The sequence below is a fragment of the Collimonas sp. genome (assembly GCF_035566555.1).
Taxonomy (GTDB): Bacteria; Pseudomonadota; Gammaproteobacteria; order Burkholderiales; family Burkholderiaceae_D; genus Collimonas.
This window is the reverse complement of the sequence record NZ_DATMRB010000034.1, coordinates 1-56,158: the sequence shown is the minus strand read 5'-3', so window position 1 is coordinate 56,158 and position 56,158 is coordinate 1. Positions and strand designations below refer to the sequence as shown.

Below are 56,158 nucleotides of genomic sequence, written 5' to 3'. Positions count from 1 at the left end.
AGCGCGCGTTGCAGGATGCGGCCGTAGACGCCGTGGATGCGCTCGATCAGGTGCTCGATGGCTGCCATCAGGCGCGCCAGCCAGGGCAGGCGCTTGAAACGGTTTTCCGGCGGATCGGGCCAGACCGAGGACAGCATCGGATCCAGCGTAAAGCTGACGAACAGGGACACCAGCACCGCCACCGTGACCGTGACGCCGAATTGCAGGAAGAAGCGGCCGATGATGCCCTTCATGAATGCCACCGGCACGAATACCGCGACGATGGCAAAAGTGGTGGCCATCACCGCCAGGCCGATTTCCTGGGTGCCGTCGCGCGCCGCGGCGACGTGGCTCTTGCCCATGCCGAGGTGGCGCACGATGTTTTCGCGCACCACGATGGCGTCGTCGATCAGCAAGCCGATGCACAGCGACAGCGCCATCAAGGTCATGAAATTCAGGGTAAAGCCGAAAGCGTGCAGGGCGATGAAGCTGGCGATCACGGAAATCGGCAAGGTCAGGCCGGTAATGATGGTGCTACGCCAGGAATGCAGAAACAGGAACACGATCAGGATGGTCAGCGCGGCGCCTTCGAGGATGGTTTCCTTGACCCGGTCGAGCGAGCTTTTGACGTTGTCGGAATTGGCGTGGACGATCTTGATCTCGACGTCCTTCGGCAGCTGCGTCTTCAAGACGTCCACTTCATTGCGCACGCCGTCGCCCACGGCGACGATATTGGCGTCCTGGATCTTGGTGATGTCGAGGTTGATGGCGCGCTGGCCGTTGAAGCGCGAGATCGAGCTCTCTTCGCGTTCGCCGTCGGCGATCTGCGCCACCTGGTCCAGGTAGACCGGGCTGCCGCCGCGGCGGGCCACGATGATCTGGCCGAAAGCGCGCGGATCTTTCATCTTGCCTTCCAGCCGCACCAGCTGCTCGGAGGCGCCGCGGGTGATGAGGCCGGCCGGCATGTCCTGGTTGGTGCTCTGGATCGCATTCAGGATTTCGTCGACGCCGACTTTTTGCGCCGCCATCTGTTCCGGCTTGAGGTTTACCAGCACCTGGCGGCTGACGTTGCCGCCGATATCGACCTTGGCGACGCCGGCCACCGCCTGCAGGCGCTTGACGATGATCTGTTCGGCCAGGGTCGAGAGGTCGCGCAGGCTGCGCGTGCTCGAGGTCACGCTGAGCGAGGCCAGCGGCTGGGTATTCAGGGTATCGCCGCGGACGATGAAGGGATCCTTGGCGTCCTTCGGCATGCTGGGACGGATTTGAGCGATCTTGTCGCGCACTTCCTGCACTGCGCGGTCCATGTTGACGTTCAGCTCGAAAGTCACCCAGGTGTCGTTGCGTCCTTCATACGAACTGGAGAGGATGGTCTTGATGCCGCTGACTGAATTGATGGTGTCTTCGATCGGCTTGGTGATGTCGTTCTCGACCGCTTCCGGCGAGGCGCCAGGGTAACGCATCTCGATCAGCAGGCCGGGCGTCTGGATGTCCGGCATCTGCTCCAGCCCCAGCTCCTGGTAGGAGAACAGGCCCAGCACCAGCAACGCCACCATCACCATGGTGGCGAACACTGGATGATTGATACTGATTTTGGTTATCCACATGACGCGTCGTTTCCTCTAGCTGTTGCGCTTGGCGCCGGCGCTTTCCGCCATCTTGACTGCGCTGCCGGGCTTGACGCCGTCCAGCCTGGTCACGATCACGTGCGCGCCTGGCGTCAGGCCAGAAGTCACTTCGACCAGGTTTTCATCGTCGCTGCGCAAGCCCAGCGTCACCGGCTGCGCCACGATCAGGTTGTTCTGCACCGTGTACACCAGGTCGACGCCGTTTTCATGGCGCAGCGCGCCCAGCGGCAGCAGCGGCCGCACTGCGCTCTTCTGCAGGGTGATGGCGCCCTTGGCGAACATGCCGCCTTTCAGCGCGCCGTCGCCATTGTCGACCGCGATATACACCTTGATGGCGCGCGAACCGGTTTCTGTCGCAGGATTGACGCGCGTCACCTTGCCGGCGAAGCGGCGCTCCAGAAAGCCGTCCACGGCGAACAGCACATCCTGGCCCAGCCTGACGCGCGGGATCTCGCTGGCCGGCACCTGGGCTTCCAGCGTCATCTGGCTCAGGTCCATGATGCTAAACAGCGGCGAATCGGGCGAGACCTTGTCGCCTTGCTGGATTTCGCGCTTGCTGACAATGCCAGCGATCGGCGCATGGATGGTGGCGTCGTCCATTGCCCGTTGCGCGATCTCCAGCTGCGACGAGGCCGATTTGACAGTCGCCTCGGCCACTTCGACGCTGTTGTGCGCGGTATCGAAGGCATTTTGCGAGATGTATTTCTGCTTCAGCAGCATCTGGTTGATGTCGTGGTTCTTGTTGGCCAGCGCCAGCTTGGCCTTGGCTTCGTCAAGCGTGGCCTGCTGGCTGGCATAGCGCGCTTTCAGGTCGGCCGTGTCGAGCTGGGCCATGACCTGGCCGCGCTTGACCTGCATGCCCTCGCGCACCAGGGTTTCGCGTACTTCGGCGGCGACCTTGGATTTGACCGTGGCTTGCACCAGCGGCATCAGCGAGCCGGACAAGGGCAGGGTGATGCGCAATTCCCGGGCGTCGATCAGGGCGACGTCACTGGCGGCCAGTTCAAACGCATGCGTCTTTGGCGTTGTCGCCTTGCCATTGTCGGCCTGCCTGGCGTCGCTGTTCCTGGCGTGCAGGGCGAACCAGCCGCCGCCGGCAAGCGCAATGACCAGCAACAGGGCAAGCGGCTTGCGCCAGCCGATACGTGAACGCGACGACGGTGATGAATTTGTCATGATTGCCGTTGTAAATGTGACAGGCCAGGAAAAAAGTTGTGGCATATTATGGAGGAACTTGTATCGCTATGTGGCAACAATTTAATGAGTTTTGAGTGAAGGTCAGGCCAGGTGCGGCCAGTCCGAATGTCAAACGGAGCAGGCAGCTCTGCTGTCCCAGGAAATTTGACAATCCATGCAACTGTGTTGCAATTGGCTTGCAAGCAATACCGGTTCCCGCTTACACTCTCTGCTTGCAGTTACAAATTGTGATTCCCCGTTTTTCAGCAGTTAATTCATCAGGTTCACGCTACATGCTTCTTCAAGCCAGCCCAGCTCTGCCGGTTTCGCGCCCAATGCGCGGCGTCGTCACGCCTGTAGCCTTGGCAATGCAAGCCCGTTGCTGTTCCTCGGCATCGCCATGCGCCTGATCGTCGAATCCCATTTCCGCGCACGGCGCCGCTTCAAGCTGCGGCTGCAGCAGTGTGCGCTGTGGCTGGCGCTGGCGATCCTGGTGTTGCAGCTGGTCGGCATGGCCTTCCATAATCACAGCCTGGCCGAAGTATCTTCCGACTGCATCAGCTGCGACCTGGCGGCCGACTTCCCGGCGCCAGTCCCATCCACCCCGGTGCCGGTGCTGACGCCGGTCCTGGTCTTCGCCTATAGCAGCTTTGCCGAACCGGTCTATATCTATACCCCGGCGCAGCAGCACTATCTGACGCCGCACTCCCAAGCTCCGCCATCCTCCCTGGTCTGACGTTTTGTTTTTTCTTTTGGCCTGAGGCTGCTTGATCCCAAGCCGCCTGTAGCGATGTTCCGCGCGCCCCGATCTTTAGCAACGGGCAGATGCGGAAAACGCTGGCCGGCTTATTCGTCTTATCGGAGTTTGAGAATGAAATCACGCTTGTTGCGCCCACTACAATTGAGCGCCATGATTGCGCTAGCCTATGGCTGCGCCGGTTTTGCGCCATCTGCTGCCTATGCACAGTCCGCCCCCAAACAGATCAGCGGCGCTATCCACGACGCCCTCGGTCAGCCTTTGCCGGATGCGACAGTCGCCCTGAAAGACGCTGCCGGCAAAGCGGTTGGCACTACCAAGAGCGACCAGCAAGGCCATTTCACGTTTAGCGACATCGCGCCAGGCAGCTATGCCATCAGCGTCGGCAAGCCGTCGTTCCAGTCGGAGAACGGCACGGTCACCGTGGTCGACGAGAATGGCGCAACCGCGGACGTAACCTTGAAAGCCAGTGCCGGCACAGTCAGCGCGAGCAATGCGGTGGTGGTCACCGCCGACCGCCTGGACCGCGCCCGCAACGGCATCCAGGTGGAAACCGGCAGCAGCATCTACCGCATCGGCCGCAAGGAAATCGCCGCCATGCCGCAGGGCGAAGACACTGCCTTCAACGAAGTGCTGCTGCGCGCGCCTGGCGTGGCCCAGGATTCCTTCGGCCAGTTGCACGTACGCGGCGACCACGCTAATCTGCAGTACCGCTTGAACGGCATCATCCTGCCGGAAAGCATTTCCGGCTTCGGCCAGACCCTGGATACGCGCTTTGTCGACAGCGTCAGCGTGCTCACCGGCGCCTTGCCGGCGCAGTATGGCTACCGCACCGCCGGCGTGGTCGATATCCATACCAAGAACGGCGAGCTGGCCAACGGCGGCAATATCGGCGTGCAGATCGGCAGCAACAACACGCGCCAGATCAACGGCGACGTCAGCGGCAGCACCGATTCCTTCAGCTATTACATCAACGGTTCGTTCGAAGCCAACAACCTCGGCATCGAGAATCCTACCGGCGCCTCCAGCGCCTTGCATGACCGCACCTTGCAAAACAAGGCCTTCGGCTATTTCTCTTATCTGCTCGATCCTGATACCTGCGTCAGCCTGATTCTCGGTAATTCCGACGGCCGGTTCCAGATACCGAACAGTCCAGGCAAGACGCCCGGCTTCCAGCTTGACGGCGTGACCGACTATCCATCCGCCGACGTCAATGAACGGCAGCATGAAACCAATCGCTACGGCATTCTTGCGCTGCAAGGCAAGATCGGTTCCGACATCGATTACCAAGTGGCCGCCTTCAGCCGTTATTCCAAGGTGCTGTTCGAACCGGACCAGGTCGGCGACTTGTTGTATACCGGCGTGGCTTCGCGCGTATTGCGCACCGGCCTGGCGAATGGCTTGCAGGCCGACGGCAGCTATCGCCTGAACGCCAGTCACACCATCCGCGCCGGCGTCAACTACACCCGCGAGAACTTGAAGAACAGCGACAATTCGCTGACTTTTCCGACCGACGACAGCGGTAACCAGTCGTCGACTCAGCCGATCACGCTGGCCGACAGCAGCCAGAAGACCACCAACCAGGCCGGCGTCTACCTGCAGGACGAATGGAAAATCAGCGACCAGGTCACCGTCAATTACGGCGCCCGCGCCGATTGGGTGAATGCCTATGTGAACGCCAGCCAGTTCAGCCCGCGCATCGGCGTGGTGTACCAGATGACGCCGCGCACCACTTTCCACGCCGGCTACGCCAAGTACTTCACGCCGCCGGCCAGCGAGCTGATCGGCGCCAGTACTGTCGCCAGCTTCAATGGCACGACCAACGCTTCCGCCAGCAGCCAGAACGACCCGGTGCAGGCGGAGAGCTCGGATTATTACGACCTCGGCGTCAATCACCAGCTCACGCAGCACGTCACTCTGGGACTGGATGGCTACTACAAGAAGGTCAAGAACCTGCTGGACGAAGGACAGTTCGGCTCGGCCTTGCTGTACACGCCGTTCAACTACGCACAAGGCAAGGTGTACGGCCTGGAGCTGACCCTCAACTACCACAAGGACAATCTGTCGGCCTACCTGAACCTGGCGCGTTCCGTGGCGCTGGGCAAGAACATCACCTCCAGCCAGTACAACTTCGGCCAGGATGAGCTGACGTACATCTCGAACCACTGGGTGCATTTGGACCATGACCAGGCCATTACCGCTTCGACCGGGGTTTCTTATCTGTGGCAAGGCACCACCCTGACCGCCGATGCCTTGTTCGGCAGCGGCTTGCGCAGCGGTTTCGCCAATACCGATCACTTGGCGGCGTATACCGAAGTCAACCTGGGCGCCAGCCACGTGTTCGGCGAAAGCCCGATCGGCAAGGTCACCACCCGCTTGAGCGTGATCAACCTGTTCGACAAGGTGTATGAAATCCGTGACGGTTCCGGCATCGGCGTCGGCGCGCCGCAGTATGGGCAGCGGCGCGGTTTCTATTTGTCGATGAGCAAGGCGTTTTAAGCAAAGCCGGTTTTATAGCTGGCTTTATAGGAAGGGTAGGGTGGGCAGATTTTCTGCCCACGCAGAACGCAGATGATTCGTCAGCGTGGGCAGAAAATCTGCCCACCCTACGACTGCTTTAAGCCGTAAGGTGAAGGCGGGGAGCTTGCTCTCCGCTTTTTTTTGCATTTTTCAGGATACGCAATTTGCATTTCATAATGTGAAAAATGCAAACGCAGAGCACCATTTTTAAATTTCATTCTCAGAAATTTTATTCCACATCGCAAAAAATAGAAGTTAAGTATTTGAATTTAAAGAAAATAAAAAAACTTATATGTCTTATATAAGACCTTGTTGCCTCGCACAGATAAGCCTACTATTTAGTCATCGGATTTGATTTCACTTTTTGTTTTTAACAGGAGAACGACGATGACTACACGTGAACAGCAAGTTGCCGCACTGGCCAAGGACTGGGCAGAGAATCCACGCTGGAAGGGCGTTACCCGCAATTACTCGGCAGAAGACGTGGTGCGTCTGCGCGGTTCGGTGCAGATCGAACACTCGCTGGCAAAGCGCGGCGCCGACAAGCTGTGGACGCTGCTGCACGAGGAGCCATTCGTCAACGCCCTCGGCGCACTGACCGGCAACCAGGCCATGCAGCAAGTCAAAGCCGGTTTGAAAGCGATCTATCTGTCAGGCTGGCAAGTTGCCGGCGACGCCAACCTGGCCGGTGAAATGTATCCCGACCAGTCGCTCTATCCAGCCAACTCGGTGCCGCTGGTAGTCAAACGCATCAACAATACTTTCCAGCGCGCCGACCAGATCCAATGGTCGGAAGGCAAGGACGATATCGACTTCTTCGCCCCTATCGTGGCCGATGCGGAAGCCGGTTTCGGCGGCGTCTTGAATGCCTACGAACTGATGAAATCGATGATCGATGCCGGCGCTGCCGGTGTTCACTTCGAAGATCAGCTGGCATCTGTCAAGAAGTGTGGTCACATGGGCGGCAAAGTGTTGGTGCCAAGCCGTGAAGCGGTTGAAAAGCTGAACGCGGCGCGCCTGGCGGCCGACGTTTCCGGCACCTCGACACTGGTGATCGCCCGTACCGATGCCGAAGCGGCCGACCTGCTGACTTCCGACGTCGATGAAAACGACAAGCCGTTCCTGACCGGCGAGCGCACCGTCGAAGGCTTCTACAAGACCCGTCCAGGCATCGACCAGGCCATCTCGCGCGCACTGGCTTACTCGCCGTACGCCGACCTGGTGTGGTGCGAAACCGGCAAGCCGGACCTGGCCTTCGCCAAGAAATTCGCGGAAGCGGTGCATGCCAAGTTCCCGGGCAAGATGCTGGCCTATAACTGCTCGCCATCGTTCAACTGGAAAAAGAATCTGGACGACGCCACCATCGCCAAGTTCCAGAAAGAACTGGGCGCGATGGGCTACAAGTTCCAGTTCATCACGCTGGCCGGTTTCCACGCGCTGAACTACTCGATGTTCAACCTGGCGCACGGCTATGCACGCAACCAGATGTCGGCTTTCGTCGAGCTGCAGGAAGCAGAATTCGCTGCCGCCGACAAGGGCTTCACCGCGGTCAAGCACCAGCGCGAAGTCGGCACCGGCTACTTCGACGCCGTGACCCAGGCCATCCAGCAAGGCCAGTCCTCGACTACCGCGCTGCACGGCTCGACCGAAGATGAGCAATTCTTCGAAGCCAAGGTGGCTTGATTAGCTTGATTCAGTAGAACGACCTGGTTTATTGAACGCCGGTTCGCCGGCAGAGTGCGGGTGTTATCTCGCCAGCGCTCCAGAAAGCCGCATCCCACAAGGGTGCGGCTTTTTTATTTGAGCGCCGCTTCAGGCCGGCGGCAGCGGCAGCATGTTGGTGGCCTTGATTTCATCCAGGCAGACACTGGAGCGCACACCGCTGACACCGCGCATGCGCATCAGTTTTTCCATCAGGAAGTCCGATAATTCCTTCAGATCGCGCGCGGTCACCTTCAAGACATAGTCGAAATCGCCGGTGATCGAGTAGCACTCCAGGATTTGCGGCCATTCGTTGATGGCTGTCTTGAATCCCGATAAGTCGTTAATATGTCCTTTCTCCATCGATACATGGACAAAGGCGATCACGTTCAGCCCCAGGCTGGCCGGGCTCAGCCGGGTTTCGTAGCCGACGATGAAGCCGGCTTCCTCCAGCCGGCGATGGCGGCGGTGGCATTGCGGGGCGGACAGGCTGACGGCTTCCGCCAGTTCCAGATTGGATGCTCGGCCGTTCTGCTGCAGGAAGGTCAACATTTTGCGGTCGATTTGATCGATATCAATTTTGTGCAATTTATTCTCGATTTCTGGATTTGTGACGAAATTATATTTCATAACGGTATAAAAATCGGGCGCAACTCGCAAACCAATTTTCAGCGTTCAAAGCTATACTTTTTTCAAAATAATAGATAGAGCGGCAAGGGCGCAGGCCAGAATAATCCCCTGTTGCAATATAATAAAGAGGCCGATTCCCGGCAACCAAACTGACTCATTTGGAGACAAAGTCATGAAATTTCCTTTCTTGCGTTCCGCAATTGCATCTGTCGTGCTGCTGAGCCTGGCGGGCGTGTCCGCTTCCGCTGCCTATGCTGCGGACAAAACGGTGGTGGTTACGGCCATCGTCGAACACCCGGCGCTGGATGCCGTGCGCGACGGCGTCAAGGACGAGTTGAAGGCCGAAGGCTACGAAGCCGGCAAGAACCTGAAGTTCGAATACCAGAGCGCGCAAGGCAATACCGGCACTGCGGCGCAGATCGCCCGCAAATATGCCGGCAGCCAGCCGGATGTCGCCGTGGCGATCGCTACGCCTTCCGCCCAGGCGCTGGTATCGGCCACCAAGACCGTGCCTATTGTTTACGCGGCCGTGACCGATCCGGTCGCCGCCAAGCTGGTGAAGAGCTGGGATGCGTCCGGCACCAACGTCACCGGCGTGTCCGACATGTCGCCTCTGGACAAGCAGATCGAACTGATCCGCAAGGTGGCGCCGAAAGCCAAGCGCATCGGCGTCATCTACAGCCCAGGCGAAGCCAACTCGGTGTCTATCGTCGAATCGCTCAAGAAGCTGCTGGCCGGCACCGACCTGACCCTGGTGGAAGCGGCTGCGGCCCGCACCATCGATGTGCCGAGCGCGGCGCAAAGCCTGATCGGCAAGGCCGACGTCATCTATGCGCCGACCGACAACAACGTCATGTCGGCGTTTGAGGGCATCGTCAAGGTGGCCGAGCAAGCCAAGTTGCCGGTGGTTGCCGCCGACACCGGCGCAGTCAAGCGCGGCGCCGCCGCTGCGATCGGTCTCAACTACTACGACCTCGGCCGCCAGACCGGCAAGATCGTGGTGCGCATCCTGAAGGGCGAAGCGCCAGGCAAGATCGCTTCGCAAACCAGTACGACATTCGAGCTGTACGTGAATCCTAAGGCAGCGCTCAAGCAAGGCCTGACCTTGCCGGCTGATCTGGTCAAGTCTGCCAAAGTCGTCGAACAATAAAGAGGAATGGCGGATGACGCATGCCGTCATCCGCCAGCTTTTGCTTCGCAGATTCTGGTTTGCCTGATTTGGCGTGTTTTTGCCGGTGAGCCGCGGTCGGCCTGCTGTTCCGGGTAGCCGTGGCTCCGTAATTTAAGGATGTTTATGTCGCTCATCGCTTCACTTGGCGCCATCGAGATCGGCCTGATTTTCGGCCTGGTCGCACTTGGCGTGTTCTTGTCTCTCCGTGTCGTCAATTTTCCCGACCTGACGGTCGATGGCAGTTTCCCTCTCGGCGGCGCCGTTGCCGCAACCCTGATCGTCTCTGGCTGGAATCCTTTCCTGGCGACCTTCGTCGCGCTGCTGGCCGGCGGCCTGGCTGGCTGCGTGACCGCCTGCCTGAATGTCTACCTGAAGATCATGCAATTACTGGCCAGTATCCTGGTCATGATTGCTCTCTATTCGGTCAACCTGCGCATCATGGGCAAACCTAACGTGGCGCTGATCAGCGAGCCGACGGTGTTCAGCATGACCAGCATCGGCGACTTGCCGGACTACTGGGTGCAGCCGCTGGTGATGCTGGTGATCGTGCTGATCGCCAAGCTCTTGCTAGATGCGTTTTTCGCTTCTGAGACCGGTTTGGCCATGCGCGCCACCGGCGCCAATGCGCGCATGGCGCGCGCCCAGGGTATCTCCACCAACCGCCAGACGGTGTGGGGCCTGGCGATTTCCAATGCGCTGGTAGCGCTGGCCGGCGCGCTGTTCGTGCAGACCCAGGGCGGCGCCGATATTTCGATGGGCATCGGCACCATCGTGATCGGCCTGGCGGCGGTGATCATCGGTGAAACCGTGCTGCCGGCGCGCAGCCTGGTGGTGACCACGGCGGCCTGTATCTTCGGCGCGGTGCTGTATCGCTTCTTCATTGCGCTGGCGCTGGACATGGATTTCATCGGCCTCAAGGCGCAGGACTTGAATCTGGTGACGGCGTTGCTGGTCGGCCTGGCGCTGCTGATTCCTAATTTCAAGCGCAGTTACAGGCGCATGCGCGGCAATGGCAAGCCCAAGCCTGCCACGACGATCAACAATGGCCTGGCAGCGCGCAAAGGGGAAAACTGATGTTGAAACTCGATAACCTGGAAATCACGTTCAATCCCGACACGCCGATTGAAAACAAGGTCTTGCGCGGCCTGTCGCTGGAAATCCCCTCCGGCCAGTTCGTCACTGTGATCGGCTCCAACGGCGCCGGTAAATCGACCATGCTGAATGCGGTCTGCGGCGACCTGATGGTCGACAGCGGCAGCATCACCATCGACGGCACCGACGCTACGCGGCGTTCCAGCTGGCAGCGCGCCGACCTGGTGGCGCGCGTATTCCAGGACCCGATGGCGGGCACCTGCGAAAGCCTGACGATTGAAGAAAACATGGCGCTGGCCTGGAAGCGCGGCAGCAAGCGCGGCCTGCGCTTTTCCCTGAACCGCAACCTGCGCGAGCTGTTCCGCGAAAAGCTCAGCATCCTCGGCCTGGGACTGGAAAACCGCCTGTCGGACCGCATGGGCTTGCTGTCCGGTGGTCAGCGCCAGGCGGTCAGCCTGCTGATGGCGTCGCTGCAGCCTTCGCGCATTTTGCTGCTGGATGAGCATACCGCGGCGCTGGACCCCAAGACCGCGGCTTTCATCTTGTCGCTGACGGCCAAGATCGTCGAATCGAGCAAGCTGACGGCCATGATGGTCACCCACAGCATGCGCCAGGCGCTGGATTACGGTTCGCGCACCGTCATGCTGCACGAGGGAAAAGTGATTCTGGATGTGCACGGCGAGCAGCGCCGCGGCCTGGATGTGCCGGATCTGCTGCGGATGTTTGAAACCACCCGCGGCGAAAAAATCGATGACGACAAGCTGCTGCTAGGCTGATCAGGCTGGCGGAAGCAGGGTCGTTGTAACCATGGAAATCTGAAGGAGCAGTATGAAGGCTTTACTCAATGCGTTTGAAAGCAAGGCGCCGGAAATTGTCTTTGAATGGCATGACGCCGAGACGCCGGCGCGCGGCTGGATCGTGATCAATTCGCTGCGCGGCGGCGCTGCCGGCGGTGGTACGCGCATGCGCAGCGGGCTGGACCGGCGCGAAGTGGAGTCGCTGGCGAAGACCATGGAAGTCAAGTTTACCGTCTCCGGCCCGGCCATCGGCGGCGCCAAGTCGGGCATCGATTTCGACCCTGCCGATCCGCGCAAGGCTGGCGTCCTGAGCCGCTGGTACAAGGCGGTCACGCCTTTGCTGAAGACTTACTACGGTACCGGCGGCGACCTCAATGTCGACGAAGTGCATGAAGTGATTCCAATGACCGAGCGCTACGGCCTCTGGCATCCGCAGGAAGGCATCGTCAACGGCCATTTCGAGCCTAGCGACAACGAGCGCATCCAGAAGGTCGGCCAGCTGCGCATGGGCGTGGCCAAGGTGGTGGAAGACGTCCGCTACACGCCGCAAGCCAGCCGCAAATACCTGGTGGCAGACCTGATCACCGGCTGGGGCGTGGCGGAATCGGTGCGCCATTACTACCGCCTGTACGGCGGCAATCTCGAAGGCAAGCGCGTGATCGTGCAAGGCTGGGGCAATGTCGGCTCGACCGCGGCTTATTACCTGGCCAAGGCCGGCGCGCGCGTGGTCGGCATCATCGACCGCAACGGCGGCCTGATCAAGGCCGACGGCTATAGCTACGAAGAAGTACATGCCTTGTTTCTGGCCAAGCAGGGCAACCAGCTGATCGCCGACAACATGCTGTCCTTCGAAGAGTGCAACGCCGCCATCTGGAGCGTCGGCGCCGACATTTTCCTGCCATGCGCCGGCTCGCGCCTGGTCAGGCAGGAGCAGGTCGACCAGCTCATCGCCAACGGTCTGGAAGTGGTGGCTAGCGGCGCCAATGTGCCGTTTGCCGACAGCGACATCTTCTACGGCCCGATCTATGAGCATGCCGACCACCGCGTCGCCGTGATCCCGGACTTCGTCGCCAACTGCGGCATGGCGCGCGCCTTTGCCTTCCTCATGCAGAGCCAGGTCGAGGTGTCGGACGAAGCCATCTTCGGCGATGTCTCGGCGACTGTCGCCGCGGCTCTGGAAAAGTGCCACGGCCATTCGGCCAGTACGACCGGGATTGCGAAAGTCGCGTTTGAAATCGCATTGCAGCAACTGATCAAGCCAGAAATTACGGAGAAAGCCGCTACCCGCGGCTGATCCATGTTGACCCAGTCCACCAGACTTTATCTATACCAGGAGTAGCGCATGACTGAATTATTTGATAACCCCATGGGCCTGTGCGGCTTTGAATTCGTCGAGTACGCATCGCCCGTCCCCAACGTGATCGAGCCGGCCTTCGAGGCCATGGGTTTCGTCAAGGTTGCCCGTCACCGTTCCAAGAATGTGTCGCTGTATCGCCAGGGCGATATCAATTTCATCATCAACCATGAGCCGAAAAGTCCGGCGCATTACTTTGCCGCCGAACACGGACCGTCTGCCTGCGGCATGGCGTTCCGCGTCAAGGATGCGCACAAGGCTTACCAGCGCGCGCTGGAACTGGGCGCCGAGCCGATGGACATGGCCACTGGCGTGATGGAACTGCGGCTGCCGGCGATCAAGGGTATCGGCGGCGCGCCGCTGTATCTGATCGATCGCTTCACGCCGGGCAAGTCGATCTATGACATCGATTTCGAATTCATCGATGGCGTCGAGCGCAACCCGGTCGGCGCCGGCCTCAAGACTATCGACCATCTGACCCACAACGTCTACCGCGGCCGCATGGCGCACTGGGCGGCGTTCTATGAGCGACTGTTCAATTTCCGCGAAGTTCGTTATTTCGACATCAAGGGCGAATACACCGGCCTGACGTCGAAGGCGATGAGCGCTCCGGACGGCATGATCCGCATTCCTTTGAATGAAGAATCGTCCAAGGGCTCGGGCCAGATCGAGGAATTCCTGATGCAGTTCAGCGGCGAAGGCATCCAGCATATCGCGCTGGCGACCGACAACCTGGTGCAGACCTGGGATGCCCTGAAGAAAATGGGCACCAAATTCATGGTGGCGCCGCCGGCGACGTATTACGAGATGCTGGAAGGGCGCTTGCCTGGCCACGGCGAGCCGACCGACCAGCTGCAGATGCGCGGCATCCTGCTGGACGGCGTCTCCAACGACCAGGGCCAGCGCCTGCTGCTGCAGATCTTTTCGGCCAATACGCTGGGCCCGGTATTTTTCGAGTTCATCCAGCGCAAGGGCGACGAGGGCTTCGGCGAAGGCAACTTCAAGGCCCTGTTCGAGTCGATCGAACGCGACCAGATCCGCCGCGGCGTACTGAAGGCGGAATAAATTCGAGTTGTGTTTTTGCAACAGCTTGTCTTGGGGGAAAGTTAGCCTGCTATGATGGCGGCTCAGCTTTACCCGAGCGGGCTGTAACAGCCGAATCGAGAGCGAAGGGCACGTACCCGGCGCGCAGGGCAAGGCGCAAAGCGCAGCAATAGCGAGACTATTGCGAGCATTTGTAACGCCGCCATGCGCGTCGGGTACGTGACAGGCGCTCTTGATTTGGTTGTTATAGCCCGCTACAACGCCGAAAATGGCGGCGTTGATGCAGTAGTAGCGGGCAGTAGTGGTAAAGCGGCGGTAGGGCAGCGTGGCTGAAATCTGGCTGCACTTGCACCAGTCCGCCGTACAAAATCTAAAAAATATTAATCCTATGGAGACGTGCATGAAAAAATATTCCTTGTTGCTGGTAGCGGCGGGCCTGGCGAGCAGCGGCGCAATGGCGCAGACCTCCGTCACGATCTACGGTATCGTCGATACCAGCATCCGCTATCTCAGCAGCGACAACGCCGCTGGCCAAAAGAACTTTGTGATCACCAACGGCGCGATCTCGAACAGCCGCCTGGGTTTCAAGGGCACTGAAGATCTCGGCGGCGGCCTGAAAGCCATTTTCCGCCTTGAAAACGGCTTCAATTCGGATAACGGCAGCTTGTCCAGCGCCGGCACTTTGTTCAGCCGCCAATCTTACGTCGGCCTGAGCGGTTCCTTCGGCACGGTCACCCTGGGCCGTCAACAGACACCGTTGTTTGACCTGATGGCCGATCACTTCGATCCGCTGACCGTCGGCAACTACGACCAGAATGCTTGGATGCCTGCCGGCGCCACCCTGGTCCGCAATTCCAACATGATCAAGTACTACGGCACATTCGGCGGTTTCGCTGGCGGCCTGAGCTACGCAGCGGGTGAAAAAGCCGGTTCGCTCAAGACCGGCAGCCAGTTTGGCGCTACCGGCCAGTACACGGCTGGCCCATTTTCCATCGGCGGCGGCTATCAGCAAACTATCAGCCCGACCAACTCCGACTGGAAAGACACTGCCTATAACCTGAGCCTGTCCTACGCCATCGGCGCAGCCAAGCTGTTCGGCGGCTACTATCGGATCAAGGACAGCACTGGCACGACACCGGCATATTTCGGCGTTTCCGGCAGCGCAGCGGCAACCAATGGCGGCATCGGTGGCATCCAGCGTCAGGACAATGCTTACTTCCTGGGCGCGACTTTCCAGGCAACCCCAGCGTGGTCCCTGACTGCAGCCGGCTACTATGACAAGAGCAAGAACGTCACTGTTGCCACCCTCGGCAACCTGGGCGACGGCACACGCTACGCGCTGGTCGGCGTGGCGGAATATGCACTGTCCAAGCGTACCCAGGTGTATGGCACGGTCGATTACAACAAGGCGAAAGATGCAGCCTTGTCGGAACTGGTCGGCAAGGATAGCGTGACTGGCGTAGCCGTCGGTATCCGTCACATTTTCTAATTAGCGAAAAGACAGTGTGTAGGGTGGGCACGCTTTTGTGCCCACGCTGTAGCGGTATCCGTGTGGGCACAAAAGCGTGCCCACCCTACAAGTTAAAAAAAAAGCGCAGACCGCTTCGGTTCTGCGCTTTTTTCATGGGATTTTCACTTGGCCCTGGAAATGCTGCCGTCGCGAATCTCGAAGATGTCGTCGCCCAGCAGGGTGAGGTCGGCCGGATCGTGCGTGATCACCATCATCGGCACGTTCAGCCGCCGCTGCAGCTCCGACAGTTCGTAGCGCATCTTTTCGCGCAGGCTGAGGTCGAGCGCGGAAAACGGTTCGTCCAGCAGCAGGATGTCCGGCTCCAGCACCAGCGCCCTGGCCAGCGCCACGCGCTGGCGCTGACCGCCGGACAGCTGGTGCGGATAGCTGTTGGCGGTGGTGGTCAGCTCGAATGAGGCCAGCCATTTCTGCACCGCCGGATGCTCATGCGGACGGCGCATGTTGGTGCAACCAGAACGTAAGCCGAAAGCCACATTTTGCGCCACCGTGAGATGCGGAAACAGGGCGTAGTCCTGGAACAGATAAGCTACCTTGCGCTGCTGCGGCGGCAGGCAGATGGCTGCCGCGCTGTCGAACAGGGTATGTTGCTTGAGCCGTATCACGCCTTCGTCCGGCGTCAGCAAACCGGCGATCGCGCGCAGGGTCAGGCTCTTGCCGGCGCCGGACGGGCCGTACAGCACTACCCGGTTGCTTTCGGTGCTGAGGGCGATATCCAGGTCGAAACCGCGGTCGTCGGCCTGCATGTGCTTGCGGATGCTGATCTCTATGGTCATGGCGCTATCCTCATGTGTTGCGGCGGCGCTGGCTTTTCGGCAGCAGGCGGCCGGCGATCAGCAGCACCACGATGCAGGTGGCGGAGGTGATCAGCACCAGCAGGTTGGCGGTCTGGTCGTCACCAGCCTGCACTGCTTCGTAGATCGCCACCGACAAGGTCTGGGTGCGGCCCGGCAGGTTGCCAGCGATCATCAGCGTGGCGCCGAATTCGCCCAGAGCGCGGGCGAAAGCCAGCAGCACGCCGGCGATAATGCCCTTGGAGGCCAGCGGCAAGGTCACGCGGAAGAACACCCCGGCTTCTGACACGCCGAGTACGCGGGCGGCATTTTCCAGTTGCGCATCGACGTTTTCAAAGGCTGCGCGGGCAGATTTGAGAACCAGCGGAAAGGCGACGATGGTGGCGGCGATCACTGCGCCTTGCCAGGTGAAGACCAGTTCGATGCCCCATTTTTCCAGCCAGGCGCCGAATACGCCGCGGCGCCCCAGCAATACCAGCAGATAGTAGCCGAGCACGGTTGGCGGCAGCACCAGCGGCAGGGTCAGCACGGCATCGACCAGGTCGCGCGCCGGCGAGCGCCAGCGCGATAAGCCGTAGGCAGCAGCAACGCCGAGCACCATGTTGAGCAGGGTGGCCCAGCCCGCGACTTTCAGCGACAGCGAGAGCGCGACCCAGACTCCGCTGTTCATGATTGCTGCTTTCTATTCACTGCTTACCTTTGACATGATGCGGAAGAACTTGACGATAACACTATTGATTCATCGGATGTAGGGTGGGCACATCGTGCCCACGCTGGAATTTGCTATGCATACACGCTACGGTGCCGGGCGGGTCTGTACTCCGGTTATCGCGATCACGCGTGGGCACAAAGGCGTGCCCACCCTGCGGTCTATTGCGTGCAAGCAGGTGTTTCGTGTGATCGCCCAGATCATCAGGGTTTCAAGAAGCCATAGCGCGCCAGCGTGGCCTGGCCGACAGGCGACAGCACATAGGCGACGAACTTGGCCGCCATTTCAGTTTGCTTGGTGTCGCTGGTAACGGCAATCGGATAGCTCACCGGCGTTTGCGAAGGCACGCGCACGGCGACCTTGACCTTGTCCGGCATCACTGCCGCATCGGTGGAAAACACGAAGCCGGCTTCAACTTCGCCGCGCGCGACATAGTCCAGGCTCTGGCGCACGTTCTGCGCCGGCACGCCCTTGGCTGCCACCGCATCCCACAGATTAGCGTGTTCCAGCGCTGCCTTGGTGTAGCGGCCGACCGGCACCGAAGCCGGATTGCCGTAGGCGACGCGTTTCACCGCAGCCTGCGTCAGGTCCTGCAGCTGGGTGATGTGCAGCTGGCTGTCGGCCGGCACGATCAGCACGATCTGGTTGTTGGCGAAATTCTTGCGGCTGGCAGGCTGCACCGCTTTTTCCGCTTCCGCCTTGTTCATGGCTTCCTGGTCGGCCGAGGCAAAGACGTCGGCCGGCGCGCCCTTGATGATCTGCTGCAGCAAGACGTCGGAGGCGGCGAAGTTGAACAGCACCTTGGTGTCCGGATTCTGCGCTTCGAATGACTGTCCGAGTTCCTTGAAGGCGTTGGTCAGGCTGGCGGCGGCCGATACTACCAGGTCGGCGGCATGGGCGGCCGGCGTCAACAGGAAAAGGGGAAGGGCGCTGGCAATAACAAGGCGTTTCAAGCGGCACAACATCGCAGTATCTCCTGGCAGAAAGTAACAAAATGGAAAGCGAAATATATGGCAGGATACAGCGTGAGTCAACCCGAACAGCACCCCGGAAGCCGAGATGCTGCCGCCGCAATCACGTGGTTGTCAACAAAATACCTGTATTCTGCCAACCTCCTTGCTACAATCGCGCCTATGGCAAATTCCAAATCGATACGGCTCAGAGTGTTGCAAGGCGAGACAATCGCCTTCGGTCCCGGCAAGGCAGCGCTGCTGCTGGCGATACAGCAAAGCGGTTCGATTTCCGCGGCGGCACGGTCCATCGGCATGTCCTACCGGCGTGCCTGGCTGCTGGTGGAAGCCATGAACCAATGCTTCCGCCAGCCCCTGGTGGCGACCGCCACCGGCGGCGCCAAGGGCGGCGGGGCGCAGGTGACGGCGCTGGGGCAGGAAGTCCTGGTCCGCTATCAAGCCATGCAGGAGCGGGCGGAAGCGGCGGTGGCGACCGACATGGCGTATTTTTCCGGGCTGATGACGGCCGGCGGCGCCGCAGAGTCGCAAAGCTAATTCCCTGCACTTCCACACGATCATCTTGCCGATACCGACCATGCTTTCAAGCAGCACACTCCGCAGCACACTCCTTGGTTACCGCATCCGCCTGCAGCGCCTGTTTCATTTTTCCGAAAGCCATTCCATGCTGCTGTGGGCGGCCGTGGTCGGCTTTCTGGGCGCGCTGGCGACTGTCCTGTTCCGCGAGTGCATCTACGGCCTGCAATGGCTGCTGACTGGCCAGAGCGGCAGTTTTGTCGCCATGGCAAAAAGCTTGCCGTGGTGGATGCGGCTGGTGCTGCCGGTGGCCGGCGGCCTGGTCGCCGGCGCCATCCTGGTGCTGGCCAAGCGGGTGCCGACCAGCGCTACCTCGGATTACATGGAAGCGGTAGCGATCGGCGACGGCAATATCCCGGTGCGGCAGAGCCTGCTGCGCAGCCTGTCTTCATTGGCAACGGTGGTGACCGGCGGCTCGATCGGACGCGAAGGGCCGATGGTGCAGCTGTCGGCGCTGGCGGCCTCGCTGGTCGGCCGCTTTACCCATTTCAGCCCTGCGCGCTTGCGCCTGCTGGTGGCGTGCGGCGCGGCGGCGGGGATTACCTCGGCCTACAATGCGCCGATTGCCGGCGCTTTTTTTGTGACGGAGATCGTGCTGGGTGCGATCGTCATGGAAAGTTTCGGGCCGGTGGTGGTGGCCTCGGTGGTGGCCAACATCACCATGCGCGAACTGCCCGGCTATCATCCGGCTTACGAGATGCCGCCATTCCCGCCGCTGGCCGGGATCGAGATCATCTGGTTCGTACTGCTGGGGATCATGGCCGGCGTCGCCGCGCCGCAATTCCTGCGCCTGCTGGCGGTTTCCAAGCAAGCATTCGGCAAGACCGGCTTGCCCTTGCCGCTGCGGCTGGGCGTCGGCGGCCTGCTGGTCGGCCTGATTTCGATCTGGATGCCGGAGGTCTGGGGCAACGGCTATAGCGTGGTCAATTCCCTGCTGCATACGCCATGGCTGTGGTGGAGCGTGCTGCTGGTGCTGCTGCTCAAGGTGCTGGCGACCTGCATCACCACCGGCTCCGGCGCGGTCGGCGGCATCTTCACGCCGACGCTGTTCGTCGGCGCCGCCATCGGCTATCTGTTCGGCCAGCTGCTGCACATGCTGCTGCCGGGCATGACCTCGGCGCCGTTCGCCTATGCCATGGTGGGCATGGGCGCCTTCCTGGCGGCGGCCACCAGCGCGCCGCTGATGGCGATCCTGATGATTTTCGAGATGACCCTGAGCTATCAGGTGGTGCTGCCGCTGATGCTGTCCTGCGTGGTGGCTTACTTCGTGGCGCGCAGCATCAACGGCGCCTCCATGTACGACATCACCATCAAGCGCAACCGCGATGCGCAGGAGCGGGTGCGGCTGCGCGGCATCCACATGAGCGAGCTGATCCGGCCGGCCGATACGGTGCTGCCGCTGACGGCGTCGTTCTCTGAAATCAGCGGCCTGTTCCTCAAGTATCCGGTGAAATACATTTATATCGTCGACGACCGCAACCGCTATTGCGGCGTGGTGGCGCTGCAAGACATTACATCCTGCCTGCTGGAAAAAGCCGACACCCAGGCCAAGGTGGCCGAGGATTTCGTGCGGCGCGAATTCCTGCATGTGGTTACGCCCGACATGTCGCTTGGCGATGCCTTGCAATCCTTCCTCGACCATCAGGGCGAACGGCTGCCGGTGGTGCGCAGCCATGAAGATCCGGAACTGCTGGGGGCGGTCTACAAGACATCCTTGCTGGATGCTTATTTCAGGCTGGACCGCTCGCACGAGCTGCGGGCCTAGCCGGGAAAGCTGTTTGGCCAATGTCTGCAAGACATTCCTTAGACAATGCCGTCATCCCCGCGAATGCGGGGATCCATGTTAATGTATATAACGACAAGAATGGATTCCCGCGTTCGCGGGAATGACTATTTGACATAAATTTACCTTGCAAGCGCTGCAGATGGCCGCACTTTGCTCTATATTGGACGCCGGACCGCGGCTGTGTCTGGCGCCGCCGTTCCGCAACCACCATCAACCATGAGGAGCATCTATGGAAATTCTGGGAACCATCATCGTAGGCTTCATCGTCGGCGTGATCGCTAAACTGATACACCCCGGACGCGAGAACATGGGTTTTATCGTCACCACTTTGCTGGGCATCGCCGGCTCCTTCCTGGCCGGCTATGTCGGCCAGGCGCTGGGCTGGTATCACGCCGGCCAGGGCGCCGGCTTCATCGGCTCCATCATCGGCGCCTTCGTGCTGCTGCTGATCTACGGCTTTGTCAAAGGCAAGGCAGCCAGCTGATGCTGGATCGCCTGCCATGGCGCAAGCCAGCCCGGCAGACCGCGGGCGCACTGCTGCCGGCGTCCGACACGGCGCTGCATGCGGTGCGCCTGCGCTGCCGCCAGATGGTGGCCAAGCGCGCGCTGCTGTCGGCCGGCGCTTCTGCCTTGCCGATCATGGGCGTCGATATCGCGGTCGATATCCATCTGCTGTCGCGCCTGATTGAAGACATCAATGCGGCCTTCGGCCTGACGCCGCAGCAGATCGAAAAACTCCAGCCCAAGCTGCGGGTGGCCACGTATAGCACCATCGTCGGCCTTGGCAGTACGCTGGTAGGGCGGGTGGTGACGCGTGAGCTGCTGCTGAAAATCCTGACCCGCAGCGGCGTCAAGATCGTTTCCAAGAACGCCACCCGGCTGGTGCCTATCGCCGGCCAGATGGTGTCGGCGGCGATCGGCTTTTCCGCCTTCAGGGCGATCGGCAACAAGCATATCGAAGCCTGCGTCGCGGTGGCGGAACAGATGTTGAAAGTGCAAGCCGCCGGCGAATGAGTTGCCGCTCTGGCATGCGCCGCTTGCAGAGCGTGGCGGCGAGGCCGCTGCATCCTTCTCCGCCATCCCGCGCTGCAATGTTAGAATGCGGGTCGTTTGCGCTGCGGGACACTGGAAACAGCTGCTCCCGCGCGACTTTACCGCACTTCTGCACGCCAGCCGGGCCCGCCATACCGTTACCACGTTGCGCACCGGTTCTTTGATGTAGAGTGTGGCAACACACTTCACCACGATAGAGTTCCCTATGTTGAGTTACCGCCATGCCTTCCATGCGGGCAATCATGCCGATGTGCTGAAGCACTTGGTCACCATCCAGCTGTTGCGTTACCTGGGCCAGAAGGATACCTCCTACATGGTCATCGATACCCACGCCGGCGCCGGCGTGTACGCGCTGGACGGCGGCTATGCCTCGAAAAATGCCGAGTACGAGTCCGGCATCAGCCGCCTGTGGGACCGCAAGGACCTGCCGCCGGCGGCAGCCGAGTACGTGGAGATCGTCAGGCAGCTGAATCCGGACGGCAAGCTGCGCTATTACCCGGGTTCGCCGTATTGCGCCGATGCCGTCATGCGCGAGCAGGACCGTCTGCGCCTGTTTGAATTGCACCCGAGCGACGGCAAGATCCTGACCGACAATTTCCGCCGTCTGGATGCGGAGCGCAACCCGCGTGGCAACGGTCGTGGCAAGCGCGTCATGATCCAGCTGGGCGATGGCTTCCTCGGCCTGAAGGCCTTGCTGCCGCCGCCGTCGCGCCGTGGGCTGGTGCTGATCGATCCGCCCTACGAGGTGAAAGAAGACTACCGCCACGTCAAGAACACCATCGAAGACGCGCTGACGCGTTTCTCCACCGGCACTTACGCCGTCTGGTATCCGCTGCTGAACCGCATGGAGTCGCGCCAGATGCCGGACAAGCTCAAGCGCATGAAAGCCAACGGCTGGCTGAACGTCACGCTGACCGTGAAGACACCGTCGCCGGACGGTTTCGGCCTGCACAGCAGCGGCATGTTCGTAATCAACCCGCCGTGGACGCTGGAGCCGATGCTGAAGGAACTGATGCCCTATCTGGTCAAGGTGATGGGCACCGACTCCGGCGCCGGCTTTACCCTGGAATCGGGGCAGACCAAGGCGGTCGATACCGGTACCCGGCGCGTTTGAGCGCAGGCGGCGGTTCTGGCCTGACCGTTCAAACTTCTGGTTTGAAGGTCAGCACCGCCCCATTCATGCAATAACGTAGTCCAGTCGGTTTCGGGCCGTCGTCGAAGACGTGGCCGAGGTGGCCGCCGCAGCGGCGGCAGTGCACTTCGGTACGCGTCATGCCTAGCGTGCTGTCGCTGCGGGTGGCGATGGCGTTCGGCAAGGGCTGCCAGAAACTGGGCCAGCCGGTGCCGCTGTCGAATTTGCTCTTGGAAGAAAAGGCTGCCAGGTCGCAGCCCGCGCAAAAGAAGGTGCCGGCGCGTTTTTCATGATCGAGCGGGCTGGAGAACGGCCTTTCGGTGGCTTCCTGCCGCAGGATGGCATACTGGGTCGGATTCAGGCGCTGCTTCCATTCGGCATCGGTATGCATGATTTCATATTTTTCCGCTGCGCCGGCGCGCCAGCCCAATGTCGCCAGCATGCTCCCCAACAGCAGGCCGCCGCCGGTCCTGAACATCATGTTGCGTCGGGTTTGCATGACAATCTCTCCTTTATCGCATCAATGGTAGACCCAGATCGTGCTGGCGCAGTCTGGGTTCCGCACTCGTGGGGCCATGTAATCCATATACGAAGAAATCTGGCGGGCGGATGCAAGCGGCCTGCCTCCAGTTTGCGCCGATTTTCGCCGGCTTGCTGGCCGTAGTCGCCTGCCTCAGAGCAGGGGAGATGAATTACCCAGAGAGGTTTCTTTGCGGAAATTTCCTTGGGTTTCGCGCAATCCACTGTTGTCAATGCCCGTCAACCGTATAGGTGTATTGCGCAGTTTTTAAGTCTCGGCGGGAAAATGGACGGATAATGCGGATCCTGTTTCAATCACGCCCGGATTTCCAGACGCAATCTGCGGCAGTATTATCTATTTGATATGGCGTCGACATAATAATGACAACTACGAAAAAAAACTATCCAGCGACCGAGGGCCGGGTAGCGCTGCAAACCAAGACAAGATTGCTGACTACCCTGATTGCCGCCGCCCTTGCCTCCGGCATGGCGCATGCGCAAAGCGATCCGGAACAAAAGAGCCAAGGGCCAGGGCAGAGCGCCCAGCCGCAAAATGACGCCACGCTGCCGACCGTGACGGTGACAGGCGCCGGTCCCGCCGCCGACAGCTATCGCAAGGCTTCAGCCGGCGTCGCCAGCTTCGGCGCTGCCTCCATGCTCGATACGCCGGCCTCGGTCTCGGTAGTCACCCGCACCCAGCTCGACGACCAGCAAGCCCGTTTGCTGAGCGATGTCGTGCGCAACGACGCTGCCGTCGGCAACAATTACACGCCGGTCGGCTACTACGAAAATTTCAGCATCCGCGGTTTTCCGCTGGATTTGGCGACCAGCATGCAGATCAATGGCATGAGCATTGCCGGCGAACAGAACGTGGCCTTGGAAAACAAGGAAAGCGTCGAGATCCTGAATGGTATGGCTGGCCTGCAGAGCGGCATGACGCCGCCCGGCGGCCTGATCAACTATGTCACCAAGCGGCCGGCCGACGTGCGTTCGATCACGCTGGAAACCGATGCCCGCGGTTCGCGCTACCTGGCGACCGATATCGGCACCCTGTTCGGCGAGCAGAAGCAGTTCGGCCTGCGCATCAATGCTGCTCACGAGAGCCTGCATTCCTATGTCAACAACGCCGACGGCGAACGCAATTTCGCCTCGCTGGCGGCCGACTGGGTGATCAGCCCGCAGGCGCGCCTGCAGTTCGACGCCGAGTACCAGCACCGCGAGCAGCGCTCCGCGCCGGGTTATCAATTGTTGGGCGGTACTGTTGTCCCGAGCAATGTCTCGCCTTCGACCCTGCTGGGCGCGCAGCCATGGGCCAAGCCGGTGACGATCAACTCCGTCAATCTCAACACGCGCCTGGATCTTGACCTGGTGCCGGACTGGCACGCTTATGTGGCGGCCAGCCGCAGCCGCGTGGTGATCGATGATAATTCCGCCTTTCCGTATGGCTGCGGCTATGGCGCTACCTGCGGCGAGGGTGGCACCCCGGCCCGTTATTTCAGCGCTGGCGGCGATTTCGATATCTACGATTACCGTTTCCCGGACGATACCCGGCGCAACGATCAGTTGCAGGCGGTGCTGCAAGGGAAGCTGGACACCGGCAAGATCCGCCACGACCTGACTCTGGGAGCGAGCATGTTCCGCCGCACCGTGTCGCAGAGCGATGGCGTCAACGAGTATGTCGGCAGCGATAATATCTATAACCCGAATCCGATCGTCTACGCGCCGTCGCCGCTGACGCCGGATGCCTCCACGCTGCGGCTCGACAGCCGGCAAAAGGCGCTGTTTGCGGTCGACCGCATCAGCCTGACGCCGCAATGGCAGGTGATCGCCGGCGCGCGCCAGGTATGGCTCAACGAGCGCGCGTTCGATGCCACCGGCGCCGCTGCCCGTACTACCGAGAAATCCTTGCTGCTGCCGCAGCTTGCGCTGGTCTACAAGCCGCAGGCTGATCTCGCGCTGTACACCAGCTACAGTAAAGGCCTGACCATGGGCGGCCAGGCGCCGTTCTGGGCCGAGAATGCCTATGCATTCCTGGCGCCGACCGTGTCGCGCCAGGTCGAAGCCGGCGTCAAGTACGAGTGGCGCGACCAGCTCAGCCTGAGCGCGGCGCTGTTCCAGATGACCAAGCCCTACGAATATCCGAAGCCGGACGAGAATGGCTATACCTACACCCAGCAAGGCAGCGAAACCCACCGCGGCCTGGAGCTGAGCGCCGCCGGCCAGGTCACCAGGCAGCTGCGGCTGACCGCCAGCGTGGCCCTGATCCAAGCGCGCGCCGCCGATACCGGCACGCCAGCCTATGATGGTCATCAGGTCATCAACGTGCCGCGCCTGCGTACCGCGCTGTATGCATCATATGCACTGCCGCAGGTCACCGGGCTGAGCTTGCTCGGCGGCTGGCAGTACAGCGCCAGCAAGGCGGCGACGCGCGAAGGCGATGTCAGCGTTGCCGCCTATAGCGTGTTCGACGCTGGCCTGCGCTACAAGACCAGCCTGGCGGGACATCCGACGGTGCTGCGCCTGAGCGTGGACAATCTGTTCGACAAGCGTTATTGGAAAGACGTCGGCGAATATTTTGGCGACAGCTATCTGCACCTGGGGGCGCCGCGCAGCGTGCGGCTGTCGGTCCAGTACGACTTTTAAGGGCAGGATGGAAGCGGCATGAAGGATGCAAAACCAGACGACGCCAGCGGCCTGCCTGCCGTGCTGAGCCATGGCATGGGCATGGACGCGGTGGCGCCGAGCTGGCCCACCTTGACGCTGGACGAAGTGGCAGGCCTGCTGCGCCGTTATCCGCAGGCGGGCGCCGTAACGCGCCTCGGCTGGCACAGTCCGCGGCCCTTTTCCAGCGCCTGTGTGGCGGACACCGATTCCGGTCCGCTGTTCATCAAGCGCCTGCTGCGTGAGATACGGAGCGTCGGCGAGCTGATGGACGAGCACCGCTTCATGGCCCATCTGCGGACGAACGGGCTGGCCGTCAGCGAAGTGCTGAGCGCCGGCGACGGCAATACTGCCGTTGCCGACGGCGGTTGGAGCTATGAAGTGCAGCGCCTCGGGCAGGGCGTCGACCGCTATCGCGACGCCACCTCATGGACGCCGTTTCTCAGCTGCGTGGACGCCGCCGCCGCCGGTCGCGAACTGGCCTTGCTGCATCTGGCCGCACGCGGCTATGACGCACCGGCGCGCAGCACCAGGCTGCTGGCTTCCGGTTTTACCTTGTTGAATGCAGAGCAGCCGCAAGAAGTGCTGGAGCGCATCCAGACCTACATCGGGCAGCGGCCGGCATTGACCGACTATCTGGCGTCGCGCGACTGGCGCGCCGACGTCAGCCGCGTGCTGCTGCCGTTCCATGCCCGCCTCAGTCCCTTGCTGCATGGCCTGGCGCCGTTGTGGACGCATAACGACTGGCATGCCTCCAACCTGCTATGGCAGGCCGAGCCGGCGCCGGCAGCCGTCAGGACAGTGCTGGATTTCGGCCTGGCCGACCGCACTTGCGCCGTCTACGATCTGGCCAATGCGATTGAGCGCAACCTGATCGAATGGCTGGCCTTGCCGATGGCAAGCGGCGACCAGCGCCATCTGGTGCACATCGACCAGCTGGATGCCATGCTGGATGCTTATGAAGCAGTGGCGCCTTTGTCGGCCTTGGGAACAGCCGCATTGCCTGCGCTGCTGCCCTTGGTGCATATCGAGTTTGCGCTGTCCGAGCTGGCGTATTTCCATGGCGTGCAGCGTTCCGCTGAAAATGCCGCACTGGCCTACGACACCTATTTTCTTGGCCATGCGGCATGGTTCGACAGCGATGCCGGCCGTTATCTGCTCGACCATCTGCAGCGCCGCTGCGAACGTAAAACCGATACACGGGAGTCTTGATGTCAGGTCTGGAAATCATTGCCGTCATAGTGAGCGCCCTGGCAGTCTGGCTGACTGCGCGCCGTCATTTGTGGTGCTGGCCGATAGGCCTGGTATCGGTGCTGCTGTATGCGCGCATATTCCTGGTGGCGAAACTGTATTCGGATTTGCTGCTGCAACTGATCTTCGCCGTCATGCAGCTGTACGGCTGGTGGCAATGGAAGAGCGGGGCGTCGGCCCAGGATAGCCAGCATATCCAGCCGCAGCGTTTGCCGAAGCGGGGTTTGCTGACCGGGCTGCTGGCCGCCGCCGCGGGCAGCGTCGTGCTGGGTTATGTCATGGCCAGCTTCACCGACGCCCACATCCCGTGGCTCGATTCGGCGCTGACCAGCTTCAGCCTGGTGGCCCAGTTCTGGATGGCGCGCAAATATGTCGCCAACTGGTGGTTGTGGATCGCGGTCGACATTATCTACGTCGGCGTGTACATCTATAAAGACCTGAACCTGACCGCAGGCTTGTATGCGGGGTTCATCGTGCTGGCGGTTGTCGGTTTGCGCAGCTGGCAGAGGCAGCTGCCCGGGAATCTCCCGCCGGCGGCGGCAACGCTGTAGGGTGGGCATGGAATGCCCACGCGGATGTAGATGAGGCGGCTACTGCGTGGGCACGGGTGCCCACCCTACGAGAGCGCAAGGCAAATTGCGGGCGCCTATGCTGCCCGCACCCCCAGGTTCTGCGCCCAGGCCAGCGCCGACAGGTGCGCCAGGTTGACTTCCCGCGGGCTGATTTTCAGCGAGGCCGAGAGCGGTCCCACCAGCGGCGAATTCAATTCGCAAGCCTCGGCCAGCGCCACGTACGGCCCATAGGGTCCGGAGCGCGTCAACAGCGCGGCGGCCACCTGCTCGGAAAGCTTGATGCTGGCTAGCACATCCTTCATCTCGACTCCCAGCAGCCGGTCCAGCAGCGAAAAGATGCCTGCCACGAACAGGCTTTCCGATTCGCCGCGCGCCAGGTGTTTTTGCCCGAGCAATTCGGCAAAGCGGCCGCGGATGATCGCGGTTTCCATCAGGACCGGCGAATAGCCGCTGCTGCTGGCGGTGGCCAGCAGCAGCGACAGCCATTGAAACAAGGCTTCGTAACCGAGCAGGGAGAGCGCGGCGCGCAGCGACTGTACTTCCGCTTTGAGGCCGAAGGCGGCGGAATTGATAAAGCGCAGCAATTCATACGACAGGCCTGGGTCACGCTTGAAAGCCTCTTCGATTTTCTGGATGCCGTCGTTGCGGCCGACCATGTTCATGATCTGCACGATGATCTGTTGCGCCGGATTCAAGCCCTTGGCGCGTGCGCCTGAACGCGGCGTCAGGTGCAGCTTGCCGATAAACGCATCCAGTCCCAGCATGGCGCAGGCATCGTAGTCCTGCCAGCTGCTTACCGGCCGTCCTATCATCCGCAGCGAAGATTTCTTCAGGGCCGCGTAGCGGCGCGCCTGCGCCGCAAAATCGCCGGCTGAAAAACGTACTTCCACATGCGAGATGTCGCTGCTTAGCGGTGTCCCGGCAAGATCGGCGTGGCGCAGCGAGATGCCATAGCCGGCGCCGCGCAAGGCTTGCACCTGCGCCAGCGTGGCGGCGTCGGCCAGGTCTTCGGGCTGGAGCGACAGGACGGTGCTGGCGGGCGGCATTTGCTTCAGCGCTGCGCTGGCGAGCATGGAGGCCGTTGCTGTCAGAAACAGTTTCTTGTCGCCCAGCAGCCAGCCGGTTTCTTCACTGTTCAACTGCTCGGCGACGAATCTTAGCAAGCCTTCCAGATCATCTTCATGGACCTGCCCAGCGGTCTCGCCGGTGTCCTGCCAGGTCAGGTCGTAGCCGATGACGCCTTGTTTAGGGTCTAGCAACGGTTCTCGAACAATGAAATTTTCAATATGCATCTTGGATTTCTTATGGTGGATGGGAGAGGGGACTGCAAGATCAATATTCCTTGAACGGTGTTAACGGCAGCGCCGCCGTAAAACTTGAGGAAAGGCGCCGGTATTGCCGCGCAATGTAAAGATTGGTAAAGATTTGTTGCAATCCTGCGACAAGTGCCTTATTTCCCTCGGGCATTTGAAGAATTTCCAACCCTCAATTTAGTTGCCTTCGGGATTGCCGTGGCTTTGCTGAATCGGGCGCAAAGGCAAGCCTGGAGCCGCTCTCTTGTATTTGATTGATTGTCATCAATAATTATATTTTTGCTAATAATCAACACTCATGCCGCGATTTATTTCCACTCAATAATTAATGTTTGTTAGTAATTGTTAAACATTGTCAGTAATGACATTTTGTGAACTCTTGCCATTACAATTTGTTTCGCCGTGTTGGCAATTCATTAATTTGAATCGAACATCTACTTTTATATCTGAGGGTAAAAATGAAACAAATGACTATCGCTAAGTTGGTTGCAGTTGCTGCTGCAGGTCTGTTGTCCCAAGCGGCCTTCGCTGACGGCGGCACCGTGAATTTCAACGGCCAGATCGTTGACTCGCCTTGCTCGATCGATCCATCCAGCCAAAACATCACTGTTCCTATGGGCACAGTGTCGCGCGCAGTGCTGAACGGCGCCGCCGGCAAGAAGGCAAATCCATCGAAGTTCCAGATCCTGCTGACCAACTGCGGCGCAACTGCCAAGGGCGCAACCGTGACATTTACCGGCACAACCGATGCCAACGTCACCGACGACCTGGCTCTGGCTAACGCTGGCCAAGTCGGCGTGACTACAGCAACTGGCGTGGCGATCGAGCTGGGCGACTCCGCCGGCACCAAGATCCCTGTCGGTTCGGCATCGGGCACTTACGTTCTGGGTCTGGGCAACAATCCTCTGAACTTCCAGGCTGCCTACGTTTCGACTGGTCCTGCAGTCACCGTCGGTCCAGCTAACTCCACTGCACAGTTCGTTGTTACTTACCTGTAATCAGCGCGCTTCGCAAAAATCCTGAAAAGGCTTTACCTCGTTGCGCCGCTTGCGGCCCAACGAACAGCCTGGCGCTAGTGACGGCCAGGTTTTAAGGATGGGCTGGCGCGCCGCAACGGTAGCGGCAAGCCAGCCATCATTTTCCAGTACCACCCATGCATCAATTTGTGAGCACGCGTCAGCGTCCGCTGCTTGCTTAGAAATTTGTGCATAGGACATTTTGAAGGACGAGGTTTTCCATGTTGAACAAGCGAACCATCACTTCCGCCATCCTCGGCAGCGTGCTGCTGATGAGCGCGCTGGCGGCAAACGCCAGCGTGATGCTGGGCGGCACCCGCGTGGTCCTCAATGAGAAGGACCGGCAAGCATCGATTCCGCTGAAGAACACCGGCGCCTCGCCGTATGTAGTGCAAACCTGGATCGATGCAGGCGAAGGCAAGAACAAGGTGCCGCTGCTGGTGACGCCGCCTTTGTCGCGCCTCGATCCCGGTGCAGAAAACATCTTGCGCATCGTCCGTATCTCCGGCGATCTGCCGAGCGACCGTGAAACGGTGTTCTGGCTCAACGTCAAGGAGATTCCAGAGAAGTCGGACCAGGTCAACGTGCTGCAAGTCGCGGTGCGCACCCGCATCAAGATCTTTTATCGGCCTGCGGGCCTGGCCGGCAAGCCGGACGAGGCACGCAGCCTGGTGACGCTGGCGGTGGTGCCGGGCCAGGACGGCAACGGCGCCGCGCTGCGGGTCAGCAACCCGAGTGCCTATAACCTGACGTTCACCGGTTTCAAGATCAATGGCAACAAGGAACAGACCAAGGCCGGCATGGTGCTGCCTTTCAGCTCCAGCGATTTTCCGCTGACATCGATCAGTGCGCCGCAAGCGCTCGATGCCAGCTACACCACCATCAATGACTACGGCGGCGAAACGCCGGAAGTCGTGGCCAAGGTGGCGGTTGGCGCCGCCTCCGCAGCGCAGCCGGCCGCACCGGTTGCCGCAGCGGCTTCTGTTGAACCGGCAGGCAAGTAACACCGTCGTCATCTCCCAGGTAGCAAGCAACACATCCTGTCAGGGCAAGTCAGTCTGCCGCGCAAGGCAGAAACAAAGGAAGGGAAAGCTGTGATCAGATTGTCGCATCAACGCAAACCGGTACGCCTGGCGCTGTCAGCGATTACGCTGGCCGTGCTGTCGCAGCTGGCCCAGGCGCAAGGCCAGGGCGGTTCGGTCTTCAATGAACAGTTCCTCGATATCGGCGGCGAGCAAAGCCGCGCCGACTTGTCCCTGTTCGCGTTCGGCAATCGGACCATGCCCGGCAGCTACCTGGTGGACGTCAGCCTCAACGAAAGCAGCGTCGGCCAGAGCCAGGTGGTGTTCGCTGACCAGGGCGAAGGCAAGAATGCGCAAGCTTGCATTACCCGCGCCATGCTGGAAGGCTGGGGCGTCAAGGTCGAAGTGTTTCCCGCCCTGATGGCGGCCGGCGACCAGTGCGTCGACCTGGCGCAGGCGATTCCCGGTTCCAGCGTGTCGTATGACGGCGAGAAGCTGCGCCTGACCCTGAGCATCCCGCAGGCTGCCATGAAGCGCCAGGCGCGCGGCGCCATCAGCCCCGATAAATGGGACAAGGGCATCAATGTCGCCATGCTGGATTACCAGTTCTCGGCGGCGCGCTACGACGGCGGCAATAATGCCGGCAGCACCATGAACAGCAGCATTACCGAATTCAACGCCAACCCCAGCGCCACCACGCAAGCCCGCAACACCCTGTATGCCGGCCTGCGCGGCGGCTTCAACCTGGGCGACTGGCGTTTCCGCAATTTCTCGACTTACAATCGTGGCGTCGACGGCGAAGGCCATTGGCAGTCGGTGACTTCCTATCTGCAGCGCGACATCGCCGCTCTCGGCGGCCAGCTGACGATCGGCGACAGCACCACCCCCGGCAACTTTTTCGACGCTTTCCAGTTCCGCGGCGTGCAGCTGGCCTCCGACGACGGCATGCTGCCGGACAGCCAGCAAGGCTATGCGCCAACCATCCGCGGCGTGGCGCAGACCAATGCGCGCGTCACGGTGCGGCAGAACGGCTTCGTGGTCTACAGCACCTATGTCGCGCCGGGTCCGTTCGTGCTGGACGACTTGTACCCGACCTCCACCAGCGGCGACCTGGAAGTGACGATCACCGAAGCCGATGGCCGTGAAACCAAGTTCAGGCAGGCCTTCTCCGCAGTGCCGACCTTGCTGCGCGAAGGCGTCTGGCGCTATAGCGTGACCGGCGGCCAGTATCGCAACGGTTATTCCAGCAACATCACCACCGGCAGCGGCAACGCCAAGCCGAATTTCGTGCAGGGCACGGTGGCGCGCGGCCTGGGCAACGAATACTCGGTGTACGGCGGCATGATCGCCTCCGATATCTATCAGTCGGTACTGTTCGGCGCCGGCAAGAACCTGCGCGATTTCGGCGCCGTCTCTGCCGACCTCTCGCAGGCGCATACCAAGGGACCGTTCAACCAGAGCTACGACGGTCAGTCCCTGCGCTTCCTGTACGCCAAATCGTTCGAGAATTACGGCACCAGCGTGCGCATGGCCGGTTACCGCTACTCCACCGGCGGCTTCCGTACTTTCCAGGAAGCGGCGCAGATGCAGGATCTGCAGAACGGCCAGACACTCAACAACCGGCGCAACCAGGTGCGGCTGGAGCTGGCGCAGCAGCTGGGTAGCAAGGGCGGCACCGCCTATGCTTCAATCCAGCAGCAAAGCTACTGGGGCACCGATCAGAAAGACCGCCTGATGCAGGTCGGCTATTCGAATTTCTACAAGCAGTTCAGCTACAGCATCTTTTACAATTACAGCACCAACCTGAACGGACCATCGAACCGCCAGCTGATGGCGACCTTGTCGATCCCGCTGGGCGATACCCGCTCCTATGCGCGCTACACCGTGGCCAAGGGCAATAACGGCGAACTGACGCAGCAAGCCAGCGTTTACGGTTCGGCGCTGGACGATGGCCGCCTGACCTACAACGTCACGGCCGCACACTCGAATCAGAGCGACAACAGCGGCAGCGCGTCGGCCAGCTACCTGTCGCAGTACGGCCGCGTCGATTTCGGCCGCGCGCAAGGATCCGGCTACGGCCAGACCACGCTGGGCATGGCGGGCGGCCTGGTGGTGCATGGCGGCGGCGTTACGCTGTCGCAGCCTCTGGGCGAAACCATGGCGCTGGTGGAAGCGCCGGATGCGGCCAATGTTGGTTTTGAGGTCTATCCGGGGGTACGTACCGACAGCCGCGGCAATGCCGTGCTGGCCAACCTCAGTCCATACCGCGTCAACCGCCTGGCGGTGCGCACCGAAGACCTGGGCGACAACGTCGAAGTCAAGAATGCCGCGCTGGACGTGGTGCCGACCCGCGGCGCGGTGGTGCTGGCCAGGTTCGAAACCTCGATCGGCTTGCGCATCATGCTCAACCTGAGCGACAAGAACGGCAAACCGCTGCCGTTCGGCGCCAAGGTCGACAACGAGCAAGGGCAGGAGCTGGGGATCGTCGGCAGCGAGGGCCAGACCTACATCACCGGCGCCAAGGAAAGCGGCGTATTGAACATCAAGTGGGGACAGGGTGCGGCGGAGCAGTGCAGCGTCAAATACCATGTGCCGGCGGACAAGAACCCGGCGCCGATCCGCGAGTTGAACGGGCAGTGCGAATGAACGCGAAACTGATGCGCGCAAAGATCGCCCGTGCCGGGCGCTGCATGGCATGGATGGCGTTCTCGGCAGCGGCGCTGCTCGGCGCGACCAGCGCGCAGGCGGCGTGCGTGCGGCCGGCCGGCGCCACCGAAAAAATCATCCAGATGGATATGGGCACGGTGGTCATTCCGAACACGGCCGCCATCGGCGCCGTGTTTGCCACCAAGAGTTTCACCATCCCGATTGCCGGCGCATCGGAAACGTCCTGGATCTGCAGCGGCGGCGGCTATGTGACGGGCAGCATATTGCAAGGCTCGCCGGTGCCCGGCATGCCGAATGTCTATACCACTGCCGTGACCGGCGTCGGCATCAGGCTGTCGCGCCAGATCACCGGCATCGGCCAGACTTATTATCCGCATGTAATCAATATCAACAGCGGCAGCGCGGTATTCCTGAGCCCATCGTATTTTACCGTCGAGCTGATCAAGACCGCGACCAAGACCGGCAACGGCCCGCTGGCTGCCGGCACCTATACCACTTACGTCGGCAATGGCGACAACAAGTCTGCCATCACGTCCATCCTGTCTGGCAACGGCATCACCATCATCACACCGTCATGCACGGTCGATACCGGTTCGCAGAACGTGGTGGTGAATTTTGGCTCGATCTCGCGGGGCAGCTTCAAGGGCGTCGGCTCGACCGCCGGCGACCGCCCGTTCAATATCAAGCTGAACTGCCAGCGCGGCGAAAATGCCCAGAACACCATATTGCTGAACATGCAGGCGACCGCGGACCTGTCGCGCAGTCCTGGGGTGACGCAAGTGACGCAGGGGACGGGCGTGGCGACCGGGGTCGGCATCCAGATCCTGGACCGCAACAGCCAGCCGGTGGTGTTTGGCACCGCGGCCACGGTCGGGCCGTCGGCCGACATCCAGTACGTGGTGCCGTACACGGCGCGTTATTACCAGACCGCGCCCAATATCACCACCGGGCCGGCCAACGGCACCGCGACTTTCACGATCGAATATCAATAGCCGGCGGCCTTCCCGCATGGTTGGCTGGCAACCCGGACTGAAGCCCGGAAAACGAGGAATGGCATGAAGAGAACTCAGGTTGCGACAGACAAGATCAACGGCGCGCTGGCATGGCTGGTGGCGCTCGGGTTGCTGGTCTTGCTGTCCCTATTTTTTGTCGGCGATGCGCAGGCTGCTTGCGTACGGCCGGCCGGCGCTACCGAAAAAATCATCCAGATGGATATGGGCACGGTGGTGATTCCGAACACTGCCGCCATCGGCGCAGTATTTGCCACCAAGAGCTTTCCGATCCCGATTTCGGGGGCTTCCGAAACCGCCTGGAACTGCAACGGCGGCGGCACAGCCACCGGCAGCATGCTGCAGGGAACTGCAGTGGCGGGCATGCCGAATGTCTACACCACTGCCGTGACCGGGGTCGGCATTCGCCTGTCGCGCCAGATTACCGGCATCGGCCAGACGTTTTACCCGCACGTGCTGAGCTGGTCCGTTTCCACCACGGTGGCTTTTTACAGTCCTTCCTTCTTCACGGTTGAACTGGTCAAGATCGCCACCAAGACCGGTAATGGCCCGCTGGCGGCTGGCACCTACACCACCTACGTCGGCAACGGCGACGGCAAATCCGCCATCACGTCGATCTTGTCGGGCAACGGCATCACCATCATCACACCGTCATGCACGGTCGATACCGGTTCGCAGAACGTGGTGGTGAATTTTGGCTCGATCTCGCGGGGCAGCTTCAAGGGCGTCGGCTCGACTGCCGGCGACCGTCCCTTCAACATCAAGCTCAATTGCCAGCGCGGCGAGAATGCCCAGAACACCATCCTGCTGAACATGCAGGCGACCGCGGATCTGTCGCGCAGTCCTGGGGTGACGCAAGTGACGCAGGGGACGGGCGTGGCGACCGGGGTCGGTATCCAGATCCTGGACAAGAACAGCCAGCCGGTGGTGTTCGGCACGGCAGCCACGGTCGGTCCGTCGGCCGACATCCAGTACGTGGTGCCGTACACGGCGCGCTACTACCAGACCGCACCCAATATCACCACCGGACCGGCCAACGGCACCGCGACTTTCACGATCGAATATCAATAGCGGCAAACGCCGCTCTCTGGCCAGCGATCAGGGCTTGGCCAGGGCGGCGCGTTGCTGCAGCAGGCTGAGCCAGCGCTCGCCGCATTCGGCGTCGCTGATGCATAGCGCATAGTCGGTGACGGTGCGGGCGGCGCGCTCCAGCAGCTGGATATCGGCTTCATGCTGGCGCGCCACATGCGGGTCTTCCAGGAACAGCACGCGCCGGCATTGCTGGCGGTCGAGGATCAGTTCGGCGATCTGGGCGTCGCCGCCGAGCGGGCCGCTGAGAAAGGGCCTGACCCAGTTACGGCCGGCTTCTTCCCCTTTGATTTTCTGCGCCAGCTGATTGAGCAGGCTGCCGGTGGTGCCGGTGGCGCAGCGGAAGGCGAACTGGTCGAGCAGAGCGAAATGGCGCTCCGCGATAGCCAGCATGCGCTCTTTCATGGCGTCGTGGGCGATCAGGGCGATGCCTTCCTGCGCCAGGTTGAAAGTCGGGTCGAGCAGCGGATTCGGCGCGGCGCCGGCCGCCATCGCTTCCAGTTCCAGCCATTCCAGCGCACCGGCCAGGGTCGACAGGAAAGGCTTGCCATGGATTACGCATTGCCGTTTCAAGGCCACCGCTTCCGGGAAAGTCGAGGAAGGATCGACCGGATCCATCAGGTAGATCACAGCGTCCAGGGTGCGTGCCGGATCGGCGTCCACCACCCGCGACACCAGTTTCATCAGGCCGCCATGGCGGCCGTAGGGGAAACGTTCAATATGGGGATAGCCTGGCAACAAATCCAGCTGCTGCATGGCGTCCAGGGTGCGTCCTACTACGATCAGTTGCGGCTGCAGGTGCTGTTCGATGATCTGGCGGCTGCCGTTCAGCAAGCGCGCCAACGCCGATTCCTGGCCGTGCTGGTGACTGCGGCTGGTGGCAAGGCCGATGCGGAACGGCGCAGCGGAATCCGAGGGAGCAGGGTGGGAGGAAGTGGCAGGCATAGGGCGGGATAATGAATCAGCACGGGCAACATTGCACCAGCCTGACTTTACCATACCGCCATGATGGCGATGCCCGGGTTTTGGGCAAAAATCGTCTGCCTGTGCACAATTGGAACTACAATGTCTGCCATGAACAAGGCATTTGTAAAAGAATCAGAAGGCGATGACGACGATCTGGAATTCGGATTGCCGCCGATCCCGCCTGGCACAAAAAACTACATGACGCCGGCCGGCTATCAGCGCATGAAAGACGAGCTGCTGCGCCTGATCGACGTCGACCGGCCGGAGGTGGTGAAGATCGTTTCCTGGGCAGCTTCCAATGGCGACCGTTCGGAAAACGGCGATTACATTTATGGCAAGCGGCGGCTGCGCGAAATCGACCGCCGCATCCGCTTCCTCACCAAACGGCTCGACCTGGCCGAGGTGGTAAACCCCAGCGTCCACCACGGCCGCGACCAGGTGTTCTTTGGCGCCACGGTGAGTTATCAGAATTCCGCCGGCGAGGAACATACGGTGACCATTGTCGGCATCGACGAACTGGATCCCCTGCATGGGAAGATCAGCTGGATTTCACCGGTCGCGCGCGCCCTGACCAAGGCGCATGAAGGGGAAACCGTCACCTTCATGACGCCGGCCGGCTTGGATGAGCTGGAAATACTCGAAGTCAGCTACCCGCAACCGTAGGGTGGGCACCTCGTGCCCACGCGTGACCGTAATAGCCGGAGAGCGAGCTCAAGCAGCGTCGAAACAGGGCATCTGCGTGTGAATTAACGCGTGGGCACGAGGTTCCCACCCTACCGTTTCTGGTACTGCTGGCTGCCGAACAGGATATCCCGCGCCTTGTCGTCGGTCAGCGCCTTGCGCTGCGACGCCAGCACTTCGACGCCGCGCTTGACCGCCGGCCGTTCGCTGATGGTGTTGAACCAGGCTTGCAGGTGAGGAAAGTCGCTCAGTTCGATACCCTGGTTTTTCCACGAACGGATCCACGGGAAGGTGGCGATATCGGCGATGGTGTATTCATTGCCGGCCAAATACCGATGCTGCGACAACTGCTTGTCGATCACGCCATAGAGGCGCTTGGCTTCGTTAGTGTAGCGGTTGACGGCGTACTCGATCTTTTCCGGCGCATAGATGCGGAAGTGGTGGGCTTGCCCCAGCATCGGTCCGACGCCGCCCATCTGGAACATCAGCCACTGCAGGGTATTGAATTTCTCGCGCTCGCTATTGCCTAAAAAACGCCCGCTCTTGCCGGCCAGGTAGATCAGAATCGCGCCCGATTCAAACAATGAGATCGGTTTGCCGTCCGGACCGTCGGCATCGACGATGGCAGGGATTTTATTGTTGGGTGAAATCGACAGGAAATCCGGCTTGAACTGGTCGCCGGCGCCGATATCGACGGCGTGCGCGCGATATGGCAAGCCGAGTTCTTCCAGCATGATATGAATCTTGTGTCCGTTCGGCGTGGCCCAGCTATAGACGTCGATCATGATGATTTCCTTTTGTTATGTTGTGAGTGAGGGCTTTCAAGACGAGCCGGTCTGGCTCAGATCCTGGCCAGCCGTTCCAGCGCCAGCTGCAAGGTCTGGTCCTGTTTTGCAAAGCAGAAGCGGACGATGCCCGATTCGCGCGGCGACTGGTAGAAGGCCGAAACAGGGATGGCGGCAACGCCGATTTCCGCGGTCAGCCAGATGGCGAAATCGGCTTCGCTCAGCGACGAAATGGCTGAATAGTCGACGCAGAGGAAATAGGTGCCGTCCGCCGGCAGCAGCTTGAAGCGGGTGTTTTTCAGACCGGCGCGGAACAGGTCGCGCTTGCGCTGATAGAAAGCCGGCAGCTCCAGGTAGGGCGCCGGATTCTGCATGTACTGGGCGATGCCATGCTGGACCGGGGTGTTGACGGTGAAGATATTGTATTGATGGACTTTGCGGAATTCCGCCGACAGCGCCGCCGGCGCTGCCACATAGCCGATTTTCCAGCCGGTGACGTGATAGGTCTTGCCGAAGCTGGAGACGACGAAGGCGCGCTCGGCCAGTTCCGGATGACGGCACACCGATTCATGGCGGGCGCCGTCGAACACCATGTGCTCATACACTTCGTCCGACAGGATCAGGATATCGGTGCCGCGCACGATGTCTTTCAGCGCTTCGATATCGGCCAGGCTCAGCACGCTGCCGGTCGGATTGTGCGGCGAATTGATCATGATCATGCGGGTGCGCGCGGTCACCGCGGCGGCTATCTGCGGCCACGGGATGCTGTAGCCGTCCGCGCCCACCACCATCTGCACCAGCACCGGCTTGCCGCCTGCCAGCTCGATGGCTGGCACATAGCTGTCATAGGCCGGCTCGATCACGATCACTTCGTCGCCGGGATGGACCGCGCACATGATCGCGGTCAGCAAGCCCTGGGTGGCGCCGGCGGTGACCGTGATGTCGCTGGCGGCATCGTAGCGGTAGCCATAGATGGTTTCTATCTTGCCGGCGATGGCCTGGCGCAGGGCCGGTACGCCGGGCATGGGCGGATACTGGTTGAAGCCGCTTTTCATGGCGCCGCTGACGGCGTCCACCAAAGCCGGGTCGCAATCGAAATCCGGGAAACCCTGGCCAAGGTTGACCGCCGATTTTTCGCTGGCCAGGGTCGACATCACCGTGAAAATGGTGGTGCCGACGCGTGGCAGTTTGGAGGTGAGCTGGCGGCTTGCTGCCTGGTTGTTGCTATCGATCGAATCGCGTTTCATCTGCTGTTTGTCTGTGCTTATGTCTGGATCCCGCATTTTAGCGTTTTGTCGCAGACTGCACAGCGCCGCTCCAAATTGCCGTTCGGGCAATAAGGCGGCCTGATCCGAGCTAGGGAGCGGCCGGCGCCCAGGCCTGCGGCGGAATGATGGCGAACAGCCCGATCTTGGCCGTCTTGCGCGCCAGTTTCAGCAGCGCTTTGTCCTTGGTGATCAAGGTGGCGGCTTGGGCGCCCAGCGCCAGCTCCAGGAACTTCTGGTCGTCGCGGTCGGTGCACAGCGGCAGGCGGATGTCGGTGCGCGGCGCCAGCGCTTCCGGCGCCAGGCAGGTGATCAGGGCGTCATAGGCGGCGTTGAAGCCGGGACGGGTTTCGTCGCTGATCGGCAAATGGCTGTAATGCAGAACCATCTGCCACTCCTGGCGGCAATCGGCGCGCGTCACCGCTTCCACGGTGCCGCTTTGCAAGGCATCCATCAAGCCTTGCCAGCGCGGGTCGCGAAACACGAACAGGTCGAGGCAGACATTGGTGTCGATGACTATGCGTGGTCGCGGCGCTGGAACGGGTGTCGGTAAATCTGTTTGCATGCGGGTTTCCATCAATCGATTGCGCGCATTTTACCCCGCGCGCTACCGTCCGGAGCCGCTTTCCAGCAAATCGGCGAAGGTCTTGGCAAACAGATGGACGTCGCCGGGCCAGCGGGCCGAGACATAATTGCCGTCCGTGACCACGAACGCCGGCCGGCTGTCGCTGGCGCTGTCGCGGAACAGGCCGCTGCTTTTGCGAAAGAAATCCGACGCCGCCGGACTGGCATCGAGGAAGTCGCCCGGCTGGGCCAGGGCGCGGCTGACCTCGGCCTGCACGCTGCGGTAACCGGCCGCCTCGCCGCCTTGTTCGCCATAGGTGCGGTAGTAGGCCGGATCCCAGAAGCGGCCGCAAAATCTCATCAGCTTCCAGGCGCTCTGTTCCAGCTTCCAGGTCAGCGCCGTGGTCTTGCGTCCGTACAGCGCCGATTTGCCGCTGCGCGGCGAGCGGCTGCGGGCGGCCAGTACGACGCCGTGGCAGATCGCGGCCACTGGTTTGCCGCTGTCGAAAAAGGCGCCGACGAAATCCTGCAACGGCTGGCTTTCCAGGTAGGCCAGCATGCCGCGTGCACGGTGGCCGCCCGGCAGCAGCAGGCCGTCGTAGTTGGCCGGCTGCAGTTCGGCATAGCTGAGCGGCGCTTGAAACGCGTGATCGCTTTGCAGTGCTGCGTAGTCGGCGCGCGCGGCGCCATTTGCACGCAGCGCCAGGCCCAGCAGCTTCACTTTCTTGAGCAGCGGGATCCATCCCCACAAGTCCAGGCCCTCGCCCGACAGCATCAGCGGATCGGCGGCGGCGGCCCGGCCGTCCGGCGTAGCGAACAGCACGCGATGTCCGCGCGCTGTCAAGATGCGCCACGAGACTGCCACTTCGCTGGGGTCGAAATCCAGATTGGGGATTGGCATCAGAACGGTTCGCGGGTGCGCGCTCATTGCTGGCTCTTGGAGTAAGTGAGGGGATGTCTGGCTAGACAAATAGGGACCCTTTGCATATGCTCCCATGCTACAGCCAAATATCCACCCAAGGGAAAACCATCGCGATGAAAATTCTAGAAACAGAACGTTTGATCTTGCGCACCTTGAACGGCGACGATGCCGAGTTTTACCTGCGGCTGGTGACTCAGCCGGCCTGGCTGCGGTTTATCGGCGACCGCGGCATCCGCACGGTGGAGGCGGCACAGGCTGCGATCCTGAGCGGCCCGGTAGTAGCGCAGCAGCGCGACGGCTTCAGCTTCTATATGACGGAACTGAAAGAGGGCGGGCTGCCGGTCGGTATTTGCGGCCTGATCAAGCGCGAAACGCTGGACGATGTCGATATCGGCTACGCTTTCCTGCCGGAGTTCTGGGGTAAAGGCTATGCCTACGAAGCCGCTTCTGCTGTGCTGAAGCATGCCAACGTTACATGCGGCCTGCAACGGGTGGTGGCCATTACCTCGCCGGATAATCATGCCTCGATCAAACTGCTGGAGAAGATGGGTTTGCGCTTTGAAAAAGTGCTGAAGCTGAAGGACGATGGTTCCGAGACCAAGCTGTTTGCCTATCAATTCTGATGGCGCCGGATTGATATTGATAATCCAATAACCCTGGCGGGATATCTGTGCTGCGCCTGGCTGTGCTAAGGTGAGAATCCGATGACGATACTTCAGGAGGCATCATGAAGCTGATCGAACCAGATGAAAAAAGCGATTTCCACGCAGTCTTGCAGGCGCAGCATCTGGCGGCCGCCGACTTCGAGCTGCATGAGACAGACACCACCGATCCCAAGACCGACGAGGTCCTGGGGCTGACCGGTTTTGTGACAGTCAGCAGAAAATCCAGCGGACGAAAAAAACAGTATCCGATCGGCGACGGCTCCACCTGGGTGGCCGAATTCGAGCGCGATCTGCTGCAGGGCGCTTTCGGCTGAGGCGCCGCCAGCAATGTTGGCATTGTTTCGGTATCATGCTGGACATTCTTCTGTTTTTCTTTTGGATCTCCACAATGCTGATAGTCTTGTCGCCCGCAAAATCCCTCGATTACAGCACCCCCAGCAAGACAGCAACCCACACCACCCCCGACTTCATCGATCATTCCGCCGAGCTGATCAGCGTCCTGCAGCAGCTGTCGCCGGACCAGATCGGCAGCATGATGAAAATTTCCGATCCGCTGGCCCAGCTCAATACCGCGCGCTTCGCCTCGTGGTCGAAGCAATTCACCGCCGCCAATTCGAAGCAGGCCATCATGGCGTTCAACGGCGACGTCTACGAAGGCCTGGACGCCGCATCCCTGAATACCTCCCAGCTGAACTATGCGCAGAGCCGCATCCGCATCTTGTCTGGCCTGTACGGCGTGCTGCGGCCGCTGGACCGGATGCAGCCCTATCGGCTGGAAATGGGCACCAGCCTGGCCAACCCGCGCGGCAAGAACTTGTACGCATTCTGGGGCGATACCGTGACCCAGGCGCTCAACCGCCAGATCAGCCAGCAAAAGGCCCGCACGCTGGTCAACCTGGCGTCGGAGGAGTATTTCAAGGTGGTGCGGCCGGCGGTGCTGGATGCAGGCATCGTGACGCCGGTGTTCGAGGACTGGAAGAACGGCAAATACAAGATCATTTCGTTCTACGCCAAGCGCGCGCGCGGCCTGATGGCGCGCTACGCCGCGCTCAATAAGATCACCGATGCCGAAAAGCTGAAGGCCTTCGATCTCGGCGGCTATCAATACATTCCGCAGGATTCCGACGGCGGCCGCTGGATGTTCCGGCGCCGTCTGGCAGAGTGAAAACAGGCACCTGGCGTGCATCGCAGGGTCACATGTAAAGGATGAAAAATGGCTGCCATTGAACTTGCTGGACTTGCTGTCACTTACGACGATATTGCGGCTGCGGCCAAACGCCTGGAGGGCATCGCCTACAAGACGCCGGTGCTGACTTCGAGCCAGGCCGATAACCACGCGGATGCCAGCATTTTTTTCAAGTGTGAAAATTTCCAGCGGGTCGGCGCCTTCAAGTTCCGCGGCGCCTATAACGCCATCAGCTGCCTCAGCGAAGAACAGAAGCAGCAAGGCGTAGTGGCTTTTTCCTCCGGCAATCATGCCCAGGGCATAGCGCTGGCGGCGCGCATGCTGGGCGTGCATGCCACCATCGTCATGCCGAGCAATGCGCCGGCAATGAAGCTGGCGGCAACCCGCGAATACGGCGCCGAAATCATTTTGTACGACCGCGAGCGCGAAGACCGCGAAGTGATCGCCGCGCGCCTGTCGGCGGAGCGCGGCTGCGCCGTGATTCCAGCCTATGACCATCGCGACGTGATCGCCGGGCAGGGCACTGCCGCCAAAGAATTGTTCGATGCCGTCGGGCCGCTCGATTACTTGTTTGTCTGCACCGGCGGCGGTGGTTTGCTGTCCGGCTGCGCCATCGCTGCGGCGCACCTGTCGCCGGATTGCATCGTGTACGGGGTTGAGCCGGAAGCTGGAAACGATGCGCAGCAATCTTTGCGAAGCGGCAAGATTGTCCATATCCCGGTGCCCGACACCATCGCCGACGGTGCTCAGACGCAGCATATCGGCGAGCTGGTCTTGCCTATCCTGCAAGCCTACGTAAAAGACATCCTGACCGTCAGCGACGACCAGTTGCGTACGCAAATGCGCTTCTTTGCCGAGCGCATGAAGATCGTGGTTGAGCCGGCGGGCTGCCTGGCCGCCGCCGCCGTGATGCACAAGGCAATTGAATTCGCCGGGGCGAAAGTAGGGGTGATCGTGAGCGGCGGCAATGTCGATATGGAACTTTTCTCGCGTTCTGTTGCCGATGCGAAAGTGTTTTCCTGATGCTGTTGGTCTGATTTGTTGCTGAAAAGCAATCCATGGAAAGCGGCTTGCGCTGCAATGCGGTGCTGGACGAGTGGGTTTCAATCGGTAAACATTTCTTGCCGGTTTGACCGCTTTCCCCCCGGCGCGTTAGAATGCCGGGTTATTGAAAACCTGGGCCTTGCCAAATATGCGTCGTCAACTTGTAGCGGGTAACTGGAAAATGAACGGCAGTCTGGTTGCCAACGCTGCTTTGCTGGCGGAAATCAAGGCTGGCATGGCGTCCGCGGCTTGCGATATGGCCCTGTGCGTGCCGGCGCCTTACCTTGCGCAATGTCAGGCTGAACTTGCCGGAACGGCAATCGCATTGGGCAGCCAGGATGTGTCGGCCCATGCGGCAGGCGCGTATACTGGTGAAGTCGCGGTCAGCATGTTGCAGGATTTTGCATGCCGCTACGCCATCGTCGGTCATTCCGAGCGCCGCGCTTATCATGGCGAGACTGATGAAGCGGTGGCGCAAAAGGCTTTGCGCGCCGTGCAGGCAGGCGTGACGCCTATCGTCTGCGTCGGCGAAACCTTGAGCGAGCGCGAGGCTGGCCAGACCGATGCGGTGGTTGGCCGCCAGTTGCAGGCGGTACTGGATGTGCTGGATGCGGCGCAGGTAAGCAAGATCGTGGTGGCCTACGAGCCGGTATGGGCCATCGGCACAGGCAAGACAGCCACGCCGCAAATGGCGCAAGATGTGCACCTGGCCTTGCGCGCCAAGCTGGCCGAGAAAAATTCCGCAGCGGCGGTGGAGGTAAAGATTTTATATGGCGGCAGCATGAAGCCGGACAATGCTGTCGAACTGCTGGCCATGCCGGACATCGATGGCGGCCTGATTGGCGGCGCGGCCTTGAAGGCAGCCGATTTTCTGGCGATTGCAGCCGCCGCCCGACAGTAACGAATTTTGTGCGCAATAATCCGGTTCTAGTAAAAAATAAAGCATCAACTCTCCTTGGAAGTCATTAAATGAACACAGTATTCAATATCATTGTCATCGTTCAGGTGTTGTCGGCGTTGACGATTATCGGCCTGGTGCTGCTGCAGCATGGCAAGGGCGCCGATATGGGCGCCGCTTTCGGCTCCGGCGCTTCCGGCAGTCTGTTCGGCGCCACTGGTTCTTCGAATTTCCTGTCGAAGTCGACCGGCGCCGCAGCGGCGCTGTTCTTCTGCGCCACCCTGGCTCTGGTATATCTGGGCAATCACCGTTCGGTCGCTACCGGCGGCGTGATGGATAACCTGCCGGCGGCTACCGTGCCTGCAGCACCTGCTGCATCTGCTCCGGCAGCGGCGGCAGATGCAGCGATTCCAGGAACTTCGACGCCTGCAGTTGCGGCTCCGGCTGCTTCCGGCTCGGCCAGCGCGGCCGCTTCGGTACCTGCGCCAGCGACCGGCAGTGCCCAGTCGAGCCAGATTCCGAAGTAAGAAAATACGCAAAAGAGAGTAGGATTTGCCGCGTTGCGGCGAAATCCTCTCCCTGCAGTAAATTAGTAGCTGTTCTAGAGTGAAATTGCTGACTTTTAATCCGATTGTGCATTGAACAAAAGTAGTAAATCAGGTTAAAATACGCGCTTATGCCGACGTGGTGAAACTGGTAGACACGCTATCTTGAGGGGGTAGTGGCGAAAGCTGTGCGAGTTCGAGTCTCGCCGTCGGCACCAAAGAATACGAGGCCAGCAACGGTTGCCCCTGCGCTGGCTTTTTGTCGAGGAACTTGTAGTGTGGTTTGCTGGATTGGGGGCGTCAGGTCTGATACATCAGATCCGCAAATCATTCTGCTAATCGTTTGAACTACTGGCGCATAATCGTGAACCTCGAAAATTACTTTCCCGTCCTGCTATTTATTCTGATCGGTATCGCGGTAGGTGTAGCACCGCAATTGCTGGGTCGGATTCTTGGGCCGCATCGGCCTGATTCCCAAAAAACATCTCCTTACGAATGCGGCTTTGAAGCATTCGAAGATGCGCGCATGAAGTTCGATGTGCGTTACTACCTTGTCGCCATTTTGTTCATTTTGTTCGATCTGGAAACCGCTTTTTTCTTCCCGTGGGGGGTTGCCATGCGCGACCTCGGATGGCAGGGCTTTGTCACGATGATGGTGTTTATCGCCGAATTCGCGGTGGGCTTCTGGTACATCTGGAAACGCGGCGCTCTGGATTGGGAGTAAGTCATGTCTATTGAAGGCGTATTGAACGAAGGCTTTGTCACCACTACTGCTGACAAGCTGATCAACTGGACCCGTACCGGCTCGCTGTGGCCGATGACATTCGGTCTGGCCTGCTGTGCCGTCGAGATGATGCATGCCGGCGCCTCGCGCTACGACATGGACCGTTTTGGTGTAATCTTCCGTCCGTCGCCACGTCAGTCCGACGTCATGATCGTGGCCGGCACACTGTGCAACAAGATGGCGCCGGCCCTGCGCAAGGTGTACGACCAGATGCCGGAACCGCGCTGGGTGATTTCGATGGGTTCCTGCGCCAACGGCGGCGGCTACTATCATTACTCGTATTCGGTGGTGCGCGGCTGCGACCGCATCGTGCCGGTGGACATCTATGTCCCGGGCTGCCCGCCGACTGCTGAAGCACTGTTGTACGGCATCATCCAGTTGCAAAACAAGATTCGCCGCACCAATACGATTGCGCGCTAAGAGAGCACCATGACGACCAAACTGGAAACCCTGGAAGCCGCCGTGCGCAATGCGCTTGGCGACGACCTGCAAAGCCTGACCGTGGCCTTCGGCGAGATCACCATCATCGTCAAGGCTGCCAACTACCTGTCGGCGATGCGCGTCCTGCGCGATCACGCCGATACCCGTTTTGAAGAGCTGATCGACCTCTGCGGCGTCGATTATTCGACCTACGGCGACGGCGCCTGGGATGGCGCGCGCTTTGCCGCGGTGTCCCATCTGCTGTCGATCGAGCACAACTGGCGCCTGCGGGTGCGGGTGTTCGCGCCGGACGATGAGATGCCGGTGCTGGCTTCGGTGACCGATATCTGGGCTTCGGCCAACTGGTACGAGCGCGAAGCATTCGACTTCTTCGGCATCCTGTTCGAAGGCCACAACGACTTGCGCCGCATCCTGACCGACTACGGCTTCATCGGCCATCCGTTCCGCAAGGACTTCCCGGTCTCGGGCTATGTCGAGATGCGCTACGACGCCGAGCAGAAGCGCGTAATTTATCAACCCGTAACGATCGATCCGCGCGAAATCACGCCGCGGGTGATTCGTGAAGAACACTACGGGATCAAATAATGGCAGAAATCAAGAACTACACGCTGAACTTCGGCCCGCAGCATCCGGCCGCACACGGCGTTTTGCGCCTGGTGCTGGAACTGGACGGTGAAGTGATCCAGCGTGCCGACCCGCATATCGGCCTGCTGCACCGCGGCACCGAAAAGCTGGCGGAACAGAAGACCTACCTGCAATCCGTACCGTACATGGACCGCCTCGACTACGTGTCGATGATGTGCAACGAGCACGGCTACGTGATGGCGATCGAGCGCCTGCTGGGCCTGGAAGTGCCGCTGCGCGCCCAGTACATCCGCGTCATGTTCGATGAAATCACGCGTCTGCTGAACCACCTGATGTGGATCGGCGCGCATGCGCTGGACGTCGGTGCGATGGCGGTGCTGCTGTATGCATTCCGCGAACGCGAAGACCTGATGGATTGCTACGAAGCCGTTTCCGGCGCCCGTATGCACGCGGCTTACTACCGTCCGGGCGGCGTCTACCGCGACCTGCCGGACACCATGCCGCAGCACAAGGCATCGCTGGTGCGTAATGCCAAGGCGATCAGCGCGCTCAATGAAAACCGCCAGGGTTCCCTGCTGGATTTCATCGAAGACTTCACCGTGCGTTTCCCGAAATACGTCGACGAATACGAAACCCTGCTGACCGATAACCGCATCTGGAAACAGCGCCTGGTCGGCATCGGCGTGGTGTCGCCAGAGCGCGCCAAGGCGATGGGCTTTACCGGCGCCATGCTGCGCGGTTCCGGCGTCGAGTGGGATCTGCGCAAGAAGCAGCCATACGAAGTGTACGACTTGCTGGACTTCGATATCCCGGTCGGCAAGAACGGCGACTGCTATGACCGTTACCTGGTGCGCGTGGAAGAAATGCGCCAGTCCAACCGGATCATCAAGCAATGCGTAGAATGGCTGCGCAATAACAGCGGTCCGGTGATGACCACCAACCACAAGGTTGCGCCGTCGTCGCGGGTCGACATGAAATCGAACATGGAGGAGCTGATCCATCACTTCAAGCTGTTCACTGAAGGTTTCCATGTGCCGCCGGGCGAAGCGTATGCCGCGGTCGAACATCCGAAGGGCGAGTTCGGCGTCTACATCGTTTCCGATGGCGCCAACAAGCCTTACCGTCTGAAGATCCGTGCACCTGGCTTCCCGCATCTGCAAGGATTGAACGAAATGGCCAAGGGCCACATGATCGCCGATGCCGTCACCATCATCGGTACGCAAGACATCGTTTTCGGTGAAATCGACCGCTAGTCTGATTAGTCAGTTGAGGTCAGAGTAAATCGCCACGCTACGGTGGCTCCTAAACTCTGTCCCCAATTTGTTAAATACTACCGCGCAACATACCGCGCACGAATGGCCAACACATGTTGTTAAGTCAAGATACATACAAAAAGATCGATCGCGAAGTCGCGAAATTCCCCGCCGACCAGAAACAGTCGGCGGTGATGGCCGCGCTGGCGATCGCGCAAGACGAAAAGGGCTGGCTGGCGCCGGAAACCATGCAGGATGTCGCAGACTACCTGGGCATGCCGGCGATCGCGGTGCAGGAAGTCGCGACCTTTTACAATATGTACAACACCAAGCCGGTCGGCAAGCACAAGATCAGCATCTGCACTAACTTGCCGTGCCAGTTGTCCGGCGGCGAGCGCGCCGCAGAGCATCTGAAGCACAAGCTCGGCATCGGTTTCCGCGAAACCACGGCCGACGGCCAGTTCACGCTGGTGGAAGGCGAGTGCATGGGCGCTTGCGGCGATGCGCCGGTGCTGCTGGTGAATAACAAACGCATGTGTAGCTGGATGTCGAACGAGAAGATTGACGGCTTGATCGAGGAACTGAAAAAATGACCAGCCTGCACAATCGTCACATCAATCCGCTGATCCTGGCTGACCTGGACGGCAACAACTGGCACTACGCCGATTACGTCAAGCGCGGCGGCTATACCGCCCTCAAGCGCATCCTGTCTGAAAAAATCACGCCGGAACAAGTCATCGCAGAACTGAAAGCCGGTTCGCTGCGCGGCCGCGGCGGCGCCGGTTTCCCGACCGGCCTGAAGTGGAGCTTCATGCCACGCCAGTTCCCAGGCCAGAAGTACCTGGTCTGCAATACCGACGAAGGCGAGCCGGGCACATTCAAAGACCGCGACATCATCCGCTACAACCCGCATTCGCTGATCGAAGGCATGGCCATCGGCGCTTACGCCATGGGCATCACGGTCGGCTACAACTACATCCACGGTGAAATCTGGTCCGGCTACGAGCGCTTTGAAGAAGCGCTGGAAGAGGCGCGCGCCGCCGGCGCCCTGGGCGACAAGATCTTCGGCAGCGAATTCAATTTCCAGCTGCACGCATTCCACGGCTACGGCGCTTACATCTGCGGCGAAGAAACCGCCTTGCTGGAATCGCTGGAAGGCAAGAAGGGCCAGCCGCGTTTCAAGCCGCCTTTCCCTGCCAGCTTCGGCCTGTACGGCAAGCCGACCACCATCAACAACACCGAGACTTTCGCCGCGGTGCCTTTCCTGCTCAACATGGGCGGCGAAGCCTATGCAGCACTGGGCAAGCCGAACAACGGCGGCACCAAGATCTTCTCGATCTCGGGCGACGTCGAACGGCCGGGCAATTATGAAGTGCCGCTCGGCACGCCGTTCGCCAAGCTGATGGAACTGGCCGGCGGCATGCGTGGCGGCAAGAAGATCAAGGCCGTGATCCCAGGCGGTTCGTCCGCGCCGGTGATCAAGGGCGACGTCATGATGGACACCGACCTCGATTACGATTCGATCGCCAAGGCCGGCTCGATGCTGGGTTCGGGCGCCGTGATCGTGATGGACGAGACGCGCTGCATGGTGAAATCGCTGCTGCGCCTGTCCTACTTCTATTTTGAAGAATCCTGCGGCCAGTGCACGCCATGCCGCGAAGGCACGGGCTGGCTGTACCGCCTGGTGCATCGCATCGAAACCGGCCACGGCCGTCCGGAAGACATGGATCTGCTGGATACGGTAGCGGGCAACATCATGGGCCGCACCATCTGTGCGCTCGGCGATGCGGCAGCGATGCCGGTGCGCGGCTTCCTCAAGAATTATCGCGAAGAATTTGAATATCACATCGAGCATAAGCATTGCTTGGTGCCTAGTTATCAATAATTGTGGGACAGAGTTTAAGAGCCACCGAAGCGTGGCGAATTACTCTGTCTCCCAACTGACTAGATAAGACGGTCGAATAGCAAAGAAAAGTAGCAGGACAGATTTGTCCTCAACTAATCAAAACATAGGCAAGAAAAGCAAAAGCCATGGTTGAAATCGAAATAGACGGCAAGAAAGTGGAAGTCCAAGAGGGCAGCATGGTAATGGATGCTGCCAACAAGATTGGCACCTACATTCCTCATTTCTGCTATCACAAAAAACTCTCCATCGCGGCCAACTGCCGCATGTGCCTGGTCGAGGTGGAAAAAGCACCGAAGGCCCTGCCGGCCTGCGCCACGCCGGTGACCGCCGGCATGATCGTGCGCACCGCCAGCGACAAGGCGACTACCGCGCAAAAGAGCGTGATGGAATTCCTGCTGATCAATCACCCGCTGGATTGCCCGATCTGCGATCAGGGCGGCGAGTGCCAGCTGCAGGACTTGGCGGTCGGCTACGGCAAATCGTCTTCCCGCTACGAAGAAGAAAAGCGTGTCGTGGCGCCGAAAGACGCCGGTCCGCTGATCTCCATGCAGGAAATGAGCCGTTGCATCCAGTGCACCCGCTGCGTCCGCTTCGGCCAGGAAATCGCCGGCGTGATGGAGTTCGGCATGGTTGGCCGCGGTGAACATTCCGAAATCACGACTTTCGTCGGCAAGACCGTCAATTCCGAATTGTCCGGCAACATGATCGATCTGTGCCCGGTCGGCGCGCTGACCTCGAAGCCGTTCCGCTACAGCGCCCGTACCTGGGAATTGTCGCGCCGCAAATCGGTCAGCCCGCATGATGGCCTGGGCGCCAACCTGGTGGTGCAAGTCAAATCCGGCAAGGTAATGCGCGTACTGCCGCTGGAAAACAACGATGTCAACGAATGCTGGCTGTCGGACAAGGACCGCTTCGCCTATGAAGGCTTGAACAGCGCCGAACGTCTGACCAAGCCGATGCTCAAGCAAGACGGCAAGTGGCAGGAAGTCGAATGGCAAACCGCGCTGGAATACGTAGCGCACGGCTTGCGCAACATCCGCCACGAACATGGCGCCGATGCGATTGCTGCCGTCGGCACGCCGTATTCGACTCTGGAAGAATTGTCGCTGCTGCAAAAAGTGGTGCGCGGCCTGGGTTCCGAAAACATCGATTTCCGCCTGCGCCAGTCCGACTTCGCGCTGGACGGCAAGGTCACGCCATGGCTGGGCATGTCGATCAATGAATTCGCACAGCTGAACCGTGCCTTCATCATCGGCTCCTTCTTCCGCAAGGATCATCCTTTGCTGTCGGCCCGCATGCGTTTGAGCGTCAAGCGCGGCGCCAAGCTGAGCATCCTGCACGCCACCGATGACGACCTGCTGATGCCGGTCGCCAACAAGATCATCGCCGCACCGTCAGCCTGGCTGGCGGCGCTGGGCCAGGTCGCTGTCGCCGTGGCGCAAGCCAAGAGCGTGGCGGCGCCGGCCGGTTTCGAGAATATCGAACCGTCGGCTGAAGCCAAGCAGACCGCGGCCAGCCTGTTGTCGGGCGACGCCAAGGCTGTATTGCTCGGCAACGCAGCAGCGCAGCACCCGCAAGCATCGCAATTGCACGCCGTGGCGCAATGGATCGCGCAGCAGACCGATGCCAAGTTCGGCTACCTGACTGAAGCCGGCAACACTGTCGGCGGCTATTGGGCTAACGCTTTGCCCGCACCGGGCAAGGGCCGCAACGCGCAACAGATTTTCGCGCAGCCGCACAAAGCTTATGTGCTGCTGAATGCTGAACCGGAGCTGGACAGCTTCGATCCGCAAGTCGCAGTCGCTGCATTGAAGCAAGCTGAGATGGTGGTCACACTGTCCGCTTACAAGCATGGCGCCGATTACGCCGACGTGCTGCTGCCGATCGCACCGTTCACCGAAACTTCCGGCACCTTCGTCAACTGCGAAGGCCGTGCCCAAAGCTTCAACGGCACGGTGCGTCCGGCCGGCGATGCCCGTCCTGCCTGGAAGGTCTTGCGCGTGCTCGGCAACCTGCTGGGCCTGCCTGGTTTCGACTATGACACTTCGGAAGCGATCCGCGATGAAGTGCTGGGCACCGGCGAAGTCGCCGCTGCCAAGCTGGCATCCGGTTTGAACAATATCAGCGACCTGCAGCCGCAAGCTGCCGCCCAAGCCGCCAATGGCGCGCTGGACGCATTTGAACGCATCGCCGACGTGCCTATCTATTTTGGCGACGCTGTAGTCCGGCGCGCAGCTTCGTTGCAGGAAACCATCGACGGCCAGGCGCCGCAAGCATGGTTGCCGGCAGCGCTGGCGGCCAAGCTGGGCATCGCCGGCGGCGAGCGCGTGACTGTGAAACAAGGGCAGGGTAGTGCTTCGCTGCTGGCAGCGATTGACGCCTCCTTGCCGGAAAATGTGGTGCGGGTAGCCGCTTCGCATGTCTCGACCGCAGCCTTGGGCGCGATGTTTGGTTCTATCGTAGTGGAGAAAGCATGATGGATCATTTCATCGCCGCCATCAACGCCACCGGCGCCGACGTTCTCGGCGGCCTCTGGCCCCTGGTCTGGAACCTGATCAAGATCATCGTCGTGCTGGTGCCGCTACTGCTGTGCGTGGCTTACATGACTTACTGGGAACGCAAGCTGATCGGCTGGATGCATATCCGCGTCGGTCCTAACCGCGTCGGTCCGGCAGGCCTGCTGCAACCGATCGCCGACGCCGTCAAGCTGCTGCTGAAAGAAGTCACGGTGCCGACGCGCGCCAACAAGGTCCTGTTCTTCATCGCACCGATCATGACCATCATGCCGGCCCTGGCGGCCTGGGCGGTGGTGCCGTTCGGTCCGGAAACCGTGCTGGCCAATGTTAACGCTGGCCTGCTGTTCGTGATGGCGATCACTTCGATGGAAGTCTACGGCGTGATCATCGCTGGCTGGGCTTCCAACTCCAAGTACGCTTTCCTCGGCGCGATGCGTGCATCGGCGCAGATGGTGTCCTACGAAATCTCGATGGGCTTCGCGCTGGTGATCGTGCTGATGGTGTCCGGCAGCCTGAACCTGATCGATATTGTCAATGCCCAGAGCAAGGGCTATTTCTTCGATCACGGCGTCGGCTTCCTGTCCTGGAACTGGTTGTCGCTGCTGCCTGTGTTCCTGATCTATTTCATCTCCGGCATTGCCGAAACCAATCGTCACCCGTTCGACGTGGTGGAAGGCGAATCGGAAATCGTGGCCGGCCACATGATCGAGTACTCGGGCATGTCGTTCGCGATGTTCTTCCTGGCTGAATACGCCAACATGATCCTGGTGTCGATCCTGACAGCGCTGCTGTTCATGGGCGGCTGGGCCTCGCCGCTGGCGATGCTGGACTGGATTCCAGGCTGGATCTGGCTCGGCGCGAAGACCTTCTTCATGCTGTCGGTGTTCATCTGGGTGCGTGCCTCGTTCCCGCGTTATCGCTATGACCAGATCATGCGTCTGGGCTGGAAAGTATTCATTCCCCTGATCCTCGTGTATCTGGTGATCGTCGCAGCCTGGATTCAAAGTCCATGGAATATCTGGAAGTAATGGAAGGTATAGAGTAAATGGAAGCCATCAAGGATTTTTTCGGCAGTCTGATGCTGCTGGAGCTGCTCAAGGGATTGCGCCTGACCGGGCGCTACCTGTTTGCACGCAAGATTACGGTACTGTTCCCGGAAGAGAAGACGCCGCAGTCGCCGCGTTTCCGTGGCCTGCACGCGCTGCGCCGCTACCCGAACGGCGAAGAGCGCTGCATCGCCTGCAAACTGTGCGAAGCGGTTTGCCCGGCAATGGCGATCACGATCGAATCGGAACAGCGCGCCGACGGTTCGCGCCGCACCACGCGCTACGACATCGATCTGACCAAATGCATTTTCTGCGGTTTCTGCGAAGAGTCTTGCCCGGTCGATTCGATCGTCGAGACCCACATCCTGGAATACCACGGTGAGAAGCGCGGCGATCTGTACTACACCAAGGAAATGCTGCTAGCGGTGGGCGATCGTTACGAACCTGAAATTGCTGCGGCACGCGCAGCGGATGCTGCATATCGGTAATGACTAGGCGTCATCCCCGCGGACGCGGGCACCAAGGTGGGGAATCCATGTTGCGGTAGGTCGGTAAAATGGATTCCCGCGTGCGCGGGAATGACGTTGTTAGTTAGTAAGGGTTGCTCTAGTAATTGATGAAGTTTTTTTAGCCGACTTTCTGGGCCATTATGGAATTTAAGACCTTTCTTTTTTACGCGTTTTCGGTGGTGCTGGTGCTGGCCGCCTTGCGCGTTATCACCGCCCGCAATCCGGTGCACTCCGCGCTGTTCCTGGTGCTGGCGTTCTTTTCCGCAGCGGGCATCTGGATGCTGCTCAAGGCCGAATTCCTTTCGATCGTGCTGGTGCTGGTGTATGTCGGCGCCGTGATGGTGCTGTTCCTGTTCGTGGTGATGATGCTGGATGTCAATCTCGAGAAAATGCGAGAGGGATTCTGGGGTTACTTCCCGCTTGGCGCCACGGTCGGCACCGTCATCGTGCTGGAAATGGCCGGCGTGATTTTCCACGGCTTCCAGGGCGGCGATGCAGATGTGCCGGCGATCTCCGCCAACATCGGCAACACCAAGGAATTGGGCAAGCTGATCTACACCGAATACGTGTACGCCTTTGAAATCGCCGCCGTGATCCTGCTGGTGGCGATCGTGGCTGCGGTTGCGCTGACCCTGCGCCGCCGCAAGGACAGCAAGTATTTCGCGCCTTCGGCAGCAGTCAAGGTCAAGAGCACCGACCGCGTGCGCATCGTCAAGATGAAATCGGAAGCCAAGATGGATCCGATCGCGCCGGCAGTGCCTGTTGCCCCGGCCACTCCGGCTGCGCCGCCAGCCCCAACAAAATAACAAGGACGCAACATGGTACTTTCGCTTGCTCACTACCTGATCCTCGGCGCGATCCTGTTCTCGATCGGCATCGTCGGCATTTTTCTGAACCGCAAGAACCTCATCGTATTGCTGATGGCAATCGAATTGATGCTGCTGGCGGTGAACATGAACTTCATCGCCTTTTCGTATTACCTGGGTGATGCGGCAGGGCAGATTTTCGTTTTCTTCATCCTTACTGTAGCAGCCGCTGAAGCGGCGATCGGCTTGGCCATTCTGGTGGCGTTGTTCCGTAACCTGGACACCATCAACGTGGAAGATCTGGATAGCCTTAAGGGCTAAGACGTTTGCCCGGCCGGCTGACGCTGGCGGGGCAGGTGAAGAATACGCAGACAATAAATAACGAATAAAGATAAGGTTCATCATGGCGGGGCAACTTAACCCACAATTACTTCTTGCCGTACCGTTGGCACCCCTGGCTGGTGCTGCGATCGCGGGCTTATTCGGTACCAAATTCTTCGGCAATCTGGTCGGTCGCAAGACCTCGCACACGGTGACGATCCTGGGCGTGCTGATCGCCCTGATCATTTCCGTGCAGACCTTGCTGGCGGTGATCGACGGCGCCACGTTCAACGGCACCTTGTACACCTGGATGACGGTTGGCGGCATCAAGCTGGAAGTCGGCTTCCTGGTCGACAGCCTGACCGCGATGATGATGTGCGTGGTGACCTTTGTCTCGCTCATGGTGCACATCTACACCATCGGCTACATGAAGGACGACGAAGGCTATAACCGCTTCTTCTCCTACATCTCCTTGTTCACCTTCTCGATGCTGATGCTGGTCATGAGCAACAACTTCCTGCAGCTGTTCTTCGGCTGGGAAGCGGTGGGTCTGGTGTCTTATCTGCTGATCGGTTTCTGGTACACCCGTCCGACAGCGATTTTCGCCAACATGAAGGCCTTCCTGGTCAACCGCGTCGGCGACTTCGGCTTCATCCTGGGCATCGGTTTGCTGCTGGCGTATTCAGGCTCCATGAACTACACCGAAGTATTCGCGCAAAAGGGCATGCTGGCGCAGCTGACCCTGCCGGGCAGCGACTGGATGCTGCTGACCGTGGCCTGTATCTGCCTGTTCATCGGCGCCATGGGTAAATCGGCGCAATTTCCGCTGCACGTCTGGCTGCCGGATTCGATGGAGGGGCCGACCCCGATTTCCGCACTGATCCACGCGGCGACCATGGTGACTGCCGGTATCTTCATGGTGACTCGCATGTCGCCGCTGTTCGAGCTGTCCGAT

The 56,158-nt window shown here is 60.4% G+C and carries 55 protein-coding genes and 1 tRNA gene (1 of these 56 cut by a window edge); 42 read left to right on the top strand and 14 right to left on the bottom strand.

Going from position 1 to position 56,158, the window contains the following annotated elements:
• A protein-coding gene (locus VNZ65_RS05310; RefSeq protein ID WP_325666787.1) for an efflux RND transporter permease subunit crosses the window boundary here: on the bottom strand, nt 1-1,586 show its 5' portion. 1,531 nt of this gene lie to the left of the window's left edge; 1,586 of the gene's 3,117 nt are visible here — the first part of the coding sequence; the start codon lies at nt 1,584-1,586; the stop codon falls past the left edge of the window.
• A 15-nt stretch (nt 1,587-1,601) separates the two neighbouring features.
• The gene (locus VNZ65_RS05305; protein ID WP_325666785.1) at nt 1,602-2,783 is read right to left on the bottom strand and encodes an efflux RND transporter periplasmic adaptor subunit; all 1,182 of its coding nucleotides are present in this window, start codon (nt 2,781-2,783) and stop codon (nt 1,602-1,604) included.
• A gap of 379 nt (nt 2,784-3,162) precedes the next feature.
• Between VNZ65_RS05305 and VNZ65_RS05300 the strand changes: the two genes are divergently transcribed.
• The 3 genes from VNZ65_RS05300 (at nt 3,163) to aceA (ending at nt 7,743) form a co-directional block, all read left to right on the top strand.
• Nucleotides 3,163-3,519 (top strand): hypothetical protein, encoded by a 357-nt coding sequence (locus VNZ65_RS05300; protein WP_325666783.1) that lies wholly within the window; start codon nt 3,163-3,165, stop codon nt 3,517-3,519.
• Nucleotides 3,520-3,654: 135 nt separating this feature from the next.
• Nucleotides 3,655-6,039: a TonB-dependent receptor gene (locus VNZ65_RS05295; protein WP_325666781.1), complete on the top strand. Its 2,385-nt coding sequence runs from the start codon at nt 3,655-3,657 to the stop codon at nt 6,037-6,039.
• Between the two features lie 408 nt (nt 6,040-6,447).
• Nucleotides 6,448-7,743, top strand: coding sequence for an isocitrate lyase (gene aceA, locus VNZ65_RS05290; protein WP_061939625.1), 1,296 nt, complete (start codon nt 6,448-6,450; stop codon nt 7,741-7,743).
• Nucleotides 7,744-7,872: 129 nt separating this feature from the next.
• On the opposite strand, the gene VNZ65_RS05285 is transcribed toward aceA, so the two are convergent.
• Both VNZ65_RS05285 and VNZ65_RS05280 read right to left on the bottom strand, forming a co-directional pair.
• On the bottom strand, nt 7,873-8,349 hold the full coding sequence (locus VNZ65_RS05285) for an Lrp/AsnC family transcriptional regulator (protein ID WP_325666778.1): 477 nt from the start codon (nt 8,347-8,349) through the stop codon (nt 7,873-7,875).
• A gap of 93 nt (nt 8,350-8,442) precedes the next feature.
• Nucleotides 8,443-8,565 carry a hypothetical protein gene (locus tag VNZ65_RS05280; RefSeq protein WP_325666776.1) on the bottom strand — a complete coding sequence of 41 codons (123 nt, stop codon included), beginning with the start codon at nt 8,563-8,565 and terminating at the stop codon, nt 8,443-8,445.
• On the opposite strand from VNZ65_RS05280, the gene VNZ65_RS05275 reads away from it, so the two are divergent.
• The 6 genes from VNZ65_RS05275 (at nt 8,564) to VNZ65_RS05250 (ending at nt 15,338) form a co-directional block, all read left to right on the top strand.
• Complete coding sequence (locus VNZ65_RS05275; protein ID WP_325666774.1) at nt 8,564-9,541, top strand: ABC transporter substrate-binding protein; 978 nt, start codon at nt 8,564-8,566, stop codon at nt 9,539-9,541. The genes VNZ65_RS05280 and VNZ65_RS05275 overlap by 2 nt on opposite strands.
• 144 nt (nt 9,542-9,685) lie before the next feature.
• Nucleotides 9,686-10,636, top strand: a complete 951-nt coding sequence (locus VNZ65_RS05270; RefSeq protein WP_325666772.1) for an ABC transporter permease — start codon at nt 9,686-9,688, stop codon at nt 10,634-10,636.
• Nucleotides 10,636-11,430, top strand: coding sequence for an ABC transporter ATP-binding protein (locus tag VNZ65_RS05265; protein ID WP_061939633.1), 795 nt, complete (start codon nt 10,636-10,638; stop codon nt 11,428-11,430). The genes VNZ65_RS05270 and VNZ65_RS05265 overlap by 1 nt, the downstream gene beginning before the upstream one ends.
• A 52-nt stretch (nt 11,431-11,482) precedes the next feature.
• On the top strand, nt 11,483-12,745 hold the full coding sequence (locus VNZ65_RS05260; RefSeq protein WP_325666770.1) for a Glu/Leu/Phe/Val dehydrogenase dimerization domain-containing protein: 1,263 nt from the start codon (nt 11,483-11,485) through the stop codon (nt 12,743-12,745).
• 48 nt (nt 12,746-12,793) lie between these two features.
• Nucleotides 12,794-13,870 (top strand): 4-hydroxyphenylpyruvate dioxygenase, encoded by a 1,077-nt coding sequence (hppD, locus tag VNZ65_RS05255; protein ID WP_325666769.1) that lies wholly within the window; start codon nt 12,794-12,796, stop codon nt 13,868-13,870.
• 379 nt (nt 13,871-14,249) lie between these two features.
• The gene (locus VNZ65_RS05250) at nt 14,250-15,338 is read left to right on the top strand and encodes a porin (protein WP_325666768.1); all 1,089 of its coding nucleotides are present in this window, start codon (nt 14,250-14,252) and stop codon (nt 15,336-15,338) included.
• A gap of 143 nt (nt 15,339-15,481) precedes the next feature.
• Here the strand turns inward: VNZ65_RS05250 and VNZ65_RS05245 are convergent, their stop codons facing one another.
• The 3 genes from VNZ65_RS05245 to modA all read right to left on the bottom strand — a co-directional run bounded on the left by VNZ65_RS05245 (nt 15,482) and on the right by modA (nt 17,845).
• The gene (locus VNZ65_RS05245; RefSeq protein WP_325666766.1) at nt 15,482-16,153 is read right to left on the bottom strand and encodes an ABC transporter ATP-binding protein; all 672 of its coding nucleotides are present in this window, start codon (nt 16,151-16,153) and stop codon (nt 15,482-15,484) included.
• 10 nt (nt 16,154-16,163) lie between these two features.
• On the bottom strand, nt 16,164-16,841 hold the full coding sequence (gene modB / locus VNZ65_RS05240) for a molybdate ABC transporter permease subunit (RefSeq protein WP_325666765.1): 678 nt from the start codon (nt 16,839-16,841) through the stop codon (nt 16,164-16,166).
• Nucleotides 16,842-17,083: 242 nt separating this feature from the next.
• Complete coding sequence (gene modA / locus VNZ65_RS05235; protein ID WP_325666764.1) at nt 17,084-17,845, bottom strand: molybdate ABC transporter substrate-binding protein; 762 nt, start codon at nt 17,843-17,845, stop codon at nt 17,084-17,086.
• 168 nt (nt 17,846-18,013) lie between these two features.
• On the opposite strand from modA, the gene VNZ65_RS05230 reads away from it, so the two are divergent.
• The 5 genes from VNZ65_RS05230 (at nt 18,014) to VNZ65_RS05210 (ending at nt 22,377) form a co-directional block, all read left to right on the top strand.
• Nucleotides 18,014-18,385 carry a LysR family transcriptional regulator gene (locus VNZ65_RS05230; protein WP_325666763.1) on the top strand — a complete coding sequence of 124 codons (372 nt, stop codon included), beginning with the start codon at nt 18,014-18,016 and terminating at the stop codon, nt 18,383-18,385.
• 40 nt (nt 18,386-18,425) lie between these two features.
• The gene (locus VNZ65_RS05225) at nt 18,426-20,189 is read left to right on the top strand and encodes a ClcB-like voltage-gated chloride channel protein (RefSeq protein WP_325666761.1); all 1,764 of its coding nucleotides are present in this window, start codon (nt 18,426-18,428) and stop codon (nt 20,187-20,189) included.
• A 250-nt stretch (nt 20,190-20,439) separates the two neighbouring features.
• On the top strand, nt 20,440-20,694 hold the full coding sequence (locus VNZ65_RS05220; RefSeq protein ID WP_325666759.1) for a GlsB/YeaQ/YmgE family stress response membrane protein: 255 nt from the start codon (nt 20,440-20,442) through the stop codon (nt 20,692-20,694).
• Nucleotides 20,694-21,224 carry a hypothetical protein gene (locus tag VNZ65_RS05215; protein ID WP_325666757.1) on the top strand — a complete coding sequence of 177 codons (531 nt, stop codon included), beginning with the start codon at nt 20,694-20,696 and terminating at the stop codon, nt 21,222-21,224. The genes VNZ65_RS05220 and VNZ65_RS05215 overlap by 1 nt, the downstream gene beginning before the upstream one ends.
• Before the next feature lie 244 nt (nt 21,225-21,468).
• Complete coding sequence (locus tag VNZ65_RS05210) at nt 21,469-22,377, top strand: 23S rRNA (adenine(2030)-N(6))-methyltransferase RlmJ (RefSeq protein WP_325666755.1); 909 nt, start codon at nt 21,469-21,471, stop codon at nt 22,375-22,377.
• A 28-nt stretch (nt 22,378-22,405) separates the two neighbouring features.
• Here VNZ65_RS05210 and msrB read toward each other — a convergent pair whose 3' ends face one another.
• Nucleotides 22,406-22,894, bottom strand: a complete 489-nt coding sequence (gene msrB, locus VNZ65_RS05205) for a peptide-methionine (R)-S-oxide reductase MsrB (RefSeq protein ID WP_325666753.1) — start codon at nt 22,892-22,894, stop codon at nt 22,406-22,408.
• A 401-nt stretch (nt 22,895-23,295) separates the two neighbouring features.
• On the opposite strand from msrB, the gene VNZ65_RS05200 reads away from it, so the two are divergent.
• Genes VNZ65_RS05200 through pnuC form a run of 3 tightly spaced genes read left to right on the top strand, consistent with a single transcriptional unit; the run spans nt 23,296 to nt 27,377 of the window.
• On the top strand, nt 23,296-25,557 hold the full coding sequence (locus VNZ65_RS05200; protein ID WP_325666751.1) for a TonB-dependent siderophore receptor: 2,262 nt from the start codon (nt 23,296-23,298) through the stop codon (nt 25,555-25,557).
• Between the two features lie 18 nt (nt 25,558-25,575).
• Entirely contained in the window at nt 25,576-26,787 is a 1,212-nt protein-coding gene (locus VNZ65_RS05195; RefSeq protein WP_325666749.1) for a phosphotransferase enzyme family protein, read from the top strand.
• Nucleotides 26,787-27,377 (top strand): nicotinamide riboside transporter PnuC, encoded by a 591-nt coding sequence (pnuC, locus tag VNZ65_RS05190; protein ID WP_325666747.1) that lies wholly within the window; start codon nt 26,787-26,789, stop codon nt 27,375-27,377. The genes VNZ65_RS05195 and pnuC overlap by 1 nt, the downstream gene beginning before the upstream one ends.
• Nucleotides 27,378-27,472: 95 nt before the next feature.
• Here pnuC and VNZ65_RS05185 read toward each other — a convergent pair whose 3' ends face one another.
• Nucleotides 27,473-28,690 (bottom strand): EAL and HDOD domain-containing protein, encoded by a 1,218-nt coding sequence (locus tag VNZ65_RS05185; protein WP_325666745.1) that lies wholly within the window; start codon nt 28,688-28,690, stop codon nt 27,473-27,475.
• 479 nt (nt 28,691-29,169) lie between these two features.
• Here VNZ65_RS05185 and VNZ65_RS05180 point away from each other — a divergent pair, with 479 nt between their 5' ends.
• The 5 genes from VNZ65_RS05180 (at nt 29,170) to VNZ65_RS05160 (ending at nt 35,497) form a co-directional block, all read left to right on the top strand.
• Nucleotides 29,170-29,709, top strand: coding sequence for a fimbrial protein (locus VNZ65_RS05180; RefSeq protein WP_061939667.1), 540 nt, complete (start codon nt 29,170-29,172; stop codon nt 29,707-29,709).
• A 239-nt stretch (nt 29,710-29,948) separates the two neighbouring features.
• Nucleotides 29,949-30,731, top strand: a complete 783-nt coding sequence (locus VNZ65_RS05175) for a molecular chaperone (RefSeq protein WP_325666742.1) — start codon at nt 29,949-29,951, stop codon at nt 30,729-30,731.
• A gap of 90 nt (nt 30,732-30,821) precedes the next feature.
• Entirely contained in the window at nt 30,822-33,395 is a 2,574-nt protein-coding gene (locus VNZ65_RS05170) for a fimbria/pilus outer membrane usher protein (RefSeq protein WP_325666740.1), read from the top strand.
• On the top strand, nt 33,392-34,408 hold the full coding sequence (locus VNZ65_RS05165) for a fimbrial protein (protein ID WP_325666738.1): 1,017 nt from the start codon (nt 33,392-33,394) through the stop codon (nt 34,406-34,408). The genes VNZ65_RS05170 and VNZ65_RS05165 overlap by 4 nt, the downstream gene beginning before the upstream one ends.
• 63 nt (nt 34,409-34,471) lie before the next feature.
• Complete coding sequence (locus VNZ65_RS05160) at nt 34,472-35,497, top strand: fimbrial protein (RefSeq protein ID WP_325666736.1); 1,026 nt, start codon at nt 34,472-34,474, stop codon at nt 35,495-35,497.
• Between the two features lie 27 nt (nt 35,498-35,524).
• Here VNZ65_RS05160 and VNZ65_RS05155 read toward each other — a convergent pair whose 3' ends face one another.
• A complete protein-coding gene (locus tag VNZ65_RS05155) occupies nt 35,525-36,460 on the bottom strand; it encodes a methylglyoxal synthase (RefSeq protein ID WP_325666734.1) in 936 nt (311 codons plus the stop codon).
• A gap of 129 nt (nt 36,461-36,589) precedes the next feature.
• On the opposite strand from VNZ65_RS05155, the gene greB reads away from it, so the two are divergent.
• A complete protein-coding gene (gene greB, locus VNZ65_RS05150; protein ID WP_325666799.1) occupies nt 36,590-37,144 on the top strand; it encodes a transcription elongation factor GreB in 555 nt (184 codons plus the stop codon).
• Between the two features lie 110 nt (nt 37,145-37,254).
• Here greB and VNZ65_RS05145 read toward each other — a convergent pair whose 3' ends face one another.
• The 4 genes from VNZ65_RS05145 to VNZ65_RS05130 form a co-directional block, all read right to left on the bottom strand.
• Nucleotides 37,255-37,947, bottom strand: a complete 693-nt coding sequence (locus VNZ65_RS05145; RefSeq protein ID WP_325666731.1) for a glutathione binding-like protein — start codon at nt 37,945-37,947, stop codon at nt 37,255-37,257.
• Nucleotides 37,948-38,003: 56 nt separating this feature from the next.
• Nucleotides 38,004-39,194: a pyridoxal phosphate-dependent aminotransferase gene (locus VNZ65_RS05140; RefSeq protein ID WP_325666729.1), complete on the bottom strand. Its 1,191-nt coding sequence runs from the start codon at nt 39,192-39,194 to the stop codon at nt 38,004-38,006.
• 109 nt (nt 39,195-39,303) lie between these two features.
• On the bottom strand, nt 39,304-39,777 hold the full coding sequence (locus VNZ65_RS05135) for a putative toxin-antitoxin system toxin component, PIN family (protein ID WP_325666727.1): 474 nt from the start codon (nt 39,775-39,777) through the stop codon (nt 39,304-39,306).
• Nucleotides 39,778-39,819: 42 nt separating this feature from the next.
• The gene (locus tag VNZ65_RS05130) at nt 39,820-40,677 is read right to left on the bottom strand and encodes a DJ-1/PfpI family protein (protein WP_325666725.1); all 858 of its coding nucleotides are present in this window, start codon (nt 40,675-40,677) and stop codon (nt 39,820-39,822) included.
• A gap of 134 nt (nt 40,678-40,811) precedes the next feature.
• Between VNZ65_RS05130 and VNZ65_RS05125 the strand changes: the two genes are divergently transcribed.
• From VNZ65_RS05125 to VNZ65_RS05035, 19 genes are all read left to right on the top strand, one after another.
• Nucleotides 40,812-41,321, top strand: coding sequence for a GNAT family N-acetyltransferase (locus tag VNZ65_RS05125; RefSeq protein WP_325666723.1), 510 nt, complete (start codon nt 40,812-40,814; stop codon nt 41,319-41,321).
• A 104-nt stretch (nt 41,322-41,425) separates the two neighbouring features.
• Nucleotides 41,426-41,677, top strand: coding sequence for a transcriptional regulator (locus VNZ65_RS05120; protein ID WP_325666721.1), 252 nt, complete (start codon nt 41,426-41,428; stop codon nt 41,675-41,677).
• Nucleotides 41,678-41,751: 74 nt separating this feature from the next.
• The gene (gene yaaA / locus VNZ65_RS05115) at nt 41,752-42,528 is read left to right on the top strand and encodes a peroxide stress protein YaaA (RefSeq protein ID WP_325666719.1); all 777 of its coding nucleotides are present in this window, start codon (nt 41,752-41,754) and stop codon (nt 42,526-42,528) included.
• A gap of 48 nt (nt 42,529-42,576) precedes the next feature.
• Entirely contained in the window at nt 42,577-43,572 is a 996-nt protein-coding gene (locus VNZ65_RS05110) for a threo-3-hydroxy-L-aspartate ammonia-lyase (protein WP_325666717.1), read from the top strand.
• A 169-nt stretch (nt 43,573-43,741) separates the two neighbouring features.
• Nucleotides 43,742-44,494, top strand: a complete 753-nt coding sequence (gene tpiA / locus VNZ65_RS05105) for a triose-phosphate isomerase (RefSeq protein WP_325666715.1) — start codon at nt 43,742-43,744, stop codon at nt 44,492-44,494.
• Nucleotides 44,495-44,562: 68 nt separating this feature from the next.
• Nucleotides 44,563-45,018: a preprotein translocase subunit SecG gene (secG, locus tag VNZ65_RS05100; protein ID WP_325666713.1), complete on the top strand. Its 456-nt coding sequence runs from the start codon at nt 44,563-44,565 to the stop codon at nt 45,016-45,018.
• Nucleotides 45,019-45,169: 151 nt separating this feature from the next.
• Nucleotides 45,170-45,254 (top strand) — tRNA-Leu (locus tag VNZ65_RS05095).
• Nucleotides 45,255-45,400: 146 nt separating this feature from the next.
• Nucleotides 45,401-45,760, top strand: coding sequence for an NADH-quinone oxidoreductase subunit A (locus tag VNZ65_RS05090; RefSeq protein ID WP_061946053.1), 360 nt, complete (start codon nt 45,401-45,403; stop codon nt 45,758-45,760).
• 3 nt (nt 45,761-45,763) lie between these two features.
• On the top strand, nt 45,764-46,240 hold the full coding sequence (locus VNZ65_RS05085) for a NuoB/complex I 20 kDa subunit family protein (protein WP_014005578.1): 477 nt from the start codon (nt 45,764-45,766) through the stop codon (nt 46,238-46,240).
• 9 nt (nt 46,241-46,249) lie between these two features.
• Nucleotides 46,250-46,846 carry an NADH-quinone oxidoreductase subunit C gene (locus VNZ65_RS05080; protein WP_325666710.1) on the top strand — a complete coding sequence of 199 codons (597 nt, stop codon included), beginning with the start codon at nt 46,250-46,252 and terminating at the stop codon, nt 46,844-46,846.
• A complete protein-coding gene (locus VNZ65_RS05075; protein WP_061539686.1) occupies nt 46,846-48,099 on the top strand; it encodes an NADH-quinone oxidoreductase subunit D in 1,254 nt (417 codons plus the stop codon). Before VNZ65_RS05080 ends, VNZ65_RS05075 begins: the two co-directional genes overlap by 1 nt.
• 113 nt (nt 48,100-48,212) lie before the next feature.
• Nucleotides 48,213-48,692 (top strand): NADH-quinone oxidoreductase subunit NuoE, encoded by a 480-nt coding sequence (nuoE, locus tag VNZ65_RS05070; RefSeq protein WP_061939701.1) that lies wholly within the window; start codon nt 48,213-48,215, stop codon nt 48,690-48,692.
• Nucleotides 48,689-49,984 (top strand): NADH-quinone oxidoreductase subunit NuoF, encoded by a 1,296-nt coding sequence (nuoF, locus tag VNZ65_RS05065; RefSeq protein ID WP_325666706.1) that lies wholly within the window; start codon nt 48,689-48,691, stop codon nt 49,982-49,984. The genes nuoE and nuoF overlap by 4 nt, the downstream gene beginning before the upstream one ends.
• Before the next feature lie 146 nt (nt 49,985-50,130).
• Entirely contained in the window at nt 50,131-52,482 is a 2,352-nt protein-coding gene (nuoG, locus tag VNZ65_RS05060) for an NADH-quinone oxidoreductase subunit NuoG (RefSeq protein WP_325666704.1), read from the top strand.
• The gene (nuoH, locus tag VNZ65_RS05055; protein ID WP_061946056.1) at nt 52,482-53,549 is read left to right on the top strand and encodes an NADH-quinone oxidoreductase subunit NuoH; all 1,068 of its coding nucleotides are present in this window, start codon (nt 52,482-52,484) and stop codon (nt 53,547-53,549) included. Before nuoG ends, nuoH begins: the two co-directional genes overlap by 1 nt.
• A 17-nt stretch (nt 53,550-53,566) precedes the next feature.
• Nucleotides 53,567-54,055 (top strand): NADH-quinone oxidoreductase subunit NuoI, encoded by a 489-nt coding sequence (gene nuoI / locus VNZ65_RS05050; protein ID WP_014005585.1) that lies wholly within the window; start codon nt 53,567-53,569, stop codon nt 54,053-54,055.
• 161 nt (nt 54,056-54,216) lie between these two features.
• On the top strand, nt 54,217-54,882 hold the full coding sequence (locus VNZ65_RS05045; protein ID WP_325666702.1) for an NADH-quinone oxidoreductase subunit J: 666 nt from the start codon (nt 54,217-54,219) through the stop codon (nt 54,880-54,882).
• A gap of 12 nt (nt 54,883-54,894) precedes the next feature.
• Nucleotides 54,895-55,203, top strand: a complete 309-nt coding sequence (gene nuoK / locus VNZ65_RS05040; RefSeq protein ID WP_061939707.1) for an NADH-quinone oxidoreductase subunit NuoK — start codon at nt 54,895-54,897, stop codon at nt 55,201-55,203.
• Nucleotides 55,204-55,285: 82 nt separating this feature from the next.
• Nucleotides 55,286-56,158, top strand: an 873-nt coding sequence (locus tag VNZ65_RS05035) for a proton-conducting transporter membrane subunit (protein WP_325666699.1), incomplete at its 3' end; no start/stop codon positions are given.

Excerpts from the sequence above, each read along its gene's own strand:
- VNZ65_RS05305 (WP_325666785.1), bottom strand. The coding sequence starts at position 2,783 with ATGACAAATTCATCACCGTCGTCGCGTTCACGTATCGGCTGGCGCAAG.
- VNZ65_RS05295 (WP_325666781.1), top strand. The coding sequence starts at position 3,655 with ATGAAATCACGCTTGTTGCGCCCACTACAATTGAGCGCCATGATTGCG.
- aceA (WP_061939625.1), top strand. The coding sequence starts at position 6,448 with ATGACTACACGTGAACAGCAAGTTGCCGCACTGGCCAAGGACTGGGCA.
- VNZ65_RS05275 (WP_325666774.1), top strand. The coding sequence starts at position 8,564 with ATGAAATTTCCTTTCTTGCGTTCCGCAATTGCATCTGTCGTGCTGCTG.
- VNZ65_RS05280 (WP_325666776.1), bottom strand. The coding sequence starts at position 8,565 with ATGACTTTGTCTCCAAATGAGTCAGTTTGGTTGCCGGGAATCGGCCTC.
- VNZ65_RS05270 (WP_325666772.1), top strand. The coding sequence starts at position 9,686 with ATGTCGCTCATCGCTTCACTTGGCGCCATCGAGATCGGCCTGATTTTC.
- VNZ65_RS05265 (WP_061939633.1), top strand. The coding sequence starts at position 10,636 with ATGTTGAAACTCGATAACCTGGAAATCACGTTCAATCCCGACACGCCG.
- VNZ65_RS05260 (WP_325666770.1), top strand. The coding sequence starts at position 11,483 with ATGAAGGCTTTACTCAATGCGTTTGAAAGCAAGGCGCCGGAAATTGTC.
- hppD (WP_325666769.1), top strand. The coding sequence starts at position 12,794 with ATGACTGAATTATTTGATAACCCCATGGGCCTGTGCGGCTTTGAATTC.
- VNZ65_RS05250 (WP_325666768.1), top strand. The coding sequence starts at position 14,250 with ATGAAAAAATATTCCTTGTTGCTGGTAGCGGCGGGCCTGGCGAGCAGC.
- VNZ65_RS05245 (WP_325666766.1), bottom strand. The coding sequence starts at position 16,153 with ATGACCATAGAGATCAGCATCCGCAAGCACATGCAGGCCGACGACCGC.
- modB (WP_325666765.1), bottom strand. The coding sequence starts at position 16,841 with ATGAACAGCGGAGTCTGGGTCGCGCTCTCGCTGTCGCTGAAAGTCGCG.
- modA (WP_325666764.1), bottom strand. The coding sequence starts at position 17,845 with ATGTTGTGCCGCTTGAAACGCCTTGTTATTGCCAGCGCCCTTCCCCTT.
- VNZ65_RS05230 (WP_325666763.1), top strand. The coding sequence starts at position 18,014 with ATGGCAAATTCCAAATCGATACGGCTCAGAGTGTTGCAAGGCGAGACA.
- VNZ65_RS05225 (WP_325666761.1), top strand. The coding sequence starts at position 18,426 with ATGCTTTCAAGCAGCACACTCCGCAGCACACTCCTTGGTTACCGCATC.
- VNZ65_RS05220 (WP_325666759.1), top strand. The coding sequence starts at position 20,440 with ATGGAAATTCTGGGAACCATCATCGTAGGCTTCATCGTCGGCGTGATC.
- VNZ65_RS05215 (WP_325666757.1), top strand. The coding sequence starts at position 20,694 with ATGCTGGATCGCCTGCCATGGCGCAAGCCAGCCCGGCAGACCGCGGGC.
- VNZ65_RS05210 (WP_325666755.1), top strand. The coding sequence starts at position 21,469 with ATGTTGAGTTACCGCCATGCCTTCCATGCGGGCAATCATGCCGATGTG.
- msrB (WP_325666753.1), bottom strand. The coding sequence starts at position 22,894 with ATGCAAACCCGACGCAACATGATGTTCAGGACCGGCGGCGGCCTGCTG.
- VNZ65_RS05200 (WP_325666751.1), top strand. The coding sequence starts at position 23,296 with ATGACAACTACGAAAAAAAACTATCCAGCGACCGAGGGCCGGGTAGCG.
- VNZ65_RS05195 (WP_325666749.1), top strand. The coding sequence starts at position 25,576 with ATGAAGGATGCAAAACCAGACGACGCCAGCGGCCTGCCTGCCGTGCTG.
- pnuC (WP_325666747.1), top strand. The coding sequence starts at position 26,787 with ATGTCAGGTCTGGAAATCATTGCCGTCATAGTGAGCGCCCTGGCAGTC.
- VNZ65_RS05185 (WP_325666745.1), bottom strand. The coding sequence starts at position 28,690 with ATGCATATTGAAAATTTCATTGTTCGAGAACCGTTGCTAGACCCTAAA.
- VNZ65_RS05180 (WP_061939667.1), top strand. The coding sequence starts at position 29,170 with ATGAAACAAATGACTATCGCTAAGTTGGTTGCAGTTGCTGCTGCAGGT.
- VNZ65_RS05175 (WP_325666742.1), top strand. The coding sequence starts at position 29,949 with ATGTTGAACAAGCGAACCATCACTTCCGCCATCCTCGGCAGCGTGCTG.
- VNZ65_RS05165 (WP_325666738.1), top strand. The coding sequence starts at position 33,392 with ATGAACGCGAAACTGATGCGCGCAAAGATCGCCCGTGCCGGGCGCTGC.
- VNZ65_RS05160 (WP_325666736.1), top strand. The coding sequence starts at position 34,472 with ATGAAGAGAACTCAGGTTGCGACAGACAAGATCAACGGCGCGCTGGCA.
- VNZ65_RS05155 (WP_325666734.1), bottom strand. The coding sequence starts at position 36,460 with ATGCCTGCCACTTCCTCCCACCCTGCTCCCTCGGATTCCGCTGCGCCG.
- greB (WP_325666799.1), top strand. The coding sequence starts at position 36,590 with ATGAACAAGGCATTTGTAAAAGAATCAGAAGGCGATGACGACGATCTG.
- VNZ65_RS05145 (WP_325666731.1), bottom strand. The coding sequence starts at position 37,947 with ATGATCGACGTCTATAGCTGGGCCACGCCGAACGGACACAAGATTCAT.
- VNZ65_RS05140 (WP_325666729.1), bottom strand. The coding sequence starts at position 39,194 with ATGAAACGCGATTCGATCGATAGCAACAACCAGGCAGCAAGCCGCCAG.
- VNZ65_RS05135 (WP_325666727.1), bottom strand. The coding sequence starts at position 39,777 with ATGCAAACAGATTTACCGACACCCGTTCCAGCGCCGCGACCACGCATA.
- VNZ65_RS05130 (WP_325666725.1), bottom strand. The coding sequence starts at position 40,677 with ATGCCAATCCCCAATCTGGATTTCGACCCCAGCGAAGTGGCAGTCTCG.
- VNZ65_RS05125 (WP_325666723.1), top strand. The coding sequence starts at position 40,812 with ATGAAAATTCTAGAAACAGAACGTTTGATCTTGCGCACCTTGAACGGC.
- VNZ65_RS05120 (WP_325666721.1), top strand. The coding sequence starts at position 41,426 with ATGAAGCTGATCGAACCAGATGAAAAAAGCGATTTCCACGCAGTCTTG.
- yaaA (WP_325666719.1), top strand. The coding sequence starts at position 41,752 with ATGCTGATAGTCTTGTCGCCCGCAAAATCCCTCGATTACAGCACCCCC.
- VNZ65_RS05110 (WP_325666717.1), top strand. The coding sequence starts at position 42,577 with ATGGCTGCCATTGAACTTGCTGGACTTGCTGTCACTTACGACGATATT.
- tpiA (WP_325666715.1), top strand. The coding sequence starts at position 43,742 with ATGCGTCGTCAACTTGTAGCGGGTAACTGGAAAATGAACGGCAGTCTG.
- secG (WP_325666713.1), top strand. The coding sequence starts at position 44,563 with ATGAACACAGTATTCAATATCATTGTCATCGTTCAGGTGTTGTCGGCG.
- VNZ65_RS05085 (WP_014005578.1), top strand. The coding sequence starts at position 45,764 with ATGTCTATTGAAGGCGTATTGAACGAAGGCTTTGTCACCACTACTGCT.
- VNZ65_RS05080 (WP_325666710.1), top strand. The coding sequence starts at position 46,250 with ATGACGACCAAACTGGAAACCCTGGAAGCCGCCGTGCGCAATGCGCTT.
- VNZ65_RS05075 (WP_061539686.1), top strand. The coding sequence starts at position 46,846 with ATGGCAGAAATCAAGAACTACACGCTGAACTTCGGCCCGCAGCATCCG.
- nuoE (WP_061939701.1), top strand. The coding sequence starts at position 48,213 with ATGTTGTTAAGTCAAGATACATACAAAAAGATCGATCGCGAAGTCGCG.
- nuoF (WP_325666706.1), top strand. The coding sequence starts at position 48,689 with ATGACCAGCCTGCACAATCGTCACATCAATCCGCTGATCCTGGCTGAC.
- nuoG (WP_325666704.1), top strand. The coding sequence starts at position 50,131 with ATGGTTGAAATCGAAATAGACGGCAAGAAAGTGGAAGTCCAAGAGGGC.
- nuoH (WP_061946056.1), top strand. The coding sequence starts at position 52,482 with ATGGATCATTTCATCGCCGCCATCAACGCCACCGGCGCCGACGTTCTC.
- nuoI (WP_014005585.1), top strand. The coding sequence starts at position 53,567 with ATGGAAGCCATCAAGGATTTTTTCGGCAGTCTGATGCTGCTGGAGCTG.
- VNZ65_RS05045 (WP_325666702.1), top strand. The coding sequence starts at position 54,217 with ATGGAATTTAAGACCTTTCTTTTTTACGCGTTTTCGGTGGTGCTGGTG.
- nuoK (WP_061939707.1), top strand. The coding sequence starts at position 54,895 with ATGGTACTTTCGCTTGCTCACTACCTGATCCTCGGCGCGATCCTGTTC.